Source organism: Lentzea kristufekii (genome assembly GCF_033949925.1).
GTDB lineage: Bacteria > Actinomycetota > Actinomycetes > Mycobacteriales > Pseudonocardiaceae > Lentzea > Lentzea kristufekii.
In genome coordinates, this window is sequence record NZ_JAXAVV010000008.1 from 112,382 (window position 1) to 168,699 (window position 56,318).

At 68.8% G+C, this 56,318-nt stretch carries 58 protein-coding genes and 2 riboswitches (1 of these 60 cut by a window edge); of the genes, 32 read left to right on the forward strand and 26 right to left on the reverse strand.

Features of this window, described 5'->3' with window-relative positions:
* The first annotated feature begins 205 nt into the window (after positions 1 to 205).
* Positions 206 to 330: riboswitch (TPP riboswitch) on the forward strand.
* Positions 320 to 1,960 carry a phosphomethylpyrimidine synthase ThiC gene (thiC, locus tag SK571_RS17875; protein ID WP_319985209.1) on the forward strand — a complete coding sequence of 547 codons (1,641 nt, stop codon included), beginning with the start codon at positions 320 to 322 and terminating at the stop codon, positions 1,958 to 1,960. Its footprint overlaps the riboswitch before it by 11 nt.
* The gene (gene thiD / locus SK571_RS17880) at positions 1,957 to 2,772 is read left to right on the forward strand and encodes a bifunctional hydroxymethylpyrimidine kinase/phosphomethylpyrimidine kinase (protein ID WP_319985210.1); all 816 of its coding nucleotides are present in this window, start codon (positions 1,957 to 1,959) and stop codon (positions 2,770 to 2,772) included. The genes thiC and thiD overlap by 4 nt, the downstream gene beginning before the upstream one ends.
* Here thiD and SK571_RS17885 read toward each other — a convergent pair.
* The 6 genes from SK571_RS17885 to SK571_RS17910 all read right to left on the reverse strand — a co-directional run bounded on the left by SK571_RS17885 (position 2,715) and on the right by SK571_RS17910 (position 6,058).
* Positions 2,715 to 3,083, reverse strand: a complete 369-nt coding sequence (locus SK571_RS17885) for a hypothetical protein (protein ID WP_319985211.1) — start codon at positions 3,081 to 3,083, stop codon at positions 2,715 to 2,717. The genes thiD and SK571_RS17885 overlap by 58 nt on opposite strands.
* 16 nt (positions 3,084 to 3,099) lie before the next feature.
* Complete coding sequence (locus tag SK571_RS17890) at positions 3,100 to 3,513, reverse strand: type II toxin-antitoxin system PemK/MazF family toxin (protein ID WP_319985212.1); 414 nt, start codon at positions 3,511 to 3,513, stop codon at positions 3,100 to 3,102.
* A 106-nt stretch (positions 3,514 to 3,619) separates the two neighbouring features.
* Entirely contained in the window at positions 3,620 to 4,063 is a 444-nt protein-coding gene (locus SK571_RS17895; protein ID WP_229693556.1) for a MarR family winged helix-turn-helix transcriptional regulator, read from the reverse strand.
* Positions 4,064 to 4,138: 75 nt separating this feature from the next.
* The gene (gene thiG / locus SK571_RS17900; RefSeq protein ID WP_086662571.1) at positions 4,139 to 4,894 is read right to left on the reverse strand and encodes a thiazole synthase; all 756 of its coding nucleotides are present in this window, start codon (positions 4,892 to 4,894) and stop codon (positions 4,139 to 4,141) included.
* Position 4,895: 1 nt separating this feature from the next.
* Positions 4,896 to 5,096 carry a sulfur carrier protein ThiS gene (thiS, locus tag SK571_RS17905; RefSeq protein WP_319985213.1) on the reverse strand — a complete coding sequence of 67 codons (201 nt, stop codon included), beginning with the start codon at positions 5,094 to 5,096 and terminating at the stop codon, positions 4,896 to 4,898.
* On the reverse strand, positions 5,093 to 6,058 hold the full coding sequence (locus SK571_RS17910; RefSeq protein ID WP_406601996.1) for an FAD-dependent oxidoreductase: 966 nt from the start codon (positions 6,056 to 6,058) through the stop codon (positions 5,093 to 5,095). The genes thiS and SK571_RS17910 overlap by 4 nt, the downstream gene beginning before the upstream one ends.
* A riboswitch (TPP riboswitch) is annotated at positions 6,044 to 6,155 on the reverse strand. It overlaps the preceding gene by 15 nt.
* 26 nt (positions 6,156 to 6,181) lie before the next feature.
* On the opposite strand from SK571_RS17910, the gene thiE reads away from it, so the two are divergent.
* Complete coding sequence (gene thiE, locus SK571_RS17915) at positions 6,182 to 6,820, forward strand: thiamine phosphate synthase (RefSeq protein WP_319985214.1); 639 nt, start codon at positions 6,182 to 6,184, stop codon at positions 6,818 to 6,820.
* A 31-nt stretch (positions 6,821 to 6,851) separates the two neighbouring features.
* Entirely contained in the window at positions 6,852 to 7,613 is a 762-nt protein-coding gene (locus SK571_RS17920; RefSeq protein ID WP_319985215.1) for a dioxygenase family protein, read from the forward strand.
* 324 nt (positions 7,614 to 7,937) lie between these two features.
* On the opposite strand, the gene SK571_RS17925 is transcribed toward SK571_RS17920, so the two are convergent.
* Both SK571_RS17925 and SK571_RS17930 read right to left on the reverse strand, forming a co-directional pair.
* Positions 7,938 to 8,888, reverse strand: a complete 951-nt coding sequence (locus SK571_RS17925) for a S1 family peptidase (RefSeq protein ID WP_319985216.1) — start codon at positions 8,886 to 8,888, stop codon at positions 7,938 to 7,940.
* A 582-nt stretch (positions 8,889 to 9,470) separates the two neighbouring features.
* A complete protein-coding gene (locus SK571_RS17930) occupies positions 9,471 to 9,959 on the reverse strand; it encodes a hypothetical protein (RefSeq protein WP_319985217.1) in 489 nt (162 codons plus the stop codon).
* Between the two features lie 63 nt (positions 9,960 to 10,022).
* Here SK571_RS17930 and SK571_RS17935 point away from each other — a divergent pair, with 63 nt between their 5' ends.
* Complete coding sequence (locus SK571_RS17935) at positions 10,023 to 10,952, forward strand: threonine ammonia-lyase (protein WP_319985218.1); 930 nt, start codon at positions 10,023 to 10,025, stop codon at positions 10,950 to 10,952.
* Positions 10,949 to 11,857 carry a threonine ammonia-lyase gene (locus SK571_RS17940; RefSeq protein WP_319985219.1) on the forward strand — a complete coding sequence of 303 codons (909 nt, stop codon included), beginning with the start codon at positions 10,949 to 10,951 and terminating at the stop codon, positions 11,855 to 11,857. Before SK571_RS17935 ends, SK571_RS17940 begins: the two co-directional genes overlap by 4 nt.
* Here SK571_RS17940 and SK571_RS17945 read toward each other — a convergent pair.
* Together SK571_RS17945 and SK571_RS17950 are read right to left on the reverse strand one after the other, a co-directional pair.
* The gene (locus tag SK571_RS17945) at positions 11,831 to 13,258 is read right to left on the reverse strand and encodes an MFS transporter (RefSeq protein WP_319985220.1); all 1,428 of its coding nucleotides are present in this window, start codon (positions 13,256 to 13,258) and stop codon (positions 11,831 to 11,833) included. The two genes, SK571_RS17940 and SK571_RS17945, sit on opposite strands and share 27 nt — an antisense overlap.
* Before the next feature lie 29 nt (positions 13,259 to 13,287).
* On the reverse strand, positions 13,288 to 14,043 hold the full coding sequence (locus tag SK571_RS17950) for a GntR family transcriptional regulator (protein WP_030480591.1): 756 nt from the start codon (positions 14,041 to 14,043) through the stop codon (positions 13,288 to 13,290).
* Positions 14,044 to 14,267: 224 nt separating this feature from the next.
* Here SK571_RS17950 and SK571_RS17955 point away from each other — a divergent pair, with 224 nt between their 5' ends.
* The 5 genes from SK571_RS17955 to SK571_RS17975 are packed head-to-tail and all read left to right on the forward strand — an operon-like array spanning position 14,268 to position 19,831.
* The gene (locus SK571_RS17955) at positions 14,268 to 15,542 is read left to right on the forward strand and encodes an extracellular solute-binding protein (protein WP_319985221.1); all 1,275 of its coding nucleotides are present in this window, start codon (positions 14,268 to 14,270) and stop codon (positions 15,540 to 15,542) included.
* A 10-nt stretch (positions 15,543 to 15,552) separates the two neighbouring features.
* On the forward strand, positions 15,553 to 16,551 hold the full coding sequence (locus SK571_RS17960; RefSeq protein WP_266041958.1) for a carbohydrate ABC transporter permease: 999 nt from the start codon (positions 15,553 to 15,555) through the stop codon (positions 16,549 to 16,551).
* Entirely contained in the window at positions 16,551 to 17,369 is an 819-nt protein-coding gene (locus SK571_RS17965) for a carbohydrate ABC transporter permease (protein WP_266041957.1), read from the forward strand. The genes SK571_RS17960 and SK571_RS17965 overlap by 1 nt, the downstream gene beginning before the upstream one ends.
* 3 nt (positions 17,370 to 17,372) lie before the next feature.
* A complete protein-coding gene (locus SK571_RS17970) occupies positions 17,373 to 18,791 on the forward strand; it encodes a glycoside hydrolase family 3 protein (RefSeq protein WP_319985222.1) in 1,419 nt (472 codons plus the stop codon).
* A complete protein-coding gene (locus SK571_RS17975) occupies positions 18,788 to 19,831 on the forward strand; it encodes an SIS domain-containing protein (protein ID WP_319985223.1) in 1,044 nt (347 codons plus the stop codon). The genes SK571_RS17970 and SK571_RS17975 overlap by 4 nt, the downstream gene beginning before the upstream one ends.
* A gap of 111 nt (positions 19,832 to 19,942) precedes the next feature.
* Here the strand turns inward: SK571_RS17975 and nagA are convergent, their stop codons facing one another.
* On the reverse strand, positions 19,943 to 21,142 hold the full coding sequence (gene nagA / locus SK571_RS17980; RefSeq protein ID WP_319985224.1) for an N-acetylglucosamine-6-phosphate deacetylase: 1,200 nt from the start codon (positions 21,140 to 21,142) through the stop codon (positions 19,943 to 19,945).
* Positions 21,143 to 21,331: 189 nt separating this feature from the next.
* Between nagA and SK571_RS17985 the strand changes: the two genes are divergently transcribed.
* Positions 21,332 to 22,006, forward strand: coding sequence for a FadR/GntR family transcriptional regulator (locus SK571_RS17985; protein ID WP_266041953.1), 675 nt, complete (start codon positions 21,332 to 21,334; stop codon positions 22,004 to 22,006).
* Here SK571_RS17985 and SK571_RS17990 read toward each other — a convergent pair.
* Complete coding sequence (locus SK571_RS17990; protein WP_266041951.1) at positions 21,992 to 22,870, reverse strand: LysR family transcriptional regulator; 879 nt, start codon at positions 22,868 to 22,870, stop codon at positions 21,992 to 21,994. The genes SK571_RS17985 and SK571_RS17990 overlap by 15 nt on opposite strands.
* Positions 22,871 to 22,941: 71 nt before the next feature.
* Between SK571_RS17990 and dapA the strand changes: the two genes are divergently transcribed.
* On the forward strand, positions 22,942 to 23,802 hold the full coding sequence (gene dapA, locus SK571_RS17995; protein ID WP_319985225.1) for a 4-hydroxy-tetrahydrodipicolinate synthase: 861 nt from the start codon (positions 22,942 to 22,944) through the stop codon (positions 23,800 to 23,802).
* Here the strand turns inward: dapA and SK571_RS18000 are convergent.
* The 9 genes from SK571_RS18000 to SK571_RS18040 are packed head-to-tail and all read right to left on the reverse strand — an operon-like array spanning position 23,799 to position 32,342.
* Positions 23,799 to 24,629 (reverse strand): amidohydrolase family protein, encoded by an 831-nt coding sequence (locus tag SK571_RS18000; RefSeq protein WP_319985226.1) that lies wholly within the window; start codon positions 24,627 to 24,629, stop codon positions 23,799 to 23,801. The genes dapA and SK571_RS18000 overlap by 4 nt on opposite strands.
* Positions 24,626 to 25,582, reverse strand: coding sequence for an aldo/keto reductase (locus SK571_RS18005; RefSeq protein WP_319985227.1), 957 nt, complete (start codon positions 25,580 to 25,582; stop codon positions 24,626 to 24,628). Before SK571_RS18005 ends, SK571_RS18000 begins: the two co-directional genes overlap by 4 nt.
* A complete protein-coding gene (locus tag SK571_RS18010; RefSeq protein ID WP_319985228.1) occupies positions 25,579 to 25,890 on the reverse strand; it encodes an L-rhamnose mutarotase in 312 nt (103 codons plus the stop codon). The genes SK571_RS18005 and SK571_RS18010 overlap by 4 nt, the downstream gene beginning before the upstream one ends.
* 3 nt (positions 25,891 to 25,893) lie before the next feature.
* Positions 25,894 to 26,907: an ABC transporter permease gene (locus SK571_RS18015; protein WP_319985229.1), complete on the reverse strand. Its 1,014-nt coding sequence runs from the start codon at positions 26,905 to 26,907 to the stop codon at positions 25,894 to 25,896.
* A complete protein-coding gene (locus SK571_RS18020; protein ID WP_319985230.1) occupies positions 26,904 to 28,379 on the reverse strand; it encodes a sugar ABC transporter ATP-binding protein in 1,476 nt (491 codons plus the stop codon). Before SK571_RS18020 ends, SK571_RS18015 begins: the two co-directional genes overlap by 4 nt.
* Positions 28,379 to 29,413, reverse strand: a complete 1,035-nt coding sequence (locus SK571_RS18025) for a sugar ABC transporter substrate-binding protein (RefSeq protein ID WP_319985231.1) — start codon at positions 29,411 to 29,413, stop codon at positions 28,379 to 28,381. The genes SK571_RS18020 and SK571_RS18025 overlap by 1 nt, the downstream gene beginning before the upstream one ends.
* A gap of 14 nt (positions 29,414 to 29,427) precedes the next feature.
* Positions 29,428 to 30,180, reverse strand: coding sequence for an SDR family NAD(P)-dependent oxidoreductase (locus tag SK571_RS18030; RefSeq protein WP_319985232.1), 753 nt, complete (start codon positions 30,178 to 30,180; stop codon positions 29,428 to 29,430).
* A complete protein-coding gene (locus SK571_RS18035; protein ID WP_319985233.1) occupies positions 30,173 to 31,483 on the reverse strand; it encodes an enolase C-terminal domain-like protein in 1,311 nt (436 codons plus the stop codon). The genes SK571_RS18030 and SK571_RS18035 overlap by 8 nt, the downstream gene beginning before the upstream one ends.
* Positions 31,484 to 31,487: 4 nt before the next feature.
* Positions 31,488 to 32,342, reverse strand: a complete 855-nt coding sequence (locus tag SK571_RS18040) for a fumarylacetoacetate hydrolase family protein (RefSeq protein ID WP_319985234.1) — start codon at positions 32,340 to 32,342, stop codon at positions 31,488 to 31,490.
* A gap of 121 nt (positions 32,343 to 32,463) precedes the next feature.
* Between SK571_RS18040 and SK571_RS18045 the strand changes: the two genes are divergently transcribed.
* Entirely contained in the window at positions 32,464 to 35,271 is a 2,808-nt protein-coding gene (locus tag SK571_RS18045; RefSeq protein ID WP_319985235.1) for a S8 family serine peptidase, read from the forward strand.
* A gap of 63 nt (positions 35,272 to 35,334) precedes the next feature.
* Positions 35,335 to 36,246: an N-acetylglucosamine kinase gene (locus SK571_RS18050; protein ID WP_406601997.1), complete on the forward strand. Its 912-nt coding sequence runs from the start codon at positions 35,335 to 35,337 to the stop codon at positions 36,244 to 36,246.
* On the opposite strand, the gene SK571_RS18055 is transcribed toward SK571_RS18050, so the two are convergent.
* Positions 36,241 to 37,149, reverse strand: coding sequence for a LysR family transcriptional regulator (locus SK571_RS18055; protein WP_319985441.1), 909 nt, complete (start codon positions 37,147 to 37,149; stop codon positions 36,241 to 36,243). The genes SK571_RS18050 and SK571_RS18055 overlap by 6 nt on opposite strands.
* A 205-nt stretch (positions 37,150 to 37,354) precedes the next feature.
* Between SK571_RS18055 and SK571_RS18060 the strand changes: the two genes are divergently transcribed.
* From SK571_RS18060 to SK571_RS18105, 10 genes are read left to right on the forward strand one after another with little or no spacing between them, the layout of a single operon-like run.
* Positions 37,355 to 38,143 carry a 2-amino-3,7-dideoxy-D-threo-hept-6-ulosonate synthase gene (locus SK571_RS18060; protein ID WP_319985237.1) on the forward strand — a complete coding sequence of 263 codons (789 nt, stop codon included), beginning with the start codon at positions 37,355 to 37,357 and terminating at the stop codon, positions 38,141 to 38,143.
* Positions 38,140 to 39,213: a 3-dehydroquinate synthase II gene (locus SK571_RS18065; RefSeq protein WP_319985238.1), complete on the forward strand. Its 1,074-nt coding sequence runs from the start codon at positions 38,140 to 38,142 to the stop codon at positions 39,211 to 39,213. Before SK571_RS18060 ends, SK571_RS18065 begins: the two co-directional genes overlap by 4 nt.
* 1 nt (position 39,214) lies before the next feature.
* A complete protein-coding gene (locus SK571_RS18070) occupies positions 39,215 to 40,600 on the forward strand; it encodes a class I adenylate-forming enzyme family protein (RefSeq protein ID WP_319985239.1) in 1,386 nt (461 codons plus the stop codon).
* A gap of 24 nt (positions 40,601 to 40,624) precedes the next feature.
* Entirely contained in the window at positions 40,625 to 41,461 is an 837-nt protein-coding gene (locus tag SK571_RS18075) for a helix-turn-helix domain-containing protein (RefSeq protein WP_319985240.1), read from the forward strand.
* Positions 41,458 to 41,628, forward strand: coding sequence for a DUF397 domain-containing protein (locus SK571_RS18080; protein WP_319985241.1), 171 nt, complete (start codon positions 41,458 to 41,460; stop codon positions 41,626 to 41,628). The genes SK571_RS18075 and SK571_RS18080 overlap by 4 nt, the downstream gene beginning before the upstream one ends.
* Positions 41,629 to 41,670: 42 nt before the next feature.
* Complete coding sequence (locus SK571_RS18085) at positions 41,671 to 42,186, forward strand: YbaB/EbfC family nucleoid-associated protein (RefSeq protein WP_319985242.1); 516 nt, start codon at positions 41,671 to 41,673, stop codon at positions 42,184 to 42,186.
* Entirely contained in the window at positions 42,186 to 42,512 is a 327-nt protein-coding gene (locus SK571_RS18090) for a hypothetical protein (protein WP_319985243.1), read from the forward strand. The genes SK571_RS18085 and SK571_RS18090 overlap by 1 nt, the downstream gene beginning before the upstream one ends.
* On the forward strand, positions 42,509 to 42,868 hold the full coding sequence (locus SK571_RS18095) for a hypothetical protein (protein ID WP_319985244.1): 360 nt from the start codon (positions 42,509 to 42,511) through the stop codon (positions 42,866 to 42,868). Before SK571_RS18090 ends, SK571_RS18095 begins: the two co-directional genes overlap by 4 nt.
* Positions 42,859 to 43,785, forward strand: a complete 927-nt coding sequence (locus SK571_RS18100; protein ID WP_319985245.1) for a hypothetical protein — start codon at positions 42,859 to 42,861, stop codon at positions 43,783 to 43,785. Before SK571_RS18095 ends, SK571_RS18100 begins: the two co-directional genes overlap by 10 nt.
* The gene (locus SK571_RS18105; protein ID WP_319985246.1) at positions 43,782 to 44,960 is read left to right on the forward strand and encodes a hypothetical protein; all 1,179 of its coding nucleotides are present in this window, start codon (positions 43,782 to 43,784) and stop codon (positions 44,958 to 44,960) included. The genes SK571_RS18100 and SK571_RS18105 overlap by 4 nt, the downstream gene beginning before the upstream one ends.
* Before the next feature lies 1 nt (position 44,961).
* Here SK571_RS18105 and SK571_RS18110 read toward each other — a convergent pair whose 3' ends face one another.
* Both SK571_RS18110 and SK571_RS18115 read right to left on the reverse strand, forming a co-directional pair.
* On the reverse strand, positions 44,962 to 45,507 hold the full coding sequence (locus SK571_RS18110) for an HNH endonuclease family protein (protein ID WP_319985247.1): 546 nt from the start codon (positions 45,505 to 45,507) through the stop codon (positions 44,962 to 44,964).
* Positions 45,508 to 45,928: 421 nt separating this feature from the next.
* Positions 45,929 to 46,576, reverse strand: a complete 648-nt coding sequence (locus tag SK571_RS18115; RefSeq protein WP_319985248.1) for a DUF3159 domain-containing protein — start codon at positions 46,574 to 46,576, stop codon at positions 45,929 to 45,931.
* Positions 46,577 to 46,702: 126 nt separating this feature from the next.
* Here SK571_RS18115 and SK571_RS18120 point away from each other — a divergent pair, with 126 nt between their 5' ends.
* The 6 genes from SK571_RS18120 to SK571_RS18145 are packed head-to-tail and all read left to right on the forward strand — an operon-like array spanning position 46,703 to position 53,417.
* Entirely contained in the window at positions 46,703 to 47,914 is a 1,212-nt protein-coding gene (locus SK571_RS18120; protein ID WP_319985249.1) for an ROK family protein, read from the forward strand.
* Positions 47,915 to 47,930: 16 nt separating this feature from the next.
* A complete protein-coding gene (locus tag SK571_RS18125) occupies positions 47,931 to 49,256 on the forward strand; it encodes an ABC transporter substrate-binding protein (protein ID WP_319985250.1) in 1,326 nt (441 codons plus the stop codon).
* Between the two features lie 12 nt (positions 49,257 to 49,268).
* Positions 49,269 to 50,243, forward strand: coding sequence for a carbohydrate ABC transporter permease (locus SK571_RS18130; RefSeq protein ID WP_319985251.1), 975 nt, complete (start codon positions 49,269 to 49,271; stop codon positions 50,241 to 50,243).
* Positions 50,240 to 51,133, forward strand: a complete 894-nt coding sequence (locus tag SK571_RS18135) for a carbohydrate ABC transporter permease (protein ID WP_319985252.1) — start codon at positions 50,240 to 50,242, stop codon at positions 51,131 to 51,133. Before SK571_RS18130 ends, SK571_RS18135 begins: the two co-directional genes overlap by 4 nt.
* Positions 51,130 to 52,398 (forward strand): 6-phospho-beta-glucosidase, encoded by a 1,269-nt coding sequence (locus tag SK571_RS18140; protein ID WP_319985253.1) that lies wholly within the window; start codon positions 51,130 to 51,132, stop codon positions 52,396 to 52,398. Before SK571_RS18135 ends, SK571_RS18140 begins: the two co-directional genes overlap by 4 nt.
* Positions 52,399 to 52,403: 5 nt before the next feature.
* Positions 52,404 to 53,417 (forward strand): N-acetylglucosamine kinase, encoded by a 1,014-nt coding sequence (locus tag SK571_RS18145; protein ID WP_319985254.1) that lies wholly within the window; start codon positions 52,404 to 52,406, stop codon positions 53,415 to 53,417.
* A 174-nt stretch (positions 53,418 to 53,591) separates the two neighbouring features.
* Here the strand turns inward: SK571_RS18145 and SK571_RS18150 are convergent, their stop codons facing one another.
* A complete protein-coding gene (locus SK571_RS18150) occupies positions 53,592 to 53,897 on the reverse strand; it encodes a hypothetical protein (protein ID WP_319985255.1) in 306 nt (101 codons plus the stop codon).
* Positions 53,898 to 54,117: 220 nt separating this feature from the next.
* Between SK571_RS18150 and SK571_RS18155 the strand changes: the two genes are divergently transcribed.
* On the forward strand, positions 54,118 to 54,912 hold the full coding sequence (locus SK571_RS18155) for an SGNH/GDSL hydrolase family protein (RefSeq protein ID WP_406601998.1): 795 nt from the start codon (positions 54,118 to 54,120) through the stop codon (positions 54,910 to 54,912).
* Positions 54,913 to 55,059: 147 nt separating this feature from the next.
* On the opposite strand, the gene SK571_RS18160 is transcribed toward SK571_RS18155, so the two are convergent.
* Positions 55,060 to 56,318, reverse strand: partial view of an AfsR/SARP family transcriptional regulator gene (locus SK571_RS18160; protein ID WP_319985256.1) — the 3' portion only. 1,507 nt of this gene lie beyond the right edge of the window; 1,259 of the gene's 2,766 nt are visible here — the last part of the coding sequence; its start codon lies beyond the right edge, outside the window; the stop codon is at positions 55,060 to 55,062.

A 56,318-nucleotide genomic window follows, 5' to 3' on the forward strand; every position in this document is an offset into this window, starting at 1 on the left:
GAGCAGCTCGGCGCAGAAGCCGCAGTCGGGGTAGCCCCTGCCTGCGAGTTCACCGCAGGAAGGGCATGCCGAGACCACGGCGGGACGCTGGCCGCGTCGCGCGCCGGGCGGGAACGGCTGGTGATCAGCCACGAGGAAGAGATTAGGGGCAAACGACGCCCTTGGCAGCTACGGCGCGCTCTGACTATGGTCGGTTCTCGACAACTCAACACAACGCGGGAGCTCGCGCCTGAGCGGGCTGAGAGGGTGACTGGCTGTGGAGCCGGTGTCACCGACCGCCTGAACCTGACCGGGTAATGCCGGCGTAGGGAGGAATGTCGTGACGGCACTTGACGACCGTTCGGTCAAGCCCAGTGTGACCACCGGCCCGATCTCGGGGTCTCGAAAGGTGTACCGCGATGGTGTGCCTTTCCGCAGGGTGGAACTGACCAACGGCGAACATGTCGATCTGTACGACACTTCCGGTCCGTATACCGACGACAACGCGACCATCGACGTCCACAGTGGACTCCCTGACCTGAGGTCGGGGTGGATCGCCGAACGGGAACCGATCAACGGAGCTGTCACCCAGCTCGCGTACGCGAAGGCCGGGATCATCACCCCGGAGATGCGCTACGTCGCGACGCGGGAGAACCTCGACGCGGAGTTCGTCCGCGAGGAGGTGGCCATCGGGCGTGCGGTCATCCCGTTGAACCGCAAGCACCCCGAGGCCGAGCCGATGATCATCGGCAAGAAGTTCCTCGTGAAGATCAACGCCAACATCGGCAACTCCGCGGTGTCGTCGTCGATCGAGGACGAGGTCGAGAAGATGGTGTGGGCCTCCCGCTGGGGCGCTGACACGATCATGGACCTGTCCACCGGCAAGCGGATCCACGAGACGCGCGAGTGGATCCTGCGCAACTCGCCGGTCCCGATCGGCACCGTGCCGATCTACCAGGCGCTGGAGAAGGTGAACGGCGATCCGGCGGCGCTGTCGTGGGAGGTCTACCGCGACACCGTGATCGAGCAGTGCGAGCAGGGCGTGGACTACATGACCGTGCACGCGGGCGTGCTGCTGCGGTACGTGCCGCTGACGGCCAAGCGCGTCACGGGCATCGTCTCGCGCGGCGGTTCGATCATGGCCGCGTGGTGCCTCGCGCACCACAAGGAGAGCTTCCTCTACACGCACTTCGAGGAGCTCTGCGACATCCTGCGCACCTACGACGTGACGTTCTCGCTGGGTGACGGCCTGCGGCCGGGTTCCATCGCGGACGCCAACGACGCGGCGCAGTTCGCCGAGCTGAAGACCCTCGGCGAGCTCACGCACATCGCGCGCGCTCGCGACGTCCAGGTCATGATCGAGGGCCCCGGCCACGTGCCGATGCACAAGATCGCCGAGAACGTCCGGCTCGAAGAGGAGTGGTGCGGCGAGGCGCCGTTCTACACCCTCGGGCCGCTGGCCACGGACATCGCGCCGGCGTACGACCACATCACGTCCGCGATCGGCGCCGCGCAGATCGGCTGGCTGGGCACCGCGATGCTCTGCTACGTCACGCCGAAGGAGCACCTCGGCCTGCCGAACCGCGACGACGTGAAGACCGGCGTGATCACGTACAAGATCGCGGCGCACAGCGCGGACCTCGCCAAGGGCCACCCCGGCGTCCAGGACTGGGACGACGCGCTGTCCAAGGCGCGTTTCGAGTTCCGCTGGGAGGACCAGTTCAACCTGTCGCTCGACCCGGACACCGCGCGCTCGTTCCACGACGAGACGCTCCCCGCGGAACCGGCGAAGACGGCGCACTTCTGCTCGATGTGCGGGCCGAAGTTCTGCTCCATGAAGATCACGCAGGACGTGCGGCGCTACGCCGAGGAACGCGGACTGTCCACTGTGGAGGCGATCGAGGCGGGCATGGCGGAGAAGTCCGACGAGTTCGCGGACACGGGCAAGAAGGTCTACCTCCCGGTCGTGGAGTCTTCGTGACCGAGTCACCACCCAGGGTCCTCACCATCGCCGGAAGCGATTCCGGCGGTGGTGCGGGCATCCAGGCCGACCTCCGCACGCTCTTCGCGTGCGGAGTGCACGGCTGCGTCGCGCTGACGGCCGTGACGGTCCAGAACTCGCTGGGCGTCACGGGAGTCTCGGAGATCCCGGCCGACACGGTCGCGGCGCAGATCATCTCGGTCGTCGAGGACATCGGCGTGCAGGCCGCGAAGACCGGCATGCTCGCATCGGCGGCGATCATCGAGGCCGTCGCCCCGGCCCTGGACCGCGTCGGCATCGGCTCGGGGAAGACCCCGTTCGTCGTCGACCCGGTCTCGGCGTCCATGCACGGCAACCAACTGCTCGCCGACAACGCCCTGGACGCGTTGCGCGGCCTGCTGTTCCCGCGCGCGACGCTGGTGACGCCGAACCTCGACGAGGTGCGGCTGATCACCGGCATCGAGGTGAAGGACCGCGTGGACCAGCGCGTGGCGGCGGAGGCTCTGCACGCCCTGGGCCCGGAGTGGGTGCTCGTGAAGGGCGGCCACATGTGGGACGACCCGGAGTGCCTCGACCTGCTCTACGACGGCCGTGAGTTCATCGAACTGCCCGGCCCGCGCTACGACACCCAGAACACGCACGGCAGTGGCGACACGCTCGCGTCGTCGATCAGCGCGGCGCTCTCTCGCGGTGCTTCGGTGCCCGAGGCCGTGCGGTTCGGCAAGGACTTCATCGTCCGTTCGGTGGCCGCGGCCTACCCGCTGGGTGCCGGGGTCGGTCCGGTGTCACCGTTCTGGAGCCTTGACAGGTAACGGGCGTACATCGCCCTCAGGTCGGTCGTCTCGGGATCGAGCAACCAGACCGCCGGCGCGCCTTCGAGGAACGCGATCAGCTCGGTCGCGGCCGCTTCGCCCTGTTCCGCGGCGAAGCGGCCGCGGAGCAGGCGATTCCTGGTGCGGAACCGGTGCATGATCTCGTCGTCGAGCAACGCTTGGACCAGGTCGCTGCCGGTGATTCTCGCTGCGGCCCGCGTGCCGGCGCAGACCCGCGAGGTGCTGATCGCGGAGTTCGACGCCTTCAACCAGGCGCTGCTGCGCCGCCTAGTACGCCAGCCGTAGATCACGATCTCGTTCGTTGACTCATTCCGCGTCTGACTCCCTCCGCCGGCGGAGGGAGTCCTTGATCTCGCTGAGCCTGGCCGCTGTGGCAGGGGTCCACTCCGCTTGTCGCCGGCTGGCACGAAGGGCGTCGTCGATCTCGCCGAGTTTGGCGGCGGACACCACGCCTGCCCGCTCCATCAGGTCTTCCCGGCGCAAGGTGGTCAGCCAGGTGCACGGGGTAGAGCCCGGCCACGGAAATCCGAACCGCAGCACGCCGTCGAAGGGCAGTCCGTCCTGGACGCCGACTGCGACTTCGACTCCCAGGCCGCAGATGTCGGTGTCCGCCGGGGCGACGACCTGCATCGCCCGGAGGCCGGATGGATCTTCCGCGGACAGCAGCACGACAGGCCGTCGCTCGTCGAACTCGGCCCACCAGACCTCGCCTCGCCGCATCTGTCCTCCAGCAGCCACCCAGCCATGAAGATCACGATCTACTGCTGGAGCACTGGCCGGGCACGCACCTCGTCGTGCCCGGCTCAGGCGACCTGCGGGAACACGCCTACTTCGGCTCTTCGCCGACCAGCGTCTCCAGCGCGTCGAGAGCGCCCACGAGGGCCGAGATGTGCTCCGGCGTGAGCTGTTCGATCCGCCGCTGCAGCTCGCGCACCCGCGCGGACCGCACGCCGGACACCATCGTCTCGCCCTCGGGCGTGGGGGTGGCGAGCCAGGCCCGGCCGTCCTGCGGGTCGGGTTCGCGCTTCACGTACCCGGCCTCGACCAGCGCGGCGACGATGCGGGACAACGTCGGGGGCGCCACGCCTTCCTTGTTCGCCAGATCGCCCAGGCGCATGGGGCCGCAGCGCGCGAGGGTGGCCAGCGCGGAGACCGCGCCGGGGCCGAGTCCGGGGGAACCGGTGCGTCGCAGCAACCGGGCCAGCCGGCCGATCGCCAGGTACAGGCGCGCGGTCGCGTCCTCGACCTCGGCGTCAATGGGGGCCGTCACGGCTAGTCGTCCTCCTCGGCGGATTTCAGGTAGTGCTCAATCATCCCCCAACACGTGAGTACCCAAGGTAGCGACTCAGAGACCCGGCGAAGACGCTTGGGCCCAAAAGCGCTGCGGAATCCTTCCGGCCAAGCGCGCCAGACGTCCGCCCTCGACCGCACAACGCATGGCGGCGCCCATCCGTTCCGGGTCCTGAGCTCGGGTGACCGCGGTCGCCAGCAACACCGCTGAGCAGCCGAGTTCCATCGCCAGGGCCGCGTCCGAGGCGGTGCCGATGCCCGCGTCGAGAACTACTGGAACAGAAGCACGGGAAGTGATCAGCTCGATGTTGTGCGGGTTGCGGATGCCGAGACCCGTACCGATGGGCGAGCCCAGCGGCATGACGGTCGCGCACCCGATGTCCTGGAGCTTCAACGCCAGCACCGGATCGTCGTTCGTGTAAGGCAGGACGACGAAGCCGTCGTTGACCAGCCGCTCGGCCGCGTCGAGCAGCTCGACCGGGTCCGGCAGCAGGGTCTCCTCGTCGTGCACCACCTCGAGCTTGACCCAGTTCGTCTCCAGCGCCTCGCGCGCCAGCTGGGCGGTCAGCACGGCCTCGGCGGACGTGCGGCAGCCCGCCGTGTTGGGCAGGACCTCGATTCCAAGGCGCCGCAACAACTCCAGCACACCGGTCTGACCTGCGGCGTCGACGCGGCGCATCGCCACGGTGGTGAGCTCGGTGCCGGACGCGACCAGTGCCCGTTCCAGCACCGAGAGGTTCGCGGCACCGCCGGTGCCGGTGATGAGCCTGGACCGGAACTCCCGGCCCGCGATGATCAGCGGATCGTCCACGTCATCCTCCCTGGACCGCGGTCAGCACCTCGACCACGCCGCCGTCCGGCACGATCGTCCTGACCCACAACGCCCTCGGCACCACGGCACCGTCGAGCGCCACGGCCACGCCCTTCTCGGGTGCTCCCACCAGCGTCACGACCGCGGCCACCGACGTGCCCTCTGCCAAGTCACGGGAAGTCCCGTTCACCTGTGCCTTCACGAACTTCCTCCCTGGATCAACTCGACCACTAGGCGAGCGGTGTGCGGGGCCAGCAGCAGGCCGTTGCGGTGGTGGCCGGTCGCGGCGATGACGCCGGGTTCGAGGAAACGCACGATCGGCACGTTGTCCGGGCTGCCCGCGCGGAACCCGACGGCGGCCTCGGTCAGCGCGTACTCGGCGATGCCGGGCAGCACGGTTTCCGCGTCCCGCAACAGGTCCCGCACGCCCGCGACGGACACGTCGGTGTCGAACCCCGCCTCGTACTGCGTCGCGCCGACGACCAGACCGTCGTCTCGCGGCACCAGGTAGACCGGGCGGCCCGAGACCAGCGCACGGATCGTGTGACGTGGGGGCGGCAACGCGCCGGGCCGGTGCGAAAGTCTCAGGATCTCGCCCTTGACCGGCCGGATCACGTCCTTCAGGGCGGGGTGCAACCGGCCACTCCACGCCCCGGCCGCGATCACCGTGACCCGTCCCTCCACTGAGGACACGACTCCGGCGTCCAGACAAGCCTTCCACAGTGCGGAAAGCAGCACCCTGTTGTCGACGGCGAGATCCCCCGCCGCGTACACGCCACCGCGCACCGCCGGGCCCAGGGAAGGTTCGAGCGCCCGGATCTCCCGCGAGGTCAGCAAGTCCCCCGCGTGCCGCAGGTCGGCGAGGTCGCCCGGCTGCGTCCCGACCGCCAGCGTCCCGGCCTCGAACAGCGGAACGCCGATCGACGCGGCGAACTCCGGCCACATCGCCAGGGCCTCGACACCCTGCGCCACCACGGCTTCCTCGCCCGGCCAGGCCTCCGTCAGCGGTGCGAGCATGCCGCCCGCGACCCGCGAGCCCGCGTGCGGCGAGCCGTCGTCGAACACGGAGACCGAGAACCCGGCCCGTGCCGCGGCCAAAGCCACGGACAGCCCGATGACACCGCCACCCCGGACGGCCACTTCCACACTGCTCAAGGCATTCACGCTCCCTGCGCCGGCATGACCCGGATCAGGTTCGACGGTCGGAGCGAACCACGCTCCCTCTCAGCCCGGTGTTCTCCAGGCTCCCGTGCGGACCGACTTCAACATAACGGTTAACGTGCGTACGTGCCAGGACTCGACGGAAACCTGATCAGGCAACGACTCGCCGACGCGACCCTCTACCTCTGCACGCCGAACCGGCCTGATCTGGCCGAGTTCGCGGACGCGGTGCTCGCGGGCGGCGTCGACATCATCCAGTTGCGGGACAAGTCACTGGAGGCGAAGCAGGAGATCGAGGCGATCGAGGTCCTCGCCGAGGCCACCGAACGCCACGGCCGGCTGCTCGCCGTCAACGACCGCGCGGACATCGCACACGCCGTGCGAGCCGACGTGCTGCACCTCGGCCAGGACGACCTGCCCGTCCCGTTCGCCCGCCGGATCATCGGCGACGAGGTGGTGATCGGCCGGTCCACGCACGACGTCGAGCAGATGACCGAGGCGGCCGCGGAACCCGGCGTGGACTACTTCTGCACTGGCCCGTGCTGGCCGACCCCGACCAAGCCGGGCCGTCCGGCACCGGGACTCGACCTCGTCCGCGCCACGAGGACCGACCGCCCGTGGTTCGCGATCGGCGGCATCGACCTCACGAACCTCCACGAGGTCAAGGCGGCCGGAGCCACCCGAGTGGTCGTCGTCCGGGCCATCACCGACGCCGAGGACCCCCGCAAGGCCGCCAAGTCGTTCAAAACTAAACTTAGTAGTTGAAATTTGAACTAACACGCGTACGCTCGGAGACGTGAGCGCACCTGTGCTGTACCTGAGCCACGGGGCTCCCCCGCTGGCTGACGACGAGACGTGGACCAGAGAGCTGAAGGACTGGTCCGCCACCCTCCCGCGCCCGGAGGCCGTGCTCATGGTCTCCGCGCACTGGGAGGAGGCGCCGACCACCATCGGCGCGACGACGACCGTGCCGCTGGTCTACGACTTCTGGGGCTTCCCGCAGCGCTACTACGAGGTGAAGTACGAGGCGCCGGGCGCACCCGAGCTCGCGAACGACGTGCGCAAGCTCCTCGGCGGCCACGTCGAGCAGGACGAGCAGCGCGGGCTCGACCACGGCGCCTACGTGCCGTTGAAGGAGATGTTCCCGGACGCCGACGTGCCGGTGCTGCAGATGTCGATGCCCACGCTCGACCCGCGTGAGCTGCACGAGATCGGCCGCAAGCTCGCGCCGCTGCGGGACCGCAACGTCCTGATCGTCGGCAGCGGGTTCATGACGCACAACCTGAGCTGCGTGAACTTCCCCGCCGGACCGGACTACGAGCCGCCGTCGTGGTCGAAGGAGTTCGACGACTGGGCGCACCAGCAGCTCGCGAACGGCGACGTCGACGCACTGCTCGACTTCCAGGTGAAGGCACCGGCCGCCGGCATCGCACATCCGAGGACTGAGCACTTCGCGCCGTTGTTCGTGGCGCTCGGCGCCGCAAGCGACGAGAAGGCCCGCACCAGCGTCGAAGGCTTCTGGTACGGGCTCTCGAAGCGGTCCGTCCAGTTCAGCTAGCGGCAGCGGTCCTGCACTGCGCGGGCACGGTGGCCGACCTGGTGGCGATCGCGGGCTCCCCCGATCGCGTCCTGACGATCGCCGACCTGTCCGGCGAGCACGGGGTTCCGGCTGTCCCACACGGCAGGTGGTCCTGGCTCGGACTCCCGAGCACTGCACGATCTTGCCGCCGCGGCGGCGCTCGCCGAGCAGGGCTCGTGCACCGTTCCGCTCGCCGGCGTCTTCCGCTCTCCCGCGGCGCCGACGCGCACAGGCTGAGCGCGGCTGAGAACGCGAAAGCGCTGCGACACCGGGGTGTCGCAGCGCTTCACGGTGTCACGAGCACTAGCCCCGCGTGAGGGTCAGGCCGTAGCGCGACAGGATCGGGTTGAGCGGCTGGAAGTACGTGGTGCCGCCGGACGAGCAGTTGCCCGAACCGCCGGAGGTCACGCCCTGGGCCTGACCGAAGCCGGAACCCGCCACCCACGAACCACCCGAGTCGCCACCCTCGGCACAGGCGTTGGTGCGGGTGAGACCCCGGACCGAGCCCTGCGGGTAGTTCACGGTCTGGTTCTTGGCCTGGACGGTGCCGCAGCGCCACCCGGTCGTCGAACCGGAACGGCAGATCTGGGCGCCGACGGCGGCCTCGGTGTTGCCGCGGACGATGACGTTCGCGCCGCCGTAGCGGTTGACCCACGGGCGCGGCGTCCAGTTCGCGTTCGTGCGGACGTGCGCGTAGTCGTTGCCCGGGAAGACCGAGCCCGCGAACGTGCCCTGGGCGACCCGGTTGAAGCCGGACACCGCGGTGCCGGCGCGGCCGCAGTGGCCTGCGGTGACGTAGCCACCGGTCACCGAGAAGCCGAGCGAGCAACGGCCGCCGCCCATGTAGATGGCGTCACCGCCGCGCAGGTCGTACAGCGGGGTCGGGCTCTCGGTCACCTCGGCGACCTTGACCGCACCGCTGATCGACTTGGCGGTCGCGATCCACTGGTCCGCGGCCGCGTCGCGCACGTTCTTGTTGACCTCGACGACGACGCTGTTCGACTGCTCGTCGACGCGCCAGCTCGTGATCGCCGCGGGGGCGTTCATGAGGTCGAGGACCGACTTGGTCCCGGTCAGCTGGGAGAGCGAGTTGGCGACGACCTTGGTGTCCGCACCGGTCACGGAGAGTCCCGACCTGGTCACCGCCACCGTCAGTCTGCCGGTCGCCTGGTCGATCCAGGCTCCGCCGAACGCGTCGCCCAGGGAGGACTTCGCGGACTCCGCAACTTGGCCTGACTGGGCGTCATTGGCCAACCGGACGCGTGCCTGGTCAGCGTTCAGGCCCAAATCACGCTGGACCGCTTGGAGCAATTCGGCCGGGTAGCTCTCCGTATCTGAACCGGATGGGGCGACCGGTGCGGCAGGGGCGCCAAACGCCGGTACGCTGAGAGCAGTGACGACTCCGGTGGCGAGCAACACGGCACCGGTTACACGGGCCGCACTCGTGCGGTTCATCAAGCGTCTCCCTCACTTTCGGGTGCAGGGGAACCCGAGAGATCGGTTGCAGGGACCTCTCTCGGGGGCTCTAGGGGGACGGGTGGTGGGGCGGCGGCAGGGGTCGCCCCACCCCTCCCGTCCTCAGTTGCCTCTCAAATTCGGTGCAGGCGCTGTGTCCTCCACGCAAGGCGCCGGGCTCAAGCGGACGTGCCACGAGCCTCATTGCGCCTCCTTCCGGTCTCTTTCGGACCGAATCCTTTCGCCCGTTCGAGTGAAGTTGCGGAACTCTTGGCTATGACGCCCCGCCTCGAACGTGAACGAAGTGTGTCACAGCTCACGACAGATCAACTGCGGCGCGTAGCAATTGACAGTTAACTATCGCTCAACGTAGTGACGTGATCACCGAATGGGGTCGGTGGTGGACGGCGGCGTCGAGCTGTCCGACGGCTGTCGGGATTCTGTCGAAGTCGACGAGGGCGCGGTCGTCGTCGTGCTCCCGGACGGGGACTGACCGGACGTGCCCGGAGGGACCGTCACGGTGATCGTCTCGGTCTTCGTCGTCTCGGTGTGCGTCTCGGTGTGGGTGCTTGTGGACGGTGTGCCCGGATCGGCCGTGACGGGTTTGCCGGTCACCAGCTGGACGCTCGTCGCGGTGAGGACGGTCACCACGAACACGAGCAGACCGCCGACAGCGATCACCTGCCAACGCTTCTCGCGTTCCATGGACCGCTGGTAGAACACGGCACCCACTGTGGTCACAACGCTCGCGAGAACCGCACCGACGATGGTGCCGACGAGGTTGAGGCGAAGGCTCAGCACGGCCGCGGTGGCGGCGGCGAGCACACTCGCGATGAGCTTGACGGGGGTGATCTTCTCCTTCTCAGACATGACACACGTAGGACGTTGGGCACAGTTCACCGGTTGTGCCCCGGTGACGTGCATCATCGACACATGCGCCTGGTGACTCTCGAAGACGTCCACGCGGCCGCCGCCGCGATCGCCCCGCATGTCGTCCACACCCCGTTGCTGTCCTTCGACTCCGGCCTGTGGATCAAGCCCGAGTCGCTGCAGCCGATCGGCGCGTTCAAGCAGCGCGGGGCGGTGAACGCGTTGTCCCGCATACCTTCCGAGGACCGGGAGCGCGGTGTCGTGGCGTATTCGAGCGGTAACCACGCGCAGGCGGTCGCCTACGCGGCCAAGATCCTCGGCATGCCGGCCGCGATCGTCGTGCCGGAGAACACGCCGCAGATCAAGATCGACGCGACGCGGGCGCACGGCGCCGAGGTGTTCGTCGTCGGCATCACCGAACGCGAGTCGCGCGCCCACGAGTTGGTCGAGGAGCGCAAGGCGACGCTCATCCCGCCGTTCGACCACCCGGACGTGATCGCCGGGCAGGGCACCATCGGCCTGGAGATCTGCGCCGACCTCCCCGACGTGGCGACGGTCCTGGTGCCGGTGAGTGGCGGCGGGCTGATCTCCGGCGTCGCGGCGGCGGTGAAGTCGTTGCGCCCCAACGTCCGCGTGATCGGTGTCGAGCCCGAACTGGCCGGTGACACCGCCGCGTCGTTCGCCGCCGGCGCTCTCGTCCGCTGGGACGCGCACGATCGCGCCCGGACCGTCGCGGACGGACTGCGCGCCGAGCCCTCCGAACTGACCTGGGCGCACATCCGCGAGTACGTGGACGACGTCGTGACCGTCTCCGAGGACGAGATCCGGGACGCGGTGAGGCAGATCTCCCGCCGCACGCGGGTCGTGTCCGAGACGAGCGGCGCCGTGGCCGTCGCGGCGTACCTGAACCGCGAGCTGCCGGCCGGTCCGGCCGTCGCGGTGGTCTCCGGCGGCAACATCGAACCCAAGTCGCTCGCGTCGATCCTCGGATGATCGCGCTCCCAGACATCCGTTCGGCGGCGGCGGTCATCGCACCGCACGTGGTGCGCACACCGCTGCTGCCGTTCGGCCCGGGCTGGCTCAAACCGGAGAACCTGCAGCCCGTCGGCGCGTTCAAGCTCCGGGGCGCGCTGAACGCGCTGGCACGCCTGGAGAACCGTGCCAACGGAGTAGTCGCCTACTCCAGCGGCAACCACGCCCAGGCCGTGGCGTTCGCCGCCCGCCTGCACGGCGTGCCGGCCGCGATCGTGATGCCGGACAACACCCCGGCGGTCAAGATCGAGGCCACGAAGGCTCTGGGAGCCGAGGTCTTCATCGTCGGCATCACCGAACGCGTCGAGCGCGCAGAGGCCCTGGTGGCCGAACGCGGCGCGGCGCTGATCCCGCCGTTCGACCACCCCGACGTCATCGCCGGCCAGGGCACCATCGGCCTGGAGATCCTCGCCGACCTGCCGGACGTCGAGGCCGTCGTGGTGCCGATGTCCGGCGGCGGGCTGATCTCCGGCGTGGCCACGGCGATCAAGTCGCTGCGCCCGGACGTCCGCGTGATCGGCGCGGAGCCCGAACTGGCCGCGGACATCGCGGAATCGCTCAGAACGGGCGAACTGGTGCGCTGGGATCCCCTGAAACGGGCTCAGACGGCCGCTGACGCTCTGCGGGACGAACCCTCGGCTCTCACCTGGGCGCACATCAGCGAGTACGTGGACGACGTGATCACGGTGTCGGAGGACGAGATCCTCGCGGCGGTGACCGGCCTGGTCCGGCGGGCACGGCTGATCGCCGAGCCGAGCGGGGCCGTCGCGGTGGCGGCGCAGGCGAAGATCGGCGGGGGTGGCGTCGCCGTCGTGTCCGGCGGCAACGTCGACCCGGCGCTACTGGCGCGCCTTCTCGCCGCCTGACCGGATGTGCGTCGGCGGGCCCTCCACGCCGCAGTGCAGGCACTCGCCGGGGTGCGGAGCCTCCTGCTGCTCCGGCGCCGCGGCGAGCACCCGGTTGTCCACGCCGACGGCCAGCAGGCCGCCGATGATCGCGGCGACCGAGCACAGCACGAGGGCCATCTGCCAGCCGTCCGTCATCACGGCGGGGTTCGTGTAGTCCTCACCCATCAGCCCGACGGCCGCGGGCAGCACGGCCATCGCGAGCAGGCTGCCGGTGCGGGCCACGGCGTTGTTCACGCCGGACGCGACACCCGCGTGGTGGTCGGGCGCCGAGGCCAGCACCGTCGCCGTCACCGGGGCGACGACGATCGCGAGACCGATGCCGAACAGCACCACACCGGGCAGCACGCCGGTCACGTACGAGGCGCCGGGAACGGCGTTGCGCAGCAGCAACATGCCCAGGCCGACCAGGATCGGACCGATGATCAGCTGCAGTCGCGGGCCGTGGCGCTGGGCGATCCGCCCGGACGTGGAGGACGCCAGCAGCATGATGATCGTGAGCGGCACGCTGGCCAGGCCGGACGCCGTCGGCGAGTACCCGAGCGAGATCTGCAGCTGCAGCACGAGCAGCACCATCACGCCGCCGAGTGCCGCGTAGACCAGGAACGTCAGGACGTTGGAGACCAGGAACGTCCGGTTGCGGAACAGCTCCGGCGGCACCAACGGGTCGGCGGAGCTCTTCTGGACCACTCCGAACGCGATCATCGCGGCCACGCCCGCCGCCGCCAGCACGTACGACTGCTCGACGAGCCCGCCTGTCAGCAGGGCCAGGCCCAGCGCGCCGACCAGCGCGGACAGGTAGTTCGGGTGCCCTGCCGCGTCGTCCTCCGACTCCGGCACGAACCGCAGGGCGAGGTACACGCACAGCGCGGCCACCGGCAGGTTCACCAGGAACGCGAGCCGCCACGACCAGGCCTGCACCAGCAGCCCGCCGACCAGCGGCCCGACCGCCGTGGCCACACCGGACAGTCCGGACCACGCGCCGATGGCGCGCGACCGGTCCTCCCGGTTGAACGACGACTGCAGGATCGCCAGCGCGCCCGGCGTCAGCAACGCCGCGCCCACGCCCTGCAGCACACGGGCCGCCACCAGCACCGGAACGTTCCACGCGGCGCCGCACAGCAGCGAGGCCACGCCGAACCAGATCACGCCGACCACGTAGACCCGCCGCCGGCCGAACCTGTCGCCGAGCGAACCGGCGATCAGGATCAGCGAGGCCAGCGCGAGCAGGTACCCGTTGAGGATCCACTGCAGGTCAGTCACCGACGCGGAGAACTCCGCGCCGATCCGGGGCAGCGCCACGTTGACGATCGTCCCGTCGAGCATGGCCATGCCCGATCCGAGGATCGTCGTCGTCAGCACCCAACGTGCACGTGGCGTGCCCCAGGCGATCAAGACGGCCGGTTCAGCGTGGCGACGAACTTGTACCGATCACCCCGGTAGACCGACCGGACCCACTCGATCGGATTGCCCTCGGTGTCGAACGAGTGCCGCGACAGGAGCAGCATCGGCAGGCCGATGTCGGCGCCGAGCAGCTCCGCCTCCTCCGGCGAGGCGAGTGCCGTCTCGATCGTCTCCTCGGCGTGTCCCATCTCGACACCGAACCGCTCGGACAGCACCTGGTACAGCGAGGCGCCGGGCGCCAGGTACCGGCGCAGCCCGCGGAAGCGGCCCAGCGCGAGGTGCGTCGTCTCGATGGCCATCGGCTCGTTGTCGGCGAGCCGCAGGCGGTGCAGTCGCAGGACCTTGGCACCGGGACGCACGCCCAGGTACCGGGCGAGCTCGGCCTCCGCCGGCATCTCCGAAGCCTCGATCAGCTTCGACGACGGCACGCGGCCCTGTGCCCTCATGTCCTCTGTGTACGAAGACAGCTGCAACCTCTGGGCGACCTTCGGTTCCGCCGCGAAGGTGCCCTTGCCCTGCACGCGGAGCAGCCGTCCTTCGACCGTCAGCTCGGCAAGCGCCTGGCGAACGGTCGTCCTGGAGACGTCGAACTCCGCGGCCAGCGACCGTTCCGTGGGGATCGGCGAACCGGGCGGCAACGCCCTCAACAGGTCGAGCAGGTGCCGCTTGAGACCCCAGTACTTGGGTTCGCGTTGCGCCCGCGTCCTGGCGTCCACGCCTGATGCAGGCGTCGTCTCCAGCATGGCCTCCTCCTCGCACTCCATGTCACGCATCACAAGGATGCCTTGTCCGTGTCGATTCGTGCGTTCGAACCCCCGACATCCGTCTCGAAATTCGTCCGATGACTTCGCAACGTCTTGGCAACGCGCTTGACAGACGCGGTGACGCAGCACACGCTGTTCCGCATTGGTCTACACCACTTGGACGTTCCGGCCGGTGTGCCGGGCTTGGTGAAAGGGCGCGAACTGTGAAGGGCTGGAGAGGACTCGCTGCTGGTGCCGCCGCACTGGCAGTGGCCGTGTCAGGCTGTGGCACGAGCACGAACAGCGGTAGCAACACGGAGACCAAAGAGATCACCGTGTGGCTCATGGACGGCTCCGCGCCGACGACCCTGACCGACGCCTTGAACAAGGAGTTCGAGTCGGCGAACGGGATCAAGGTGAAGTACGAGGTCCAGAAGTGGACCGGCATCCAGGAGAAGCTGACGACCGCGCTGGCGAGCAGCACGCCGCCGGACGTCATTGAACTCGGCAACACCCAGATCGCGGGCTTCGCCGACCAGGGCACCCTGGCCGACCTGACCGCGGACGCGAGCCAGTTCAACAGCGGTGAGTGGCTGGGCGGTCTGAAGGACTCGCTGACGCTCAACGGCAAGCAGTTCGGCGTTCCGTTCTACGCCGCGAACCGCACCGTGATCTACCGCACGGACCTGTTCCAGGCGGCCGGCATCACGACGCCGCCGACCTCGCGTGCCGAGTGGATCGACGCGATCAACAAGCTCAAGGCCGCGAACGCGTCCAACCCGGACTTCCAGGCCCTGTACCTGCCTGGTCAGTCCTGGTACTTCCTGCTGTCCATGATCTGGGACGAGGGCGGCGACATCGCCAAGCAGGACAACGGCAAGTGGACGAGCACGCTGGACAGCGCGCAGTCCAAGGCCGGCTTCGAGGCCTACAAGGCCCTCTACGACGCGTCGGCCACCAAGAAGGCGCCGGCTGACACCGACGAGGCGAAGCCGCAGCAGTACGAGGTCTTCCAGACCGGCAACGTCGGCATGATGATCGGTCTCCCGTGGGAGCTCGGCAGCGCCGTGAAGGACAAGCCGGAGCTCAAGGACAAGACCGCGGCGTTCCCGATCCCGTCCAAGAAGGCCGGCTCGTTCGCCCCCGTGTTCCTCGGTGGCTCGAACCTCGCCATCCCGACGGCCAGCAAGAACGCCGCCGCGGCCAAGAAGTGGCTGTCGCTGCTGTCGTCCAAGAAGTACCAGGACATGCTCGCCGAGGGTGGCGCGGTTCCCGGTACCTCGAAGGACACCTCGAAGCTCGAGACCAACGCGGTCGGCAAGGCGCTCGCCGCCTCCGCGCCGAACGGCAAGGTCACCCCGAGCTCGCCGAAGTGGGGAGCCGTCGAGGCGGGTCAGAACCCGCTGAAGGACGCGCTCACCGCGTACCTGTCCGGCGCGAAGCCGCTGGACCAGGCGACGAAGGACGCGAGCGACGCCATCACCAAGGCCTTTGGCTAGCCCAGCTGAGATGACGGCCGTCAAGACGACCGAAACGGCAGCGCCGGCAGGGGACATCCCGCCGGCGCTGCCGCCTGCCGTGACGGGTGGGGCGCGCAAGCGCCGCCGCCGGGGCGGCGCCTTCGACCGGGCGCTGCCCTACCTGCTGCTCGCTCCCGCACTGATCGCGATCCTCTGGCTGATCGGCTGGCCGGTCGTCTCGGTGTTCGTGACGAGCTTCCGCCAGCTGAACCTCGGCGAACTGGTCCGCGGCGAGATCGTGTGGACCGGCTTCGACAACTACGTGACGGTGTTGCAGGACGAGCGCTTCTGGGACGTCTCGGTGCGCACCCTCGTGTTCACCGTCTCCGTCGTCGTCGCCTCGGTGGGCATGGGCCTCGGGATCGCTCTGCTGATGCGCGTGCTCACACCGTGGGTGCGAGTCGCTCTGCAGATCGCGATGCTCTGCGCCTGGGCCATGCCGATCCTCGCGTCGACCACGGTCTACCAGTGGATGTTCGACCAGAACTACGGCATCTTGAACAAGACGCTGGTGCAGCTGGGATTCGACTCCTTCGCCGGCTACTCGTGGTTCTCCTCCGGCACGTCGACGCTGTCCGTCGTCGGCCTGCTGATCGTGTGGCAGGCGATCCCCTTCCTCGCCTTCTCGCTCTACGCCGGTCTCGTCGGCATCCCCCGCGACCTCTACGAGGCGGCGGGCATCGACGGCGCGACGGGCTGGCAGACGTTCCGCGCGGTGACGTGGCCGGAGATCCGGTCGCTGCTGATGATGGTGACGTTCCTGTCGACGCTGTGGGACTTCAAGGTCTTCGCCCAGATCTGGGTGTTCCGCGAGGGCGGTCCCAGCGGTGAGAGCACGACGCTGCCGGTGCTGCAGTACCTGGAAGGCATCGCGAAGAGCCACTTCGGCGTCGCGGCCGCGATCTCCGTGCTGATGATGGTCATCCTCGGCCTGATCACGTTCCAGTACCTGCGCAAGCTGCTGCAGACCGAGGAGGGCAAGATCTGATGCTCAAGAAGTCTGCGGCGAACGTCGTGGGCCTCGCGCTCGCGTTGTTCTTCCTCTTCCCGACGTACTGGATGATCACGTCGGCGCTGAAGCCCAAGGGCTCGACGATCACGTCGGACTACGACCTGATCCCGTTCTCGGTGACGTTCACGAACTTCGTGACGGCGTGGACGAAGCCCGGCTTCCTGTCCTCGCTCGGCAACAGCCTCCTGGTGACGCTGACCGCGGTCGTCGCCGCGATCGTCATCGGCATCACCGCCGCGGTCGCCATGTCGCGCTTCGCGTTCCGCGGCCGCAAGAGCTTCGTGCTGCTGATGCTGGTGGCGCAGATGGCGCCGTTCGAGGCGTTGCTGATCCCGATGTTCCTGATGATGCGGGACCTCCAGCTCTACGAACACCTCTCGTCGCTGATCCTCGTGTACTTCGCGGTGACGCTGCCGTTCTGCGCGTGGACGTTGCGCGGGTTCGTCAACGGCATCCCGATCGAGCTCGAAGAGGCCGCGATGGTCGACGGCTGCGGCCGTTGGGGTGCGTTCCAGAAGGTGACCCTGCCCCTGCTGGGGCCGGGTCTCGTGGCCACGTCGGTGTTCGCGTTCATCACGGCGTGGAACGAGTTCCTCTTCGCCAAGGTGCTGATCCGCAGCCAGGACAGCGAGACGCTGCCGGTGTGGCTGTCCGGGTTCCAGACCGCCTTCGGCACCGACTGGGGTGGCGCGATGGCCGCCTCGGCGCTGTTCACGGTGCCGGCACTGGTGTTCTTCCTGATCGTGCAACGCAAGATGGTCGCCGGCGTCACCGCCGGTGCAGTGAAGGGATGACGCGTGGATCAGTTGGCCGCAGCCGTTCTGCTTCCCGGCTTCACCGGAACGACCGCCCCCGACTGGTTGCTGCGGCGGGTCGCTGACGGTCTCGGCGGTGTTGTGCTCTTCGGGCGCAACGTCGTCGACGACGCCCAGGTGACCGAGTTGTGCACCGCACTGCGTTCGGTGCGCCCGGACGTGGTGATCGGCATCGACGAGGAGGGCGGCGACGTCACGCGTCTCGACGCGGGCCGCGGCTCCGAGGTGCCGGGCAACCACGCCCTGGGCGCGGCGGACGACCTGGACCTCACGCGCTCGGTGGCCGCGTCCATCGGCGCGCGGCTGGCGAAGTGCGGGATCTCGCTGAACCTCGCGCCGTCCGCCGACCTGGTGCTGACGCTGGACGACCCGATCATCGGCGTCCGCGCGTTCGGCTCCGACCCGGTGCTCGCCGCCCGGCACGTCGCCGCGTGGGTCGAGGGTCTGCAGGCCGTGGGCGTCGCCGCCTGCGCCAAGCACTTCCCCGGCCACGGAGCGTCCACTGAGGACTCCCACGAGCAGCTCCCGGTGCTTCCCCGCACCGAGGAACAGCTGCGCGCCGTGGAGCTCGTCCCGTTCCAGGCTGCCGTGAACGCGGGCGTCCGCTCGATCATGACCGGCCACCTCGTGATCCCCGAGTGGGGTCCGGCGCCGGTGACGCTGAACAAGCACGCCATCGACCTGCTGCGCACCGAGCTGGGCTTCACCGGCGCGGTGATCACCGACGGACTGGACATGAAGGCGGTGGGCGGCGACCTGGCCGTCGGCGCCGTCCGGGCGCTGGCCGCCGGTGTGGACTCGTTGTGCCTGGGCGGCATGGCCCTGGACGACGACGACCTGCAGTGGCTGATCGACTCGATCGTCGCGGCCGTGAAGTCCGGCGAGCTGTCCGAGGAACGCCTGACCCAGGCAGCCGCCCGCTCCCTGGCGCTGGGCCTCCCGCCGTCCACCGTCGACGCCCACGACGCCGAGATCGGTCTCACAGCCGCTCGACGCGCTGTCTCCGCACGGGGCCGGGTTAGTGTCGGTGCGGACCCGGTCGTGGTGGACCTGGTGGTGGACTCCTCGATCGCGGTCGGCGACGTCCCGTGGGGCCTCGGCCCGTACCTCCAGGAGGTGCTTCCGGGCACCGAGGTGATCGCGGCACGCGACATCTCGGCGGAAGAAGTTGCGAAAGTCGCAGGTGACCGCACGATTGTGGTCGTCACGCGCGACGCCCACCGCCATTCCGGCGCTCGACAACTGGTAACAAACTTAACTAATCTGCAGCTGGACGTGGTGCACGTCGAAACGGGCGTGCCCGGTCCGGACCTGGGCAGCGTCGCCCGCATCGACACCCACGGCGGTTCTCGGGTGAGCCTCCGAGCCGCGGCCGAGCTGATCCTGAAAGGCACGACATGACCACGCCCCAGCCAGGCCGGCACATGGCAGCGGAGATCGCCGCGCAGCCGTCGATCTTCTCCGACCTCTACGCCTCGCGGTCCGCGATCGCCGAGGTGGCCGCCGTCATCCGCGAGCGTGCCCCGCGCTTCGTGCTCTTCGCGGCCCGCGGCTCCAGCGACCACGCCGCGATCTACGCGAAGTACCTGACCGAGATCCTGCTCCAGCTCCCCGCCGGCCTGGTCTCCGCGTCCACCACGACGCTGTACGGCGCGGAGCCCGACCTGCGCGACGTCCTGCTCGTCACGGTCTCCCAGTCGGGCGGCTCGCCCGACCTGCTGGAGGTGACCGCCTCCTACCGCAGGCGCGGCGCCCTGACCGTGGCCGTGACCAACACGTCGGACTCCCCGCTGAACGCGGCCGCCGAACTCTCGGTGGACGTCTCGGCGGGCGTCGAGCACGCGGTGGCCGCCACCAAGACCTACTCGGCCACGCTGCTGGCCCTCTACCTGCTGATCGACGCGGTGCGCGGCGGCAACGGCGAGGCGGCGGCGTCGCTGGGCGAGCTCGCCCAGGTGACCCTCGACCAGTCGGCGCCGACCGTCGACGAGGCCGTGCGCCGCTACCGGTTCGTGGACCGCGTCCTCACCACGGGCCGCGGTTACTCCTACGCCACGGCGCTGGAGGCGTCCCTCAAGCTCGCGGAGACGTCCTACCTGGCGGCTCGCGCCTACAGCGGCGCCGACCTGCTGCACGGCCCGGTGGCCGCGGTGGACGGCGAGACCGCGGTCCTGGCCATCACCTCGCTGGGCAAGGGCGGCGACTCGCTGCGCGACGCCCTGGACGTGGTGCACCAGCGCGGTGCCGACGTCGTGGCGGTCGGCTCCGCCTCGGAGAAGGTGGGGGCGACGCTCGCCATCGCCATCCCCGAGACCGCCGAGGAAGTGGCACCGGTGCTGGAGATTCTGCCCGTGCAGCGCCTGGCCCACGGCCTGGCACTGGCACGCGGCGGCGACCCGGACAGCCCGCGCGGCCTGAACAAGGTCACGCGCACCCTGTAGTTCCCGCAGGACGAGAGCCCGCCTGGTCCCCCCGGGCGGGCTCTTTCTTCTGCCCCGCAACAGCAGAAAGCCCGCTCGGTGACGACCGAGCGGGCTTTTGCCTTGCTGCGCTTACTGTCCTGCGGTGGCGTACCCGGCCGCGACGGACGCCACGGGCACCGCGGCGTCGAACACGACCCGCCCGTCGACCCAGACCTTCTTGGGCCGCAGGTCGTCGTCCCACCACACCAGGTCCGCGACGGCCCCCGGCGCGAGCCGGCCGAGTCCGGACTCGCCGATGACCTCGGCCGGCACGATCGTCGCCGACGCCAGCGCGTCGGCAACCGGAACACCCACGGACACGATGTTCCGCACCGCGCGGTCGAGCGTGAGCGCGGAACCCGCGATCGTGCCCTCCGGCGACCGGGGCACCCCGTCCTCGGTGAGCAGCACGTCCGCTCCTCCGAGGTGGTAGCGCCCAGGCGGCATCCCGGCCGCGGCGACGGCGTCCGTCACCAGTGCGACCCGCGCCCCGGCGGCGTTGAACACGAGGCGGCACACGTCCGGGCCGACGTGGGCCAGGTCCGCGATGAGCCCGAGCGTGAACCGCTCGTCCACCAGCGCCACCCCGGGAACCCCGGGTTCCCGGTGCCCCAGCGGGCGCTGGGCGTTGAACAGGTGCGTCACCATGCGGGCACCCGCGTCGGCGGCGGCGCGGGTCTGCTCACCCGTGGCGTCGGAGTGGCCCACCGCGACGAGCACGCCGGCCTCGACGAGACGGCGGACCGCCTCCATGCCACCGGGCTGTTCGGGAGCCATCGTCACCATCCGCAGGGCGCGGCGGATCAGCTCGTCGTCGAGCAGTGCCGAGATCTGGTCAGGACCAGGCTCGACCATGAACGACGGGTCGTGCACCCCTGCCCGTTTGGGCGACAGGAAGGGGCCTTCGAGGTGCACGCCGAGGGGGCGGGCACCCACTCCGCCCGGCAGAGCGGCGGAGGCGGCCAGAACCGCCCGCGTCTGCCTCAGGATCACGTCGACCGGTGCGGTGATCAACGTGGGCAAGAACCGGGTCACACCGGTGGACGGCAGAGCTTCGGCCACGGACCGCATTCCGGCTGCGTCCACCTCGGCGAAGTCGACGCCGACGGCGCCGTTCACCTGCACGTCGACCAGGCCCGGTGTCAGCAGGCCGTCGGATAGGACCTCCGCGCCGGGTGGTGCTTCACCGGTGGTCACCTCGACGATGCGGCCGTCCCTGATCCGCACCGAGGCAGGACCGACGATCGTGCGACCGAGCAATGCGCGCGGTGCTGCGACAACGGCGTCCAAGATCCCTCCTTGAATGGTCCAGACCATTATGGCCACAACAGGGGTCCGCGTCACCCTTCGTTAGGAGATAACCATCTTACATAACACTTGGTGAATCAGGTCCGAAATGACCGGGATGCCACGAAGATGACCATCCGTGGCGCATACTGGTCCCCAGACATCCGAGGTCTACGACGAGTTGAGGGTGCCGTGGCAGTCACTGACGATGCGATCCTGCGCGTCAAGGAGATGATCGTTTCGGGCGAGCTCAAGCCCGGCGACCGTCTCCCGCGTGAGGCTGACCTGGCAGAACGTCTTGGCCTGTCGCGCAACTCGCTGCGCGAGGCCGTGAAGGCACTGTCACTCGTCCGTGTACTGGACGTCCGCCAGGGCGACGGCACGTACGTGTCCTCGCTCAGGGCCGACGACCTGCTCGGCGCGCTTTCCTTCGTGCTCGACCTGCACCGGGGCGAGGATTCGGTGCTGGAAGTCCTCCAGGTCCGCCGGATTCTCGAGCCCGCGGCCGCCGCGATGGCCGCCCAGCGCGTCGACGCGGAGGAGATCGTCAAGCTCCGCGCCCTCTGCGACGCCGCCGAAAGCGCGAAGTCCGTGGAGGAACTGGTCGAGCACGACCTCGAGTTCCACCGCGCCATCGCCCAGTGCTCGGGCAACGCCTACCTGGCCCAGCTCCTCGACACGCTGGCCGGTCCGACGGTCCGCGTCCGCATCTGGCGCGGCATCACCCAGTCGAACGCCGTGGACCGCACGGTCGCCGAGCACCGCGCCATCGTCGACGCACTGGCCGCGCACCAGCCGGAACTCGCGCGCAGCTGGTCCACTGTGCACGTGGCCGGCGTCGAGCAGTGGCTGTCAGACCTGGCGTAGCTGCTCCAGCACCGCACGCACCGCAGGCTGTCCATCAGCCCGGTTCCGCACCACGGCCGAGACCGTCCGGAACACCTGCTGCTTCAACGGCCGCAACGCCACCCCGGGTCGCCGCGCCACGGACGGCACCAGCGCAACCCCCAGCCCGGCCTCGACCAGCCCGCACATCACCCCGAAGTCGTCGCAGTAGGCCTGCGCCCGAGGCACGAACCCGGCGGCGCCGCACGCCCGCTGGGTCAGTTCGTGGCACGACGCGTCGGTGCGCGGCATGATCCACGGCCGGTCGGCCAGCACGGAGAGATCCACCGAATCCTGCTGCACCAACGGATCGCTCAACGGCAGTGCCACGTTCACCGGCTCCACGAACAACTCGAACGACTCGCAGGACTCGGGCAGCGAGCGCGGCATGATGTTGTACGAGTGGATCACCGCGATGTCGATGTCCCCGCGCCGCAACGCGGGCAGTGACGCCTCGGGCTCCATCTCGTGCACGAACAGGTCCACATCGGACCCGTGCGCCGACCGCAGCACCTGGATCACGCGCGGCAGCAACGCGGCGACCGACACGAACGCCCCGACGCGCACGACGCCGGACACGGACGTGCGCAGCGAGGCCAGGTCCGCCTCCGCCGCGGCCAGCTGATCGAGAACCAGCTGCGTGTGCGCCGCCAGCACGTGCCCGGCGCGGGTCAGCGCCAGGCGGCGCCCCTCCCGTTCGACCAGGGCGACACCGGCCTCGCGTTCCAGGGCGGCCAGCTGCTGGGAGACGGCCGGGGAGGTCACGTGCAGGGCCTCCGCGGCGGCGGTGACCGTGCCGTGGACCGACAGGGCGTGGAGCAATCGGAGCCTTCGCACATCCAACACAAAGCTCAGCTTAACGTTCCGGGCAGAACTTCTAACTGGAACTTTGCGAAGACTAGAGCCACGCTGGAGTCATGTTCGGACGAGTGCTGGTAGCGATGGTCACCCCGTTCACCCCCGACGGTGACCTGGACCTCAAGGGTGCGCAGGAGCTGGCGGCGCACCTCGTCGACAAGGGTGGCGCGGACGGGTTGGTCGTCAACGGCACGACCGGCGAGGCGCCCACCACCACGGACGCCGAGAAGGCGCAGATCATCAGGGCCGTGAAGGAGGCCGTCGGCGACCGCACGCAGATCCTCGCGGGCGTCGGCACCAACTCCACGCGCCACACCATCGAGCTCTCCCGCCAGGCCGAGGAGAACGGCGCCGACGGCCTGCTCGTCGTCACGCCGTACTACAGCAAGCCCACGCAGGAAGGCGTCGAGAACCACTTCCGGCAGGTGGCGAACGCCTCCGGCCTCCCGGCGCTGCTCTACGACATCCCCGGCCGCACCGGCACGGCGATCGACACCGAGACGCTGCTCCGGCTCGCCGAGCACCCGCGGATCGTCGGTGTGAAGGACTGCAAGGTCGACCTGCTGGCAACCGCCCGCGTGATCGCCGAGACCGGCCTCGACTTCTACTCCGGCAACGACGAGCTGATCCTGCCGCTGTACTCGATCGGCGGCGTCGGCACGGTCAGCACCGTCGGCCACGTCGTCGGCAACGAGATCAAGGCGATGCTCGACGCCTACGACGAGGGCGACAACAAGGAGGCCCTGCGCCGCCACCAGGCGTTGCTGCCGGTGATCACCGCGATCATGACCCGCGAGCCCGGTGCCGTCGCCGTCAAGGCCGCGCTCAACCTGCTCGGCCTGCCGTCGGGCCCGGTCCGCGAACCGCTCGTCGGAGCGACCCCCGAGCTGATCAACGAGCTGAAGGCGCTGTTCGGCTAAAGGCCGTAGACCCGGCGAGCAGTGCCCGAGAAGATCGCGGCCTGCTCGTCGGGCGACAGCTCGGAGACCAGTTCCCGAGCGGCGTCCAGCCATTCGTCGTAGGTCGCCGCCAGCAGGCACACGGGCCAGTCCGAGCCGAACATCAGCCGCTCAGGCCCGAACGCGTCCAGCACGACCTCGAAGTACGGCCGGAGCGCCGCCACGTCCCACGACTTCCAGTCGGCCTCGGTGACCAGCCCGGACAGCTTGCACGTCACGTTCTCGTGCGCCGCCAGCGCCCGGATCAGCTCGGCCCACTCCCCCGGATCCGCACCGATCGCGGGCTTCGAGCAGTGGTCCACCACGAACTGGACCTGGGGCAACGCGGCCACGGTCCGGCGCGCGGCCGGCATCTGGTGCGGCAGCGTGAGCAGCTCGTAGACCAGCCCGGCAGCGCCGACGGCCGCCAGCCCGTTCCAGACGTCCTTGCGGCACAACCACTCCGGGTCCGGCTCACTCTGCACCTGGTGCCGGATCCCGCGCAGCCACGAGCCGTTGGGGCCGTCCACCAGCTCCGACAACGCATCAACGACTCCGGCGGACGTCAGGTCGGTCCAGCCCACCACCGCGCCGACGACGCCCGAAGAGGCCGCGACGGCCAGGAACTCCGGCGTCTCCTCCGGCACGCACACCGTCTGCACCAGCACGGATGCCGAGACCTCGGGTGCGGCGGCGACGAAGTCCGGTTCCAGGAACGACCGCCGGATCGCCCCCATCGGCGGGTCGGTGATCCAGTCCTGGTCGCGGACCGACAGATCCCACAGGTGGTGGTGAGCGTCGACGATCACGGTGTGGGCACCTCCGGATCGATGAGGTTCAGCGCCTTCAGCTCGTTCCACAGGTCCTCGGGAATCGAGGCGGAGAAGTACGCGGCGTTGGCGGTCATCTGCTCCGCCGTCCGTGCGCCGACCACCACCGACACCACCGCGGGGTGACCCAGCGCGAACTGGATGGCCACCTCGGGCAACGTCACCCCGTGCCTCTCACAGACCGAAGCGATGTCCCGAGCCCGTGCCACCAGAGCAGCAGGAGCCTCCTCGTAGTCGTACTTCGCGTCGGCGGCCACGACGGGCTTCGACAGCAGCCCGGAGTTGAAGACCCCGCAAGCCACCACGGAAACACCCCGGTCGACGCAGGCGGGCAGGAACGAGACCAGCGAAGGCTGCTCGAGCAACGTGTACCGGCCGGCCAGCATCACCACGTCGATGTCGGTCTCGCGGACGAACCGCTCCGGCATCTCCCACTGGTTCATGCCGACGCCGATGGCGCCCACGACACCCTGCGACCGCAGGTCCTCCAGCGCCGGGTAGGCCTCACCGAAAGCGGAAGCCCAGTGGTCGTCCGGGTCGTGGATGTAGACGATCTCCACCCGGTCGGTGCCGAGACGCTCCAAAGAGGACTCGATCGACCGCTTCACACCGTCCGCCGAGTAGTCCCGGATCCGCCGGAAGTGGCGCGGCACCGCGAAACCCTCGTCGTCGAGGCCTTCGCCGTCGAACGGCTCCAGCAACCGCCCGACCTTCGTGGAGATCACGTACTCGTCGCGCGGCCGCCCGGCCAGAGCAACCCCGAGACGACGTTCCGACAGCCCGAGCCCGTAGTGCGGCGCGGTGTCGAAGTAGCGGACGCCGCTCTGCCACGCGGCTTCCACCGCACCGAACGCCACCTCGTCGGACACCTCCCGGTAGAGGTTGCCGATCGGCGCACCACCGAAGCCAAGACGAGAAACAGCGACCTTCACGGCAGCTCCCACACGAGTCGCACAGCAGGTTCGGCGCCGGAGTAGTCGTCCTCGACCTCCAGCAGTTCGGCCATCTGAGCCTGCCACGGAACGTTGGCGGGGTGCTCGGCCAAACAGGCGCGCATCGCGCGGTAGTCATCCACCTCGACGAGGTGGAACAGCTCGCGCCCAGAACGCCAGATCCGCCACGACCACACCCCGGCCTCGCGCAGCGCCTCGTCCAGCTCGGCCGGAATCGTCGCGTGGATGCGGTCGTAGTCGGCCTCGCGTCCCTCGCGAAGCCGGGTGTGCAGCGCAACGGTCTCCAACGCTCACTCCTGTTTCTGCCCGGTGGCGAACCGCGTCACGATCAGCGCGAGGATGATCACCGCACCGTACGAGGCCTTGATGTAGAAGCCGGAAACGCCCTGCAACCGCAGGATCTGCTCCACGAGCCCCAGCATGAGCACACCGGACAGCGCGCCGAACAACGTGCCCTTGCCGCCCTGCAGCGAGATTCCGCCGATCACCGCGGCCGCGAAGACCTGGAAGATCATGCCCTCACCCTGCGTGGCGGCCACCGAACCGAGCCGCCCGGTCATCAGGATGCCCGCGATCACGGCCAGCACCGATCCGATGATCAGCACGGTCCACACCACGCGGTCGACCCGGATGCCGGCGGCCCGCGCCGCCTCCGAGTTGCCGCCGATCGCGTACAACGAACGGCCCGCGCGCAGGTACTTCAGCACGAAGATGCCCGCCGCGTAACAGACGATGCAGATCCACACCGCCGCCGGCAGCCCGAGCCACGTCGTGGAACCCAGGTACAGGAACGACTCCGGCACGTCGATCAGCGACTTGCCCTCGGTGATCGCGAGCTGCAGACCGCGCAGCATCGTCAGCATGCCCAGGGTCACCATGAACCCGGACAGCCCGACCTTGAGGATCAGGAACCCGTTCAGGCCACCGATCGCCACACCGATCAGCAGGCACAGCGGCAACGCCAGCCACGCCGCGAGCCCGACGTCCAGCCCACCGGCCGACGACGGGATGATCAGCGCGACCGCCAGCGCGGGCGCGAGACCGACCGTCGACTCCAGCGACAGGTCCATCTTGCCGACGATCAGGATCATCGCCTGGCCCAGCACCAGCAACGACAGCTCGCTCTGCTGGGTCAGCACGGCGATCAGGTTGTTCGGCGTCAGGAAGATCGGCGACAGGATCGCCCCGATGATCAGCAGAAGAATGATCACCGGGACCAGTGCGAGGTCCTGGTACCGCGCCAGCCGGAACCTCTGCTTCTCCGGCGCGGGTGCCGCGACCGGCGGAGTCATGGCCTTGGTCATACCGAGCTCAATCCTTCGATCGCAGAGATGAGTTCCTGATCGCGCCAGCCGCGTGCGAACTCCCGCACGACCTGGCCGTGGAACAGCACCAGAACGCGGTCGCAGACCCGCAGGTCGTCGAGCTCGTCGGAGACGACGATCGCGGCCTTGCCCCGGCGCGCCTGCGCGTCGACGACCCCGAGCAGCGACTCCTTGGACTTCACGTCGACGCCCGCGGTCGGGTTGATCAGCACCAGCACCGACGGGTCGCCGGCGAGGGCACGCGCCATCACGACCTTCTGCTGGTTGCCGCCGGACAGGTCCGAGACCGGCTGGTCCGGCCCGGCAGCCTTCACGTCGTACGACGCGATCGCCTTGCTGCCGGCCGAACGTTGAGCCGACGGCCACACGAACGCACCGGCCGTGCTCATCGTCGCGTTCTCCGCGATCGACAGGTCCAGCACGAGCCCCTGGTGATGCCGATCCCGTGGCACACAGCCGATTCCGGCCTTCAAGGCGGCCGGAACATCGCCGCCGCGCACCGCCGAACCGTCCACGGAGATCGACCCGGCAGACGGCTTGCGCAGTCCGTAGACCGTCTCCGCGAACTCGTGCTTGCCGGACGACGCGCTGCCCGCGAGGCCGATGACCTCACCGCGGGTCGCCGACAGCGAGATGTCCGAGAAGTGGTCCCCGCTCAACGCCGACACGGTCAGCACTTCCTCAGCAGAAGACGGCCTGTCGTCGCCGCTGGGCACGTTGAGGCCACCCACTTCGCCGGTCATCGCCTCGATCAGGTCGGGCTTCGACATCTCGGCCACCGGAGCGGTGACGATGTGCCGCGCGTCGCGGTAGACCGTCACCGTCTGGCAGACCTCGTAGACCTCCTGCAGGTGGTGGGAGATGAACAGGAACGTCACCCCCTTGTCCTGCAACGACCTCATCCGGTCGAACAGCCGCTCGATCGCCGGGCCGTCGAGCTGCGCGGTCGGTTCGTCGAGGATCACGAACCGCGAGCCGATCGACAGCGCCCGCGCGATCTCGACCAGCTGACGCTGCTCGACGGTCAGCGTGGACACCAACGAGTCCGGGTCGACCGCCACGTCGTAGGTCTCGAGCAGCTCGGCGGCCTGCTGCCGGAGCTTCTTCCACCTGATCAGGCCGCCGCCGAGGTCCTGCCGGTTGATGAACAGGTTCTCGGCGACCGACAGCTCCGGCACGACCGTCGACTTCTGGTACACGCACGCGACATGCCGGCGCCAGGCCGCGCTGTCGGCGACGGGCGGCGCGGGTTCGCCGAAGAAGCTGACCTCGCCCGCGTCCGGCGACTGCATGCCGGTGAGGACCGAGACCAACGTCGACTTGCCCGCGCCGTTGCGACCGACGAGCGCGTGCGACTCACCGGCCCGGATCTCGATGCCCACGTCGTCCAACGCGAGCGTCTGCCCGAACCTCTTCGTCACGCCACGCGCGACAGCAGCGAAGTCGTTCATCAGATCTGATTGCCCCAGAACGCCTTGTCGTCGACGTTCTCCTTGGTGATCAACGGTGCCGGGAGCTGGTCCTCCAGCCGGCCGCCGCCGGTGTCCACGATGGTGGAGTCGTGGTCGGTCTTGCCGGGGGAGAACGTCTTCCCCTCCACGGCGGCCTTCGCGTAGAAGAGCGCCCACTGCGCGTAGAGGTCGGCCGGCTGCGAGACGGTCGCGTCGATCTCGCCCTTGCGGATCGCCTCCAGCTCCTGCGGGATGCCGTCGTTGGAGACGATGAAGATGTGCTTCGGGTCGGTCGGCGGGACGATCAGGTTCTTCTGCCGCAACACCTGCAGCGTCGGCGTGAGGAACGCGCCACCGGCCTGCATGTAGATGCCGTTGATGTCCGGGTGCTGGTTCAGCCTGGTCTGCAGGGCCGCGGACGCCTTCGGGCCCTCCCAGTCGGTCGGCTCCTCGAACACCGTGATGCCGGGGTAGTTCTGCTTCATGCAGGCGGCGAACGCCTCGGAGCGGTCGCGGCCGTTGACCGACGCCAGCGCTCCCTGGAACTCGACGACCTTGCCCTTGCCGCCCAGCTTGTCGCCGAGGAACTTGCAGGCCTTCTCGCCGTACGCCTTGTTGTCCGCGCGCACGACCATGTAGGTCTTGCCCTTGTCCGGACGGGTGTCGACGGTGACGACGGGGATGTTCGCCTTCTCCAGCCGGTCCAGGGTGGACGCGATGGCGCCGGTGTCCTGCGGCGCCATGATGATCGCCTTGGCGCCCTGCGACTGCAGCGACTGGGCGTTGGCGACCAGGTTCTCGACCTTGTTCTGCGAGTTGGTGGGGTTCAGCAGGTTGATGCCGAGGTCCTTGGCCTTCTCCGGGAAGTACTTGATGTAGGAGTTCCAGAAGTCGGTGTCGGCCCGCGGGTGGTCGGCGCCGATCGGGCCGACTCCGCCGGCACCGGTGCCGGTCGTCCCGCCGCCGCACGCGGACAGTGTCAGGGCACCGGCGAGCGCGAGGCACACCGCGGCGGTGAGGTTGCGACGCTTCATCGTTGAATCGCCTTTCATGACTGCTGGGGACGCAAGCGCAGGCCGTGCATGCCACCGTCGACGGCGAGGATCGTGCCGGCGGTGGAACCCGAAAGCGGGCTCGCCAGGTAGGCGATGGCTCCCGCGACCTCATCTGCGGAGACGAGCCGGCCGTGCGGCTGGCGTGCCTCCAACGCGGCTCGTTCGGCTGCCGGGTCCGGTGCCGAGTCGAGCAGACGGCCCACCCACGGGGTGTCCGCCGTGCCGGGGGCGACCGCGTTGACGCGAATGCCTTCGCGGACGTGGTCGGCGGCCATCGCGAGCGTCAGCGAGTACACCGCGCCCTTGCTGGCCGAGTAGAGAGCGCGCTGCGGGAGCCCGGCCCAGGCAGCGATGGAGCAGGTGTTGACGATCGCCGCGGACGGCGAGTTCCGCAGGTGCGGCAGCGCGGCCCGCGAGACGCGGACCATGCCCAGCACGTTGACGTCGAGCACCTTCGCCCACTGGGCGTCGTCGTTGGCCGTGACGTCGCCCTGTGCGCCGATGCCGGCGTTGTTCACCACGACGTCGAGCCGTCCGAACCGCGCGATGACCTCGTCGATCGCGGCCTTCACGCTCTCGTCGTCCGACACGTCGGCGCGGATCCCGACGAGCGGGTCCTTCACGTCCGGGTTGAGATCAAGCGCGACGACCGCGGCTCCCCTGCTGCTCAGCAGCTCGGCCGTGGCGAGCCCGATGCCGGACGCACCGCCCGTGACGACGGCGACGAGTCCTTCGAAGTCAGTCATCCTCGCCCTCCAGACCAGTCCACACAGGACCGTCGGGGTAGACGTAGTCGGCCAGCGTCTCGTCCTTGAGCTGTGCGGAGAACCCCGGCGCGGCGGGTGCCAGGTAGCGGCCGTTCTCGACGACGGCCGGGTCCAGGAAGTGCTCGTGCAGGTGGTCGACCCACTCGATCACGCGCTCCCCGATCTCACCGGAGACGGCGACGTAGTCGAAGAACGACAGGTGCCTGACCAGTTCGCACAGGCCGACGCCGCCGGCGTGCGGGCACACCGGGATGTCGAACTTCCTGGCCAGCAGCAGGATCGCGATGTTCTCGTTCACGCCCGCGACCCGGCAGGCGTCGAGCTGCAGCACGTCGATCGCACCGGCCTGCAGCAGCTGCTTGAAGATCACGCGGTTCTGCACGTGCTCGCCGGTCGCGACCCGGATCGGGGCCAGCGCGTCGGCGATCGCGCGGTGTGCCAGCACGTCGTCCGGGGAGGTCGGCTCCTCGATCCAGTACGGGTCGTACGGCGCCAGCTCGCGCATCCAGCGCACGGCCGTGTCGACGTCCCAGCGCTGGTTCGCGTCGACCGCCACGCGGGTGTCCTCGCCGACGACCTCGCGGGCGAGCTTCATCCGGCGGACGTCGTCGTCGAGGCTGCCACCGACCTTGAGCTTGATCATGTCGAAGCCGTCGGCGAGTGCCTGGCGGGCGAGTCCGGCGAGCTTCTCGTCGGAGTAGCCGAGCCAGCCCGGTGACGTCGTGTAGGCCGGGTACCCGTCGCGGGTGATGGTGTCCGTGCGCTCGGCCTTGCCGTGCTCGGCCTTGCGCAGGACCTGCAGCGCCTCGTCGGGCGTCAGGGCGTCGCTCAGGTACCGGAAGTCGACGAGGCTGACGATCTCCTCGGGCGACATCCGGGCGAGGAACCGCCAGACCGGCAACCCCGCGCGGCGGGCGGCGAGGTCCCAGGCCGCGTTGACGACGGCCCCGATCGCCATGTGCGCGACGCCCTTCTCGGGGCCGAGCCAGCGGATCTGCGAGTCGCCGATCAGCTCGAAGTACAGCTCCGCCAGCGCCTTCGCGTCCTCCGGCACGTCCTTGCCGACGACGTGCGGTGCGAGGGCCTTGATGCCGGCGGCCTGCACGTCGTTGCCGCGGCCGATGGTGAACGCGAGCCCGTGCCCCTCGGGTCCGTCGTCGGTCCGCAGCACCACGTACGCGGCGCTGTAGTCCGGGTCCGGGTTCATCGCGTCGGAGCCGTCGAGCTCGCGCGAGGTCGGGAACCGGATGTCGAGGACGTCCAGTGCGGTGATCTTCGGCATGGGTTCAGGCCTGCCCGAGGGTCTGACGCTGTTTGCCGAGGCCTTCGATCTCCAGCTCGACCACGTCACCGGCGCGCAGGTACGGCTTGGGCTCCGGCTGGCCGAGCGCCACCCCAGCGGGTGTACCTGTGTTGATGACGTCACCCGGACGAAGGACAAGGAACTGGCTGAGGTAGCGCACGATCTCGCCGACCGGGAAGATCATGTTCTTGGTGGACGAGTTCTGCTTGATCTCGCCGTTCACCCAGAGCCGCATCTCCAGACTCTGTGGGTCGGCGATCTCGTCGGCGGGCACGAGGAAGGGGCCGAGAGGGTTGAACGTCTCGCAGTTCTTGCCCTTGTCCCACGTCCCGCCGCGCTCGATCTGGAACTCGCGCTCGGAGACGTCGTGCGAGAGCACGTACGCGCCGACGCAGGCCAGAGCATCCTCTTCGGACTCCAGGTAGCGGGCGGTGCGCCCGATGACGACGCCGAGCTCGACCTCCCAGTCGGTCTTCACGGACCGGCGCGGGACGAGCACCTCGTCGTACGGGCCCACGATCGTGTCGGGCGTCTTGAGGAACATCACCGGCTCGCCCGGGATGTCCGCGCCGGTCTCCTCCGCGTGGTCGCGGTAGTTGAGGCCGATGCAGATGATCTTGCCCGGACGCGCGAGCGGCGGCCCGACGCGCACGCCCTCCGTGCTCAGTGCCCCGAGCTCACCGCTGTCGAGAGCGGCGCGCACGCGGTTGACGCCGTCGTTCGCGAGGAACGCCCCGTCGATGTCCGGGGTGATCGGCAGGAGGTCGTATGTGGTCCCGTCGTCGGTCCTGACTGCAGGACGCTCGTCACCGACCGGCCCCAGGCGCAAGAACTGCACGGCCGTTCCTCCTCTGCTCACCCCTACGAAATACATCGGATGTATAGCCCTGCGATACCGCCTGCGTCTAGGGCCCGGCGTGAAGTCGTCCGATGAATAGGAGGAGTTGATCGTGAATCTGGTGACCGCAGCACTTCTGACGGGCGCACTGCTCGCGCCGGTCGGACCGGTCGACACTGTAACCGTTTTCGTCGAGCTGACCTCGGCCGCAGCCGTCGACTCGGGCACCGCCGCGCAGGCGCGTTCAGCACGGGATCGCACCTCGGAGCACGCGTCCCGGGTGGTGTCCCGGTCCGGCGGCCGGGAAGTCGCCCGAACGACCAACGCGGTGCCCGGCGTCGTGCTGTCGGCGGACAGGTCGCGCCTGGCGGCGCTGGCGCGCATGCCCGAGGTGCGGGCGGTCCACCGGATGGTCCCCAAGAAGCTCTCGAACGCGCACGCCGTCCGGCTCACCCGGACGTCCGACGTGTGGAAGTCGCTGGGCAGGCTCGGCGACGGCGTGCGGATCGGCGTGATCGACACCGGCATCGACTACCGGCACGCGGACTTCGGCGGCGGCACGTTCCCCAACGCCAAGGTCGTCGGCGGGTACGACTTCGCGGGCGACGCCTACACCGGCACGTCCGGGTCCCTGCCGGAGCCCGACGCCGACCCGGTGGACTGCGACGGCCACGGCACGCACGTCGCCGGCACCGCAGCCGGGTACGGGGTCAACGCCGACGGCACGACCTACCGCGGTTCGTACTCCTCGATCGACCTGGACGCGATGAGGATCGGCCCTGGCACGGCCCCGAAAGCGCTGCTCTACGCGTTGAAGGTGTTCGGCTGCGAGGGCGGCACGAACCTGACCGCGCAGGCGCTGGACTGGGCGCTCGACCCCAACGGCGACGGCGACTTCTCCGACAAGCTCGACGTGGTCAACCTGTCGCTGGGCAGCGACTTCGGTGCGCCCGACGACCCCGACTCGTTGTTCGTGCGCAAGCTCGTCGAGCACGGCGTGGTGGTGGTCGCGGCGGCCGGCAACGGCGGCGACTTCTACGACGTGTCCGGCTCGCCGGGCAACACCCCCGAGGCGATCTCCGTCGCGAACAGCCGCGACTCGTTCTCGATGCTGGACGGGCTGGAGGTCGCCGGCAAGCGGTGGGCCGGCCAGTACAGCCAGAACTTCAAGGAGCCCTTCGACCTCACCCTGCCCGTTGTGCGGCTTTCGTCCAACGTGGACGGGTGTCAGCCGATTTCGGAGCCGTTGGCCGGGAAGATCGTCTGGCTGGAGTGGGACGACAGCGACGCCACCCGCGCCTGCGGTTCGGGTGCCCGCACCGACAACGCCTGGAAGGCCGGGGCGGCCGGAGTGCTGCTGCCGACGACGTTGCCCGTGTTCGCGGCCGGGATCGCCGGAAACGCGCACATCCCGGCCTTCCAGCTGACGGCGCCGGCCTCGTCCGCGCTGCGACCGGCCCTGGAGGCCGGGACGCTGACCGCGCACCTGACCTCGGCGTTGAAGGTCGCGGTGCCCTCCGTGGAGCCGTCGATCGCGGACACGATCACGCCGTCGTCGTCGCGCTCGCGTTCGTCGATCGCGGTGGCCGCTCCGGGCGACACGGTCTTCTCCGCCGCCTCCGGGACGGCCGCGGACGGCGTGTCGATGGGCGGCACGTCGATGGCGTCGCCGCACGTGGCGGGCATCGCCGCACTGCTGCGCGAGGTTCATCCGGAGTGGACGGTCGCGGAGGTCAAGGCCGCGCTGATGAACACCGCCTCCGGCGTGATCAAGGATTCGAAGGGCGTGCGCGAGGCACCGATGCGGGTCGGTGCGGGCCGGGTGGACGGGCTCGGTGCCCTGTCGGCGGACGTGCTGGTGCTGGGCGACGCGTCGTTCGGCACGGTCGAGGTGGGCGGTCCGGTGCTGACGAGCCGCACCCTCAAGCTGGTCAACAAGGGCTCCCAGACCGTCCGGCTGCGCGCCGGCTACGAGCCGATCACCAGCGTGCCCGGCGTGTCCTTCCTGGTCAGCGCGCCCTACGTCGTGCTGCGGCCGGGCGGTTCGGCCTCGGTGCCGGTGCAGCTGCGGATCTCGAACCCGGCCGCGCTGCGCAAGACGCCCGACCCCACGGTCTCGCTCGACGAGGGCCGTCAGTTCCTGGCGGAGGCGTCCGGCCTGGTGACGTTCACCGGTGACCGCTCTCTCCGCGTGCCGGTCTACGCGGCGCCGAAGCCGGTGTCGCGCCTGAGCGTGGCCGGTGGCCGCGTCGCCGGCCGCGGCCTCGACCAGCCCGATTACCAGTCGCGGATGACCGTGCTCCAGCTCGGAGCGCGTTCTGACCGCCTGCCCGACTGCGGCCCCGGTGTGCAGGACGACTGCGCCGTGAACCGCACCGCGCGCGGCGGCGACCTGCGGTACGTGGGCGCGACGGCCACCCCGGACCTGCTCGCGTTCGGCGTCGCGACCTGGAGCACCTGGGCGAACATCGGCAGCAACACCAAGCCGGAGGTGCGGTTCTCGGTGGGTGGCAAGGACTTCGTGACCACCGCCGAGAAGCCGACGAACTCCGACGGCGACGTGACGGCCGACGTCTGGCTCGCCCGCACGGTGGTGGCCGGCACCGAGGACGTGGTGGACGAGCAGCCGCTGAACGGCTTCGACGGCTCGTCCGACACGAACCTGTTCGACAGCGACGTCGTGGTGCTGCCGGTCGCGCGGTCGGCTCTGCCGGCCGGCCCGGTGACCTACACCGCCGGCGTGCGGAGCCGGTACACCGCGCCCGCCGACACCGACGACCTGGTCGACGTCGCCCCCGCGGCCACGTTCGACTACAGCCTGACCGTTCCCTCACTGTCCACAGTGGTCCGTCCGGGTGATCTTGCTCCGGCCGGCTCGCTGGTGCTCTTCCACCACAACGCAAGCGGTAACCGGGCTTTCGTGAGGTGACACCCGGTTGGGCGTGCCTCAGCTGAGCGTCTCTCGGCATACTCGGTCGTTATGGATCTGGTCGTGGGACTCGACGCTGGCGGCACGTCCACCAGGGCTTTGGTGCTCGGACTCGACGGCGCCCGCCTGGGTCAGGGCCTGGCGGGTGGCGCGAACCCGAACTCGCACCCGCCCGACGTGGCCGCCGCCCACATCGGCGAGGCGCTGGCGGAGGCGTTGGACGGCCTCGACTCCCGCAAGGTCCGCTCCGGCGTCCTCGGCATGGCGGGCGCCTCCCGCATGACCGACCCCGCGGTCTTGGACCTCTTCCAAGGAGCTTGGGAACGCGCGGGCCTGCACTGCCCGATGCGCGTGATCACCGACTGCGAGGCCGCCTTCGCCACCGGCACCTCGTCAGCCGACGGCACGGTTCTGGTGGCGGGCACCGGTTCCATCGCGGGCCGCATCGCCGGCCACCGCATGGTCGGCCAGTCCGGCGGCTACGGCTGGCTCATCGGTGACGACGGCTCGGCGTTCTGGCTGGGCCGCGAAGCCGTCCGCGCCACGTTGAAGCTGCTCGACCTGGACGCACCGCTGGAAGGCCTGGCCACCGCCGTCCTGACCGCCGCAGGCGCTCGCAACCGAGGCCAGCTGATCACCGCCGTCAACGCGGCGGCGCCCATCAAACTCGCCCAGTTCGCGCCTCTGGTGAGTTCCGCCTACCACCACGGCGATCCCGAGGCGCTCGCGATCGTGGCGTCCGCCGCCCGCCTGCTCGCCGACACCGCCACGGCCGTCCGCGAGCCGTCCGACACCTCACCGATCGTGCTGGTCGGCAGCCTGATCAAGACCCCGGTCGGCACGCACCTGAAGCAGGAACTCCTCACCCGCTGCAACGCTCCGGTGATCATGGCGACGGAGGGTGCGGCGGGAGCGGCCTGGCTGGCGGCCGTGGACGTGCTGGGACCGGACGCGCCGAGGCCCAGCAGGTCATGACGCCAGCAGCCGGCCTGAATGCGGTGTCCGCTCGTGGTAGGCGCGCAGCAGGCCGGCATGCACGTCGTCCACGTGTTCGGCGGCGTCGGCGTTCCACACCAGCGTGATCCGCCGGTGCAGCGGGTTGCCGATGATCGGCTTGAGCAGCACGCCCGGCAGGTCGTGACCGGGGAAGAACCCCGCCACGGCACCGGTCGACCGCACCAGGTCCGCGGCGACGACGGGGTCGATGCCGAAGTGCGCGCACCGCGGCGTGAACCCGACCGCTTCGCAGGCCAGTTCCAGGTTCAGCCGGCCGCCGTGGTTCTCGTCCGGGACGACCCACTCCTCGCCGGCGAGCTCCGACAGCAGCACCTCGCTGCGGCCGGACAGCCGATGGCCCACCGGGACGCCGATCAGCATGCGTTCCGTGACGACACCGCGCAGGCCGACCGCTTCCGGGAACCGCAACGGACTGCGCGGGAACTCCACCACCAGGGCCAGATCGAGGCCGCCGGTGCGCACGAGCTCCAGCACGGCGTCGGCGCCGCGTTCGACGTGCGTGGTCTGCGGCAGGCTCGGCAGCACCTCCCTGACCACCCCGACCAGCAGCGCGGTCGGCGAGCCCACCACACCACCGAGCCGGATGCCGGAGTCGCCGCGTTCGGCCAGTTTGCGCGAGGTGACGAGCAGGTCGTCGAACCGTTCGACCAGGTCCTGGGCCCGCAGCACGACGTGGCGGCCCAGCTCGGTCAGCTCGACGCCGTCGTTGCGGCGCAGGAACAACGGCCCGCCGAGACTCGCCTCGATCCGTCGGACCTGAGCGGTCAGCCCGGCCTGGGCGATCTTCATCTGGGAGGCGGCCCGGCTGATGCTGCCCGCCCGCGCCACGGTCAGCACCACGTGCAGATGTCTCAGCTCCATTCGCACTGAGGAAGCCTAGGACAGTTGCTCATCAACGAACACGGCCACGCGGGTGTCACCAGATGACGCTCCGTCGCCGTCGTAAGGGCGGTTGGTCTGTCAGGCCGATAACTCGGGAATTATCGGCACCTCACACCTGCCGCTGCGCGCGCGGACTGCTCCACGCTGCTGTTGACACCAAACGACCGCAGAGGGTGTGAGCGCCATGAGGAAAGCGTTGCGGCTGCGACGCCTTTCCCGTCCGCACGACGACAGGTACCTGTTCGTACCGTTGGACCACAGCGTTTCGGACGGTCCGGTGGTGCCGCAGGACCGGTGGCAGGACCTGATCCGCGCCGTTGTGCAGGGCGGTGCCGACGCCATCATCGTCCACAAAGGACGGGTACGTACCATCGATCCCGCCGTGCTGGGCGGATGCGCGCTGATCGTCCACCTGAGCGCGGGCACCGCGCACATGGCCGACGCCAACGCCAAGGTGCTCGTCGGCGAGGTCGACGAGGCGTTGCGGCTCGGTGCCGACGCGGTGAGCGTGCACGTCAACATCGGCTCCGACACGGAAGCCCGCCAGCTCGCCGACCTCGGTACGGTCGCGGCCGCGTGCGACTCGTGGAACGTTCCGCTGGTGGCGATGGCCTATGCCCGCGGCCCGCGCATCGGCGATCCCAGGGACCCCGCTCTGCTGGCGCACGTCGTCAACATCGCGGCGGACCTCGGCGCGGACATCGTCAAGACCAACCTGGCCGACGACATGACCGAAGTCGTTGCCGGCTGCCCGATTCCGGTGATCGTCGCGGGCGGCCCCGCCTCGGCGAACAGCCTCGCGGGCCACGCCCGCGTGGCGATGGCGGCGGGCTGCGCGGGCCTCGCCGTCGGACGGCGGGTGTTCACCTCGCCGACGCCGATGCACCTGGTCGCGGAGCTGGCGTCGATCGTGCACGCGCCCACCGACGCAAGTCTCATCCACGCCCTGACCGCCACCTTGGAGAACCGGTGAAGTTCGCCTGGATCGACCTCAGAACCGTCCCGGAAGCGCACCGGACCGCCGTCATCGACGCGGCCGTGCACAGCCGGATCGCCGGAGTCGTCGCGGACGACCCGTCGTTGCTGGACGACCTGCCGCCCACGATCACCCGCGTGCTGCTCGCCGACGACCCGGCCGACAGCCCGCACCTGGTCACCGTGACGGTGCACGACCAGGACCAGCTGGACCGGCTGCACTCGGGTTCCGCGTTCGTGACGGTCAGCGACGACCGCACGCTCAAACTCGCCTGTGCCGCGGCGGAACGGCTCGACCACACCGTCGTCGCGTTCACCGACCCGACGAAGATCCCGCTGGAGATCGTGATCGCCGCCGCCGACGGCGCACCCGGCAAGCTGATCACCGTCGTGGCCGACCTCGTAGAGGCCGCGATCGTCCTCGAATGCCTGGAACACGGCTCGGACGGCGTGCTGATGGCCCCGCGGGACGCGACCGACGTGTTCAAACTGGCCCGGCTGCTGGAAGTCACGTCCCCGCCGCTGACCCTGACCACGCTCACCGTGGAGGCGTTGACCCACAACGGCCTCGGCGACCGCGTCTGCGTCGACACCGCCTCGCACTTCCGGGAGGACGAGGGCATCCTCGTCGGCTCGTTCTCGTCGGGTTTCATCCTCTGCTGCAGCGAGACGCATCCGTTGCCGTACATGCCGACGCGGCCGTTCCGGGTCAACGCGGGCGCGCTGCACTCGTACGTCCTGGGCCCGGCGAACCGCACGAACTACCTGTCCGAACTGCGTTCCGGCAGCAAGGTCCTCGCCGTCGACGCCGACGGCCGCACCCGCGAGCTCACCGTCGGCCGGGCCAAGCTCGAGTCCCGCCCGATGCTCACCATCACCGCGCGGTCGCCGGAGAACGTCGTGGTCGACCTGATGGTGCAGGACGACTGGCACGTCCGCGTCCTCGCGCCCGGCGGCAAGGTCCGCAACGTGACCGAACTCCAGCCCGGCGACGAGTTGCTCGGCTACATCGCTTCCGAGCAACGGCACGTGGGCCTCCCCATCGGCGAGTTCTGCAAGGAGTCATGAAGTGCGTGAGTTCATCACCGACCTGCTGCACCGCCACGGTGACGAGGTCCCGATCTTCAGTCACCGCAACACAGTCACGCACGGCCTGCTGCGCGCCGACGTCACCGCTCACGCTCTTCGTTTCGCCGCCGTCGGCATCCGTGACGGCAGCACGGTCGCCGTCCAAGTACCGCCGAGCTTCAGCCAACTGGAGGCCGTGCTCGCGCTGTGGAGCATCGGTGCGCAGGTGATCTCGATCGACCACCGCCTGCGCCCGGCCGAAGCCCACGTCCTGCACGAACTCACGCGCCCCGAGTTCCTCGTCCACCCCGGCGGCGCTCCTGTCCAGGGTTTCCAGGAGCGGTACGGACTCGTGGCCGAGCGGGTCGACGGCGTCCCCGCTGCTTCTCCGCACCGACTCGTCCAGTTCAGCTCCGGCTCGACCGGCCGCCCGAAGGTGATCGGCCGCAGCACGCCGTCACTCGTCGACGAGGTGGCGCGCTTCTCCGCCTCCGACGGCATGGTGCGACGCGGCGAACGCCTGCTGCTGCTCAACTCCCCCGCGCACAGCTTCGGCCTGATCGGTGGCCTGCTGCACTCTCTCGCGGCAGGAGTGCACCTCGTGTTCGCCGCAAGCCCGACCGCAGAAGACATTCTTTCCTCTGCACGGACTCATGAGGTCGATTTCGTCACCGGCCTGCCCTTCCACTTCGACCTGCTGGCCTCCTCACCCGACCGCGACGCGTTGCGCACGGTCCGCGGCGCGTTCGCCGGCGGCGAGATGATGCCGCAGGACGTGGCCGACAGATTCCTTGCCGCCTATGGCTTCCCGGTGGGCGAATGCTTCGGCACCACCGAAACCGGCGCACTGACCATTGCCGTTTCCGGCACGGTCCGCCCGTCCGTCGGCAAGCCGATGCCCGGCATCACAGCACGAGTGCGCAACGGCCTGGTGGAAGTGGCCTTGCCGGAAACGCCCTACCTGGCCGAGAACGACCCGGCACGCTTCTCCGGCGGCTGGTTCCGCACCGGCGACCGAGGCGAGTTCACCCCCGACGGCGAACTGCGCCTGCGCGGTCGCGCCGACTCGCTGGTCGTGGTGCGCGGCAACAAGGTCGACCTGACCGAGGTCGAACAGGTCCTACGTGGACACCCGCAGGTGACCGAGGCCGTCGCGGTGGGACGGACGGAAATCCGCGCGTACGTGGGCACCACGAGCGACACGCTCACCGCGCAGGCGTTGTCGGATTGGTGCACGGAAAGACTCGCTGAATTCAAGCTCCCCCAGCACATCCACGTGATGGACACGCTGCCCAGGACGTCCAGCGGCAAGATCATCCGAAACATGGAGCCGCTCCATGCGTCCTACCTTCAGGCACATTTGGCAGGAAACAATGGCACGAAATGACTTACCAGGCCTAGCTTTTCCGGCATGCCCAAAAGATCGTCCAGCGTGGTGGGCCGGGAGTTCGGTGGCACTGTTCGCGCCATCATCGCGAGGACCGGCCTCACCCATCGCAAACTCGCTGAACTCCTCGGCTGGCAGGAAGCCAAGATCTCCGACATGACCCTCGGCAAAGGCGGTGTGACCGAGGCGGACGTCCTGCTGCTGCTCGGGTACTGCCGGGCCACGGTCGAGGAACGTGAACACCTGCTGGCGCTGTTCCACGAGTCGGGCAACGCCTGGCTTCAGATCCCGAAGGACGGCGTGCCGGACCAGGTCCGCACGCTGATCGACCACGAGCAGGACGCCGAGGAGATCATCACCTGGTCGATGATCCTCGTGCCCGGCCTGGTGCAAACGCCGGACTACGGCTACATCGTCACCGAACGTTCGCCCGTGATCGAGGCCGAGGACGTCCCGGCAGTCGCCGCTGCCAGGGCGGCTCGCGCGCACATCCTCGAACCTGGCCGCAAGTTCGTGTTCTTGGTGCACGAACAGGCGCTGGAGCTTCCGGTCGGCAGCGTCGAGGTGTGGCGAGAACAGCTGGCCCACCTGCTCAGGATGTCGGTGCGGAAGTACATCAGCATCCGGATCGTTCCTCGGTCAGCAGGCGTGCACGCGGGTACCTGCGGTGACTTCTGCCTGATGAAGTTCCCGAAGTACCCGCCGGTCGTCTACGCGGACAGCGTCAACTACTGCCTGTTCTTCGACGACCCGGAGACCATCAAGATCCACGAGGACATCCTGACGGCTCTCGCGGCCGTCGCTCTGTCTGAGGAAGAATCGAGGGCGGTGATCGACAACATCTTGGAGGGCCTCCAATGACCGCCTGGCGCAAGAGCAGCTACAGCGGCAGCAGCAACAACTGCGTCGAGGTGGGCCACGGAATCGGCATCCGCGACAGCAAGGCGCCGAGCACCCACCTCCCGATCTCCCCCGAAGCCTGGTCCGCGTTCCTGCGCTTGACCCGTTTCGCCAGCAAGACGCAGTAACCCTCGGTAACGTCCCCCTCACGCACGTGCAAGGGGGACCGCATGACCGATCCGAACCAGCTCATCGAGGACTACGAGCAGCGCACCGCCGCCTTGCTTGACCAGGCAGAAGAAGCCAAGTCCCAAATCGCAAACCTGACCGGCGCCGCCACCAGCACAGACGGCGCCGTGACGGTGAGCGTCAGCGCAGGGGGAGCGCTGCTGAACCTGTCGTTCGGCACAAAGGCCGACGACATGCCCAAAGACCGCCTGGCCGCCCTGGTGATGTCCACGGCCAAACGCGCCCAGGCCCAGGCCGTGGGCCAGATCGCCACGATCATGGCCCCGCTCATCGGCGACAACAGCGAGGCCATGCAGTTCGTCCAGTCCCAGATCCCACCGATCGACGTCCCGGACGAGCCCGAGCCCGCAGCACCTCCGCAGTTCGTCGTGAACGAGGAACAACAGGACGCGGCCACGACCCAGCCGCCCGCACCTCGCCCGGCCCGCCGCCCTGTCGAGGACGACGACACCGACTACGACCAGCGCAGCCTCTTCAAGAAGGAAGGTGGCTGGTGATGTCGGGCTTCCAAGCCGACCTGAAGGCCCTGGAGGCCCACGAGCGAGAGCTCAAGGCCCTCCTGGCAGGCCTGCCCTCCGCTGCCGACGCCGGCGCTGACTACGTCGGCAATCCGCAGGCCTGGGGTCTGATCGGTCAGTTCTTCGCCATCGGCATGGAGCTATGGACGAACGATGCCAGGGCGTACGTCGACGCGGTGAAAGCCGCGGGAGAGGGAGTGGTGGAGCGGTTCGCGGACATGCGGCAGGCCTACGAAGACCAGGAAGCGTCGATGGCGGCCACGTTCAAGAAGCTCCGCGAGAACCTGGACGGGGTGCAGCCGTGAGCGGTGAGGACAAGCCGAAGTCGGCCGAGGAGCTGAATCCTCTCAACGCGACGGAGGACTTCGACCCGATGAGCTTGGCTCAGAGGTCGAACTTCGACAGCCCGACCCAGGGCTGGGACGCGGCAGGCATCTTCAGCAGCTCGGCGAACCTGATCTACGACGGCATCAAGGGCGACTGGGGCGCGATGGCCGGCGACCTGGCCGCGTTCGGCATGGACCTGCTCGGTTTCGTCACGAACCCGATGGGCAGCCTGCTGTCCGCGGGTATCGGGTGGCTGATCGAGCACATCGGGTTCCTCAAAGAGGGCCTCGACCTCCTGCCGGCGACCCGGACGCGGTCAACGCGATGGCGCTGACATGGACCAACATCGCCAAGCGCATGCAGGAGTCAGCGGACAAGTACGCGAACGCCCTCAACGCTCTCGGTGAAGCCCGAGGCCCCGCGATCGACAACTACCGCCGAGCGGTGCACGACTTCTCGAAAGTGGTCGCCGGGGGCGGCAGCCATGCGACATCCGCCGCGTCAGCGATGACGGTCGCCGCGTCCGCTGTGGGTGTCGTTCGCGGTGCCGTCAGGGACGCGATCGCGACCTTCGTCTCCAACGCGATCATCAAGTTCGCCGCAGCGAGCGCGCTCACACCGATCACGTTCGGCGCTTCCCAGGCCGCCTTCATCGCGGACACGGTCGTGCAGGGCACCATCACCGCGGGCAAGAACGCCAAGAAGATCAGCAAGGTCGTCAAGCAGTTGGAGAAAGTGGCCGACGACGCCAAACGTTCCAGAGACGTGATCAAGGGAACGACCCGCAACCTCGACGACAAGGTGAAGTCGTACAACCAGAACGCGGTCAAGCACCACCAACAAGCGTTGCACCTGACAAAGAAGGCGCAGACGGGCAAGCTCGACGCGGACGACGCCGAGAAGCTGAAGGAACTCGGAGAGCAGGGCAAGCAGCTGCGCAAGGAGTACAGCGAGGTCAAGCGAGCGTTGGGAGAGAACGCCAACACCAACCTCCGCGACGACCTGAACCTGGGCAGCCAGCGCCTCGACGACGCGGCCAAGAAGCTCGACGCGGAAGTGAGGCCGAAGCCGTTCGGCTACGAGATCCCCGGCTTCACCGTGCCGAAGCCGGGCAAGATACTCGGCAACGCGGTGGTCCAGGAGCTGAGCGACCAGACGCACCGCGAGGCCGACGCCCAGGTGAAGCAGAACGAGCGGGACCAGGACTGGCGCGAGTACTGGGAGCAGCAGCGGATGGCGGGCGAGCTGTGATCGAGCTGTTCCTCCGCCGGACAGCAGGGCTCGTCCTGGTCGCGTTCGCAGCCGGTCTCTCGCTCGTCGCCGCGGAACAGCTCGGCGTTTGGGAGAACACGCTGGCCGGACGAACGTCCGTCCAGCCCCTGGGCGTCGAGGACATCATGGCCGGAGCGATCGCCTTCTGGATCATCACCGTCTGTGGGCTGTGCTGGCACCGCAGACGGATGCCGATGTGGCGGGTCTGGACCCGTTGGGCCGCGTTCCCTGGCGTGTACATCGCGCTGCTCAAGACCTTCGCGCTCGTAGCCGACCGCGACCGGCCGATCGCCCTGCTCATCATGGCGGGCCTGCTGGTCGTGTGCTGGGCGCTGGGTGAACTGGTCGTGCTGGTCACCACCAGGCCGGTGACGCCGGCGTTGACGGTGTCAGGGTGGGAGATCCCGTTTCTCACCAGAGGTCTCAAGGCGAGGCTCTGCATCCGCGCGGACCGACTGGTGCTGGACAGCCTGGTGTCACGAAGGAAGCGGTCACGGGACGTGGTCGCGGTTCCGTGGACGGCTATGCGGTCGATCGACCTGGTCGAGGTCGAGCAGGAGATGACCTGCCAGGTGATCATCTATGCCGACGGTGACGTGGGCAGACCTCGCACGTTCGACGTCAAACCCGGTCCTGCGTTGCACGTCGTAGGCACAGCACGCGAACTCCTCATCCCGGTGACGGAAGAAGTCGGCAGGACTGCGCTGGCGGTGGTGCAAGCACGTTCCGCCGGTGTCGAGGTGGTCGAAAGGCGGGTCTGGTCGACCCGTCGCAGGAGGAAGCGCGATTTCCGTCCGGCGAATTGGGAGTACCGGACCGACAGCCGCCCGTACATCCTCCTGCTCGTCGGCGCTTTCCTGCTCATGCCGCTCTACATACTGACGATGATGACGCTGTCGATCGTGACGGGCTCACCTGAGCTGCAGAAGGATTGGGGCACGGTCGGCGGGCTGGACAAGGAGTCCCAGGTGATCGTCGCAGGTCTCGGACTCGTCGCGGTGGCGTTCATCTATCTCGCCTACCGGTTCTGCTACAAGGCTTTCCTGGAGTCCATGGAGGGTCAGGACTCGCTTGAAGCCTTCCCTGAGCCTCCGCCCCTGCCGCCCAAGACCGGGACGGTGCCCGGCTCCGGCAAGAAGCGGAAGAAGCGCTGACCTACCTCAGCAACGCCTCGCGCAGCTCTGGCTTCCGCAGGAGCGCGAGCAGATCCAGAGAGTCGCCGAACACGACATCAGCGCCTGGACTGAACGCCTGCCGCAACATGGACTGGCACACGTCCGCGAACGGCTGTTCTCGTACCGTGTGAATGTGTTCCAGCATCTCGTCTGAGCGGTTGCCCTCACACGCCTCGTTCCACGCGCGCAGTGCGAGCCCGACCACTCTGCGAGCCTGCATTCGCCCCCTTGGCAGCCCCCGACCGTTGAGTCCGCACACCTCGATGGTCGCCTTGCCCTTCGGAGTCAAGGGACTGTAGATGCCCAGAGACAGCGTCAGCAGCAGGTGGTCGAACGGATCTTCGGCCGTGGGGTCGACCAGCAGCGGGTTACCGTGCTCGTCGACCGGAAACTGGTCGCGCTTCTGGTGGCTGTTGCAGGTCGAGCAGGCCAGAAGGTGGTTGAGCCAGTCGAAGGCGCGCAACGGGTTGCGGGCGATGGGATCGAAGTGATCGATGTCCGTGCCACGGCTCTCGCCGCAGTACATGCACGTCTCAAGCCCTGCCGCCATGTCGCCCAGCGCTGCTCTGATCGGCTTCCGAACCGTCGAACTGCCGCGCGCGACTCTAGTAGAGCGTCGCGGCTAAGTTGTGCTCCGTTGAGCAGGGCAGAGGGCTGGGCGGTGTGGTCGCTCGTTACCGAAAGCCCCGGATGGTCGCGCTCTCATGCGCATTTGCCGCCGAGTTGGCGGTAGAAAACTGCCGGCGCAATCGTTTGCTGATCACCTCAAGTACCGCCAACCGTGCAGGTGACAGCTATGAGAGCGCGATCTTCATGATCGAAGCCCGGCCACCTGCCGGCGCCCCTCCCACTCCTCACTAATCCAAGAGATAGCTGCGACACGCTACTAGTAGGCCTCGGACCATGCCCGCGACCTCGCCACATCCACAAGAGGAAGCGGAACTGACCTAAGAGGCGGACTCCGGCACCCGCGGATGCCGGAACCCGGGGTGGTCCGCAGGCAGGGCCTTACGCAGCATCCACCCCGACACCAGGATGCAGACGATCTGCAACGGCCAGGACAGACCGAGCCGAAGAGTGGCCAGCCAGTAGACCTGCGCGTCCAGCCATAGCGGAGTGAACACGGCGACACGCAGCGCGTACTGCCCGACCCACGGCCACGAGGCGATGGAGTAGGCGCGCAAAAGGGCAGGATCTCGACGCCACCGCGCCTTCTGGCCGAGGAGCGTTCCCACCACCACGCCGAGCAACGGCCAGCGCACGGCGATGGAGCCTGCCCAGACCAGGGCGGAAGCCATGTTGGACAGCAGCTGGATGAGGAAGAAGTCCTCAACACGGCCCGTGTAGAGCGCTACCAGCGATGCCGCCACCACGGCCAGGACCGAGAACACGACGGCACGGGGTTTCTCGCCTCGTACGAAGCGGAAGATGCCGATCGCGACACCGCACAGGACGGCCACCACGGCACCGGCGCCGATCGAGTGGTTCCAGATCAGCCAGCCCGCGACGAACGCCAGCGGCGGCAGGGAGGCGTCGAGGGCGCCGCCTCGGCCTCCTAGCAGTGATGCGAGCGACTCGTGGCGCACGTCGGTCATGGTTCCAGGGTGCCTTAGGCGAACCTAACTCAGGTAACGGACCCATATCGGGGATTGACCCCGGTGAACCAGGTCACTACCGTCTGGCGAAATCGTCTGGAAAGTTAACAGACAGGAGCGGACCTAATGCGTGCCGGAAGCCCACGACTGTTGCGGGAGATCAACGACCGCGCAGCCATCGAGGCTTTGCTGCGCAACGGGCCGCTGACCAGGTCGGAGTTGGAAGGCCTGATCGGCCTTTCCAAGCCGGCGACCGCACAGTTGCTCACTCGGCTGGAAGCCGGCGACTCCGTGGTCCGCAACGGACTGCGGGGTGGTGGCCGTGGGCCGCGTGCCCAGCTGTGGTCGGTCAACGGGGCGCTTGCGCACATCGCCGCTGTCGATCTCACCCCCGAGACGGTCGACATCGCGATCGCGGACATCTCCGGTGCCGTGCTCACCGAGCACAAGGCACCGATGCCCGCGAAGCACGACGTGCTGGAGGCGTTCGTGAGCGCGGTCGGCAAGGCCTGCTGGCAAGCAGGTCTGAGCGCCGACCAGTTGCTGCACGTCGTGGTGGGCTGTCCGGGAGCGGTGAACCCCGCGAACGGTGAGCTCGCCTACGCACCACATCTGCCCGGCTGGAGCGGTTTCGACATGCCCGGCCGGTTGCGGGCGCAGCTCGCGACGTCGGTGAGCGTCGAGAACGACGTCAACCTCGTCGCGCTGGAGGAGATGGTCGCCGGACGGGCCACCGAGGTGAGCGACTTCGTCGTCATCTGGCCCGCGGATCTCGTCGGTGCCGCCGTCGTCGTCAACGGATCGCTGCTGCGCGGCGCTTCCGGCGGCGCGGGCGAGATCGACGGACTGATGATCCCGGACCGCGCGGCGGCCGACACCGACACGGACCGCTCCGGCGGCACGTTCGGTGAACTGCTCAGCAACACGTCGATCTGCAAGCTCGCACGCGCTCACGGGCTCACCGCGCGCAACGGCCACAGTGCCGTGCGCAAGGCGCTGGCCGCGGGTCCTGCGGGCCGTGAGTTCATGGTCGATCTCGCCAAGCGCATCGCCACGGGCGTGGCTAGCGTCGTCGCGGTGCTCGACCCGGAACTCATCCTCCTGTCCGGCGACATCGCGCAGGCAGGCGGAACCACGCTGAACGACCTCGTTGCCGCGGAACTGCGGCAACTGGTGGTGCCGCGAACACCGATCCAGCTGGCCTTGGTGACCGGGAAACCAGTGCGCAGCGGCGCACTGCACTCGGCGCTCGCCGTTGCCCGCGAACAGGTGTTCGGCCTCCCGGCAGCCACCACGGCTCCATTCCGCGGCCCAGTGGTCGCCGGGTCCCCACGTTGATCGAGAAGGAGTGCACATGCGCAAGCACACCCGTGCTGCCTTGCTCTGTGTCGCCGCAGCGCTGACCCTCACCGCATGTGCGGCGGGCAAGGGTGGTGGCGCGAATTCCGACGCCGCAGCTGCTCCTGGCAAGGACGACAAGCTGACGCTCACGGTCTGGAGCAACTACTCCGACCGCGAGTACGAGGAAGTCACGAAGGCCCTCAAGACGTTCAACAAGAAGTTCCCGAACATCGAGATCAAGCACGAGGGCTCGCAGGACGACGACAAGATCACCGCGGGCATCCGTTCGGGCAACACGCCGGACGTCGCGCTGTCGTTCACGACCGACAACATCGGCCAGTTCTGCTCCTCGGGCGCGTTCCAGCCGCTGAAGGCCTACATCGACCGCGACAAGGTCGACCTGAACCAGCTCACCCCTGCCGTGCAGCAGTACACCGAGTACAAGGGCAACCGCTGTGCGATGCCCATGCTCACCGACGTGTACGCCATGTACTACAACAAGGACCTGCTCTCGACGGCCGGCATCACGACCCCGCCGAAGACGCTGGACGAGCTGTACGACGCGGCCGTGAAGGCGACCAAGAAGGCGCCGAACGGTGACATCGAGGTCGCGGGCTACCTGCCCACGATGGGCTTCTACGCCAACCGCCCGACCATCCTCGCGCCGACGTTCGGTGCGGAGTGGGAGAAGGACGGCAAGTCCGGTCTCGCCGGCTCCCCCGGCTTCACCGAGATGATGACGTTCCAGAAGAAGCTCGTCGACTTCTACGGCTACGACGCTCTCGAGCGGTTCCGCGCGGGCCTCGGCCAGGAGTACTCGGCCGACCACGCGTTCCACCAGGGCAAGATCGCGATCATGGTCGACGGTGAGTACCGCACCGCCTTCCTCAAGGCGCAGGCGCCGCAGATCAAGTTCGGCACGGCCCCGTTCCCGACCTGGAAGCCCGCCGACTACGGCACCGCGTTCACCACGGGCACGATCATGGGCATCCCGAAGGGCGCCAAGAACCCCGGCGCCGCGTGGGAGCTGATCAAGCACCTGACGTTCGACACCGACACGATCGTCGGCCTGTCCAACGCCATCAAGAACGTCCCGAGCACCAAGGCCGCCATGGAGAGCCCGCAGCTCGAGGTGGACGAGCAGTTCAAGACGTTCATCGACCTGGCCAAGAGCGACAAGCTCAAGGGCAACCCGGTCACCCCCATCGGTGACGCGCACATCAAGGCCGTCACCGACTTCTCGGTCTCCTACCAGTCCGGCAAGGTCCCGGACCTGGCGGCAGGCCTCAAGGAAGTCGACAAGAACATCGACGACCAGATCGCCAAGAGCGGCAAGTAGGGGATTCGCAAGATGACCGCCACGCTCGGCGCGCGGCCCGCCCCCGGCAAGGGGCGGGCACGTGCCCGCCACCGTCTCGCCGTGCTCGGGTTCATGGCCCCGGCACTCATCGGCTTCGTCCTGTTCTTCGGTTATCCACTGGTCGCCACGGTCATCTTCAGCTTCACGAAGTACGACCTGATCAACCCGCCGGAGTTCAACGGACTCGCCAACTACGAGTTCATGTTCAAAGATCCCTTGCTCACCAAGGCGATCGCGAACACCTTGTGGTTCGTCGTCGTGCTCACGATCGCGCGGACGGTGTTCGCGCTGGGCGTGGCATCGGTCATCGCACGTCTCAAGTCGGGCGTCGGGTTGATCCGGACGCTCTGCTACCTGCCGTCACTGGCGCCGCCGGTGGCCGCGACACTCGTGTTCTTCATGGTGTTGCGCCCCAACGGCGGCCCGGTCGACAGCGTCCTCGGCTGGTTCGGGGTCGACTCGCCGCTGTGGTTCTCGGACCCGGCGTGGGCCAAGCCCGGCATCACCGCGATCATGCTGTGGATCTCCGGCGACCTGATGATCATCATCCTCGCCGCGATCCTCGACGTGCCGCAGGAACAGTACGAGGCCGCCGAACTCGACGGCGCCGGCCCGATCCGGCGCTGGTGGCACGTCACGCTTCCGACGATCTCCCCGGTGCTGCTCTTCGGCATCGTGAACTCGGTGATCCTCGCGTTGCAGCTCTTCACGCAGGCGGTCGTCGCGGGGTCGGCCGGCTCGGGAGCGGCGGACGCGACGGGATCGACCAAATATCTCGGTTTCCCGGACAACTCCACGCTGACGTTCCCGGTTTACCTGTACACGCAGGGCTTCCGCTACTTCGACATGGGCTACGCGGCCGCCATGGCCACGGTCCTGTTCATCATCTCGTTCGCCGTGACCATCGTGCTGGTCCAGCGGATGCGCAAGAACTCCACGGCTGAGGAAGGGGGTCCGGGAGCATGACCGCCACGCTGACCAAACCACCGGTCGACGTCCCCGCGGAACCGGAGCAGCCGCGCAGGAAGCGCAACGTCGCCGGTTTCCTGAACTGGGTCGCGACGCACTCGATCGGCCTCGCGCTCGGCCTGATGTTCGCCACGCCCGTCGTGTTCGTGTTCCTGACCGCGGTGATGTCGGACAACCAGGCCTTCACGTCGAACCTCTGGCCCACGGAATGGCACTGGGAGAACTTCGTCGAGGTCTTCGACAAGGCCCCGCTGTTCCAGTACCTGATCAACAGCCTCACGTACTCGCTGCTCGCGACCCTGGGCATGCTGATCTCGTCGATCCCCGCCGCCTACGCGCTCGCGAAGCTCAAGTGGCGCGGCCGCAACGTGGCCTTCATCCTCGTCATCGGCGCGATGATGCTGCCTCCGCAGGTCGTCGCCGTACCGCTGTACGACACGTGGTCCTCGCTCGGCCTGACAGGCACGCTGATCCCGTTGATCGCGCCGTACTTCCTCTTCGACGCGTTCAGCATCTTCCTGCTGCGCCAGTTCATGCTGACCATCCCGCAGTCCTACGTGGACGCCGCGCGGGTGGACGGCTGCTCGGAGTTCCAGGCGCTGGTCCGGATCATCGTGCCGATGGCGAAGCCCGGCATCGCGGCCACCGCGCTGTTCTGCTTCCTCTTCACCTGGAACGACTACTTCGGCCCGTTGCTCTACACCGGCGAGGTCAAGGACCAGTGGACGTTGTCGCTGGCACTGGCGACGTTCAAGGGCATGCACATCGTCCAGTGGAACTCCTCGATGGCGGTCACGTTCCTGACGATGATCCCGGCCGTCGTCCTCTTCGTCTTCGCCCAGAAGTCGTTCGTCAAGGGCATCACTTTTACGGGAGTCAAAGGATGAAACTCACCGTCGTCGGTGGCGGGTCCACCTACACACCGGAGCTGATCGACGGCATCGCCGGCCGTCGCACCAGCCTGGCGGTGGACGAGATCGTCCTCGTCGACCCGGACGAGCACCGCCTCTCACTGATCGGCCCGTTCAGCCAGCGGCTGCTGGAGCACGCGGGCCACTCGGCGAAGGTGCGCACCACCACGTCGCTCGAAGAAGGCATCGAGGGCGCGTCCGCGGTTCTGCTGCAGCTGCGCGTCGGCGGGCAGAAGGCGCGTGCCTCGGACGAGACGTTCCCGCTCACGTGCGGGTGCGTCGGCCAGGAGACCACCGGCGCGGGAGGCCTCGCCAAGGCCCTGCGGACCGTGCCGGTGGTCCTGGACATCGCGGACAAGGTGCGCCGCATCGCCGGGCCTGACACGTGGATCGTGAACTTCACGAACCCGGTCGGCATCGTGACGCGGGCGCTGCTGCAGGAGGGTCACAAGGCGATCGGCCTGTGCAACGTGGCGATCACGTTCCAGCGCTGGACGTCCGCACTGCTCGGCGTCGATCCGTCCACTGTGGAGCTCGAGCACGTCGGTCTGAACCACCTCACGTGGGAACGCGGTGTGTACGTCGACGGCGTCGACCGCCTGCCGGAGCTCCTCGCCGACCACGTCGAGGGCCTGGCGGAGCACATCGGCATCGACGGCGGGCTGATGCGGCGCCTGAACATGGTGCCGTCGTACTACCTGAACTACTTCTACAACCACGACGCCGTCGTGAAGAAGCAGCTCACCGAACCGCCGCGCGCCGAGGTCGTGGCCGCGGTCGAGAAGGAGCTGCTCGACATCTACGGCGACCCGTCGGTCGTGACGAAGCCGGAGCAGCTGTCGCAACGCGGCGGCGCGTACTACTCCGAGGCGGCCGTACAGCTGGTGCACGCGCTGACCGGTGGCGAAGGCGCTGAGAAGCACGTGGTGAACGTGCAGAACAACGGCTCGCTGCCCTTCCTGCCCGACGACGCCGTGATCGAGGTGTCGTCCACTGTGGACGCGAACGGCGGCAAAGCGCTGCCGGTGCGTCCCGTGGAACCGTCCATCTCCGGCCTGATCTCGCACGTCACCGCGTACGAGTACCTGGCACTGGAAGCGGCCAGGCACGGTGGCCGCGACCGAGTGGCGAACGCGCTGCTCGCGCACCCGCTGATCGGCCAGCACGCCATCGCGGACCAGCTGGCCGACGAGCTGATCGCGCAGAACCGCGACCTGCTGCCGTGGGTGAAGGGAAACTGACAACGATGACCGACCGGGTGCTCGCCATCGACGGTGGGAACAGCAAGACCGCTGTGCTGCTGGTCGACGCGGACGGCAAGGTGCTCGCGCAGGTGCGCGGCCCTGGTGCCCCGCCTCAGACCGTGGGCATGAAGCGCGGACTCGACGTGTTCGAGGGACTGGCACGCGAGGCCGCGGCTCAGGCGGGACTGTCCCCCGACGAGCCGATCGCCGCGCACACGTCCGCCTACCTCGCGGGAGCAGACCTGCCCCGCGAGGAGGAGGCCCTGACGCGGGCGATCACCGAGCGGGGCTGGTCGAGGACGACGTTCGTCGGCAACGACACCTTCGCGCTTCTGAGGGCGGGCACCGCGGCCGCCGGCGGCGTGGCTGTCGTCTGCGGCGCGGGCATCAACGCGGTGGGCGTGGCCAGGGACGGCCGGACCCACCGGTTCCCCGCCCTGGGCGCCATCTCCGGTGACTGGGGAGGCGGCGGCCAGCTCGGCAACGACGCCCTCTGGCACGCCGTGCGCGCGGAGGACGGCCGGGGCAAGCCGACCCTGCTGCTGGACGCGCTCCTCGCGCACTACGGCGAGAAGTCGATCTCCACGGTGGTCGAGAAGATCCACTTCGAGGAGATCGAACTGGACCCGCACGCCCTCTGCCCGTTGGTGTTCGAGGTGGCCGCGCAGGGTGATTCCGTTGCCCTGGAACAGATCGACCGTCTGATCGAGGAGATCGTCCTGCTGGCCACGGTCTCCATGCGCAAGCTCGACCTGATGAACGAGCCCGTGGACGTGGTGCTGGGCGGCGGAGTGCTGACGCACACCGGCGACACGGTGGTCGGCCCGGTTCGTCAGCAGATCCTGGAAGCCGCCCCGCTCGCCCAGGTCCGCCTGGTCGACGTGCCACCCGTCGTGGGTGCGGCGCTCCTCGGCCTCGACCACATCGGGGCCTCGCCGAGCGCGGAGCTGAGGCTGCGCTCGGCCTACAACGACCACGTCCCGACGGCCGCCCTCGACGTGGCGGCGAGCGGCTAGCCCACAGACCCCGTCTCAGGGGGTTTTCGGCGGCGGTGCCCCCTGAGACGGTCCCAACCCCACTGCTCGGGGCTTATCGGCGGCGGCGCCCCGAGCAGTGGTCCCAACACCTTTCCGGGGAGCAAGTCCGGCGGCGGCGCTCCTCGGAAAGGCCCAACGACCCCCGCAGCGACCTCACGCGCCGAGGTCGTTGCGGGGGTTTTCGGCGTTCGGGACCTCGGACGAAACATCGGTGGGCAACACTGCGGGCGCCACCGCGGACACCGCACCGGAAGGCGCCACGGTCGTCGCGGCGACGCTCTTCTGGGGCGACCCGGCCTCCGGAGTGACCACCGGATTGGAATGGGGAGGCGGCGTGACCACGCCACGCCCGTCGGCTCCGGGCAGGGCCGGACCGCTCAGAGCGACCCCGGTCAGCAGAGCGCCTGTGACGAGCGCGACACCAAGGGAAAGGAACGGAAGCGGCAAACCAGAACGCACCCGGCAGAAGGTAGCGACAGAATGAGACGAATCCGTCGGATCACCCTCTAGCTTCCCTCGATCGAGTGGTAAAAGAATCGTCACCGACAGCGACAAAACCTACGATGCCGTAACCGACGGTGGCGTAACCAAGGGTTCTTTGTGCATGCTAACTAGTCGCCTTCGGACGGGAGCCCGCCGGCGACTGGCAGGACGAGGTCGTACGAGCAAGGGGGATGTAGTGCTGCTGCGATGGAACAGTCTCGTGTCCCTGGGGGACAGCTTCACCGAGGGCATGGACGACCCGGGCCCCGGCGACAGCTACGTGGGCTGGGCGGACCGCCTGGCGGGCATGATCGCCCAGCGGGCACCTGAGTTCAGGTACGCCAACCTCGCGGTCAGAGGCAAGATGCTGCAGGAGATCATCGACGACCAGGTGCCGCTCGCGATGTCGCTCAAGCCGGACCTGGTGACGTTCTGCGGCGGCGGCAACGACATCATGCTGCCCAACAGCGACCCGGACGCGCTGGCCGAGGTCTACGAGGTGGCCGTGGCCGAGCTCAGGTCCACCGGCTGCGACGTCGTGATCTTCACCGGGTTCGACACGCGATCGACGCCGCTGCTCAGGAGCATCCGCGGCAAGGTGGCCATCTACAACACGCACCTGTGGTCGATCGCCGAGCGCTACCACTGCCGGATGGTCGACCTGTGGGCCATGCACCCGTTGCACGACCGTCGCGCGTGGAGCGAGGACCGGCTGCACCTCTCGCCGGAGGGGCACCAGCGCGTCGCGCTCAAGGCCGCCGAGGTGCTCGGGCTGATCGACGACCAGTCCTGGAACGAGCCGTGGCCCGCGCTGCAGCAGACCGACTGGGTCACCCAGCGCAAGGCGGACCTCAAGTGGGCACGCGAACACGTCGTGCCGTGGATCGGCCGCACGCTCAGGGGCGAGTCGATGGGTGACGGTCTTGCACCCAAGCGACCGGAGCTGCTGCCCATGGCGCGCTGCAGCGACGAAAGCCACGTCGTCAACTGAATCAAAAGCGGAAGGCCCGACCGGCACTCTCCCCCGAATGCCGGTCGGGCCCTCCAGACGCAGGCGCCTTACCCCCTCGGTAATCCCCCACTCGGCGGCCTGCTGCTCCAACATCCCATGCTTTGGGACCAGACGACTAAACGTCCGCTAAACCTCGGACGAGAGGGAGTCCAGCAGGGTCCGGACCTCCACCGCACGAGCCGAATTGACCTGCGCGTACAGGCGCAGTGCCTCCGTCAGTTCCGCAGCCGCGGCAGCCCATTCCGCCCGCCGGAGCAACACGCCGCCGAGCACGTGCCGGCCGAAGCCTTCGAGGTAGGTCACCTCGGCGACGGCGGCCTGGTCGACGACCTGACGGGCCAGCATCTCGGCCTGGTCCAGCGCGCCGGCTTCCAGGTGCAGCTCGGCCAGGTTGGCGAGACCGCGGATCAGCGCGACGTTGTCCCCCGAGCGCCGGTACACCTCGACGGCGTGAGCCTGGTGCCGCAGAGCGACTTCCACGTGACCACGGGCCTGTTCGACCTGTGCCACGTTGTTCAGGCCGTGCGCCTCGCCGACGACGTCACCGGCCTGCTGGGCGAGCTGCACGGACTCCCAGAAGTGCAGCAGCGCCTCGTCGTGCTGCTCCAGCCGGAACAGGACGTCGGCGAGCTGGGCGAGCGTCAGCACCAGGTACTGCCGCTCACCCAGCTCCGTCGCGAGCCGGTGCGCGCGGCGAGCGTCCGGCAGCAGGACGGGACGTCCCAGCCGGGCGTTCGTCGTGTAGGTCGTGTCCAGCATGAGGATCTGGCCGAGGCGGCTCCCCGTCACCTCGGCCGCGGCCAGGCCGAACCCGACCAACGCCACCCACTCCCCGGTGAGTGCGCGCACGGTCGCGTAGTGGTGCAGCAGCCGAACCAGCTGCCACACCTGGTCGTGCAGGCCCTTTTCGGCGGACGCGTGCACGACCGCGACGATGTTGGGCCATTCCCGGTCGAACCAGTCGATCGGGTCGTCGAACGCCGGCAGGGCCGTGCATCCGTTGTCCGCCAACGCGAAGTCCAGGCCGTCACGGGCCGGCCGGATGGCCCGGCGCACGTGGTCGCACGCCACGAGGTAGTAGCTCACCAGGCGCCGCAACGAGTCCAGGTCGGCATGGCCGGCTCCCCGCACGTACAGGCGCACCAGTTCGTGCATCGTGAAGCCGTCCGGCCACGGTTCGACCAGCAGGTTCACCCCGACGAGCTGGGCCAGCCTGGACCGGGCCGACTCGACCTGGATGCGGGTCAGCGCGGCGACGGCGTGCGACGACATCCACCGGCCGGGCGCCAGGCCGACGGACTGGAAGACCTCACCCAGTTCGGACGGCAGATCACGGGTCGAGAGGTCCAGCGCCCGCGACACCCCCATCCCCGCCTCCGGCAGGT

Excerpts from the sequence above, each read along its gene's own strand:
- SK571_RS18055 (WP_319985441.1), bottom strand. The coding sequence starts at position 37,149 with ATGGAGCTGAGACATCTGCACGTGGTGCTGACCGTGGCGCGGGCGGGC.
- SK571_RS18015 (WP_319985229.1), bottom strand. The coding sequence starts at position 26,907 with ATGACCAAGGCCATGACTCCGCCGGTCGCGGCACCCGCGCCGGAGAAG.
- SK571_RS18140 (WP_319985253.1), top strand. The coding sequence starts at position 51,130 with ATGAAACTCACCGTCGTCGGTGGCGGGTCCACCTACACACCGGAGCTG.
- SK571_RS18090 (WP_319985243.1), top strand. The coding sequence starts at position 42,186 with ATGTCGGGCTTCCAAGCCGACCTGAAGGCCCTGGAGGCCCACGAGCGA.
- SK571_RS17975 (WP_319985223.1), top strand. The coding sequence starts at position 18,788 with ATGACCACGCCCCAGCCAGGCCGGCACATGGCAGCGGAGATCGCCGCG.
- SK571_RS18075 (WP_319985240.1), top strand. The coding sequence starts at position 40,625 with ATGCCCAAAAGATCGTCCAGCGTGGTGGGCCGGGAGTTCGGTGGCACT.
- dapA (WP_319985225.1), top strand. The coding sequence starts at position 22,942 with ATGTTCGGACGAGTGCTGGTAGCGATGGTCACCCCGTTCACCCCCGAC.
- SK571_RS17960 (WP_266041958.1), top strand. The coding sequence starts at position 15,553 with ATGACGGCCGTCAAGACGACCGAAACGGCAGCGCCGGCAGGGGACATC.
- SK571_RS17940 (WP_319985219.1), top strand. The coding sequence starts at position 10,949 with ATGATCGCGCTCCCAGACATCCGTTCGGCGGCGGCGGTCATCGCACCG.
- SK571_RS17890 (WP_319985212.1), bottom strand. The coding sequence starts at position 3,513 with ATGCGGCGAGGCGAGGTCTGGTGGGCCGAGTTCGACGAGCGACGGCCT.
- SK571_RS18130 (WP_319985251.1), top strand. The coding sequence starts at position 49,269 with ATGACCGCCACGCTCGGCGCGCGGCCCGCCCCCGGCAAGGGGCGGGCA.
- SK571_RS18080 (WP_319985241.1), top strand. The coding sequence starts at position 41,458 with ATGACCGCCTGGCGCAAGAGCAGCTACAGCGGCAGCAGCAACAACTGC.
- SK571_RS18020 (WP_319985230.1), bottom strand. The coding sequence starts at position 28,379 with ATGAACGACTTCGCTGCTGTCGCGCGTGGCGTGACGAAGAGGTTCGGG.
- SK571_RS18060 (WP_319985237.1), top strand. The coding sequence starts at position 37,355 with ATGAGGAAAGCGTTGCGGCTGCGACGCCTTTCCCGTCCGCACGACGAC.
- SK571_RS18025 (WP_319985231.1), bottom strand. The coding sequence starts at position 29,413 with ATGAAGCGTCGCAACCTCACCGCCGCGGTGTGCCTCGCGCTCGCCGGT.
- SK571_RS18125 (WP_319985250.1), top strand. The coding sequence starts at position 47,931 with ATGCGCAAGCACACCCGTGCTGCCTTGCTCTGTGTCGCCGCAGCGCTG.
- SK571_RS18135 (WP_319985252.1), top strand. The coding sequence starts at position 50,240 with ATGACCGCCACGCTGACCAAACCACCGGTCGACGTCCCCGCGGAACCG.
- SK571_RS17930 (WP_319985217.1), bottom strand. The coding sequence starts at position 9,959 with ATGTCTGAGAAGGAGAAGATCACCCCCGTCAAGCTCATCGCGAGTGTG.
- SK571_RS18110 (WP_319985247.1), bottom strand. The coding sequence starts at position 45,507 with ATGTACTGCGGCGAGAGCCGTGGCACGGACATCGATCACTTCGATCCC.
- SK571_RS18030 (WP_319985232.1), bottom strand. The coding sequence starts at position 30,180 with ATGACTGACTTCGAAGGACTCGTCGCCGTCGTCACGGGCGGTGCGTCC.
- SK571_RS17935 (WP_319985218.1), top strand. The coding sequence starts at position 10,023 with ATGCGCCTGGTGACTCTCGAAGACGTCCACGCGGCCGCCGCCGCGATC.
- SK571_RS18120 (WP_319985249.1), top strand. The coding sequence starts at position 46,703 with ATGCGTGCCGGAAGCCCACGACTGTTGCGGGAGATCAACGACCGCGCA.
- SK571_RS18100 (WP_319985245.1), top strand. The coding sequence starts at position 42,859 with ATGGCGCTGACATGGACCAACATCGCCAAGCGCATGCAGGAGTCAGCG.
- SK571_RS18145 (WP_319985254.1), top strand. The coding sequence starts at position 52,404 with ATGACCGACCGGGTGCTCGCCATCGACGGTGGGAACAGCAAGACCGCT.
- SK571_RS17950 (WP_030480591.1), bottom strand. The coding sequence starts at position 14,043 with ATGCTGGAGACGACGCCTGCATCAGGCGTGGACGCCAGGACGCGGGCG.
- SK571_RS18035 (WP_319985233.1), bottom strand. The coding sequence starts at position 31,483 with ATGCCGAAGATCACCGCACTGGACGTCCTCGACATCCGGTTCCCGACC.
- SK571_RS17965 (WP_266041957.1), top strand. The coding sequence starts at position 16,551 with ATGCTCAAGAAGTCTGCGGCGAACGTCGTGGGCCTCGCGCTCGCGTTG.
- SK571_RS18115 (WP_319985248.1), bottom strand. The coding sequence starts at position 46,576 with ATGACCGACGTGCGCCACGAGTCGCTCGCATCACTGCTAGGAGGCCGA.
- SK571_RS18085 (WP_319985242.1), top strand. The coding sequence starts at position 41,671 with ATGACCGATCCGAACCAGCTCATCGAGGACTACGAGCAGCGCACCGCC.